This window comes from Paenarthrobacter sp. TE3676 (assembly GCF_056279165.1).
Map to the genome: position 1 here is coordinate 1 of NZ_JBWBQU010000010.1, position 57,671 is coordinate 57,671.

A 57,671-nucleotide genomic window follows, 5' to 3' on the forward strand; every position below is an offset into this window, starting at 1 on the left:
GGTAGCGCGCTTCCCTGACACGGAAGAGGTCACTGGTTCGATCCCAGTATCGCCCACCAGAACAAGGCAACTTGTTTGTTGTTGAACGCCAGGCACCAGCCCGGCAGGCAACATGTGCGGACGTAGCTCAGCTGGTAGAGCACCACCTTGCCAAGGTGGATGTCGCGAGTTCGAATCTCGTCGTCCGCTCCAAAGAGAGAAAGCAGCTCCCCGGAGCTGCTTTTTTTATGCCCGGATTCGGCCACTACTCAATTGATTAATGGAAGTAACCGATACCCCTCAGAAGAAGTCGCTTTATCTAATGTGATTCGGCTCGCATAATGTACTGCGAGCTCATCACCGTTCCACGCCTACCGGCAGGAGTACCCCCATGAACCAAATGACGGCTTCCAAGTCCGTCCTGCGGCGCAAGCCCATCGACGATATTGAGGAAGAGAACAAACACAGCGGACTTTTTAAGAGTCTTGGCCTCTGGCAACTGACAGCCATCGGCGTCGGCGGAATTATCGGCGTCGGCATCTTCTCGCTGGCCGGGCTGGTAGCCCATGGTAGCGAAAGCAACCCGGGCGTCGGCCCTGCCGTGCTCTTCTCGTTCCTGATTGCCGGTCTCGCCTCCGGTGCAGCAGCATTGTCCTACGCCGAATTCGCCGGCATGATCCCCCGCGCCGGATCGGCCTACACCTACGGCTACGTAGCCCTGGGAGAGATCATCGGCTGGTTCATCGGCTGGGATCTCCTCCTTGAGTACATCGCCATCGTGGCTGTGGTGGCCATCGGGATTTCCGGTTACTTCGACGCCTTCCTGTCCGGCATCGGAATCCATATGCCCACGTGGATGACGTCCACCGCTGATGAGGGCAAGGGCGGCATCATCAACCTGCCGGCCATCTTCGTCTGCCTCCTGGTCACGTGGATCCTGAGCCGGGGCACCAAGGCATTCGGCCGGTTTGAACTGGTAGCCGTTGCCATCAAGGTCATCCTGATCCTGTTCATCATCGGCCTGGGAATTTTCTACATCAACACCGAGAACTACAACCCGTTCATGCCCAGTGGCTTCGGCCCGGTCCTGGCCGGTGCCGCCACCGTCTTCTTCGCCGTCTTCGGCTATGACGCCATGAGCACCGCCGCAGAAGAGGCCAAGGACGGCAAGAAGCACATGCCCAAGGCCATCATCCTCTCCCTCATCGTGGCCATGCTGCTTTACGTTGCCGCGACACTCGTGCTCACGGGCATGCAGAACTACAAGGACATTGATCCCACGGCCGGCTTCGCATCGGCGTTCCAAGGCGTCGGCCTGCCGGTCATCGCCACCATCATTTCGGTGTTCGCGGTCCTGTCCATCCTCACCGTTATGCTCACCTTCCTGCTGGGCGTCACCCGAGTATGGTTCTCCATGAGCCGCGACGGCCTTCTCCCCGGCTGGTTCGCCAAGACTGACCGGCACGGCACTCCGCAGCGCGTCACGTGGATCGCAGGTGTTGCTTCGGCGTTCCTCGCCGGTGTCTTCCCCATCAAGGAAGTTGCCGACCTCACCAACATCGGCATCCTGGCTGCCTTTGTGGTGGTCTGCATTTCCGTGATCGTCTTCCGCTACACCAAGCCCAACGCTCCGCGCACGTTCCGTTTGCCGTTCATGCCGGTGGTCCCCGCGTTCGGTGTCCTGGCATCGGCATTCCTGATGTTCCAGCTCCACTGGGAAACCTGGGTGCGGTTCGGGGCATGGCTGGTCATCGGCCTGATCATCTACTTCGCCTACGGCCGCAGGCACTCCCTCATGAATCCGGACAGCCCGCGCCACAAGGTCGAAAATAAGCCGTTGGCGTAGTTCGTCCACAGGCCGCTGCCGAACCCTTGGCACCCCGGAGAACTGGTGTTAGGGTCGGACGCGGAGGAGCGAACTGGCTCCGCGAATGGAAGGGAGGTGCCCGTGGGTTTAATTGACGACCTGAAGGGCAAGGCTCAGGGTCTCATTCAAGGCAACGAAGAAGCCATCAAGAATGGCATCGACAAGGCCGGGGATTTTGTGGACCAGAAGACGGGCGGCAAGTACGCCGGTCACGTCGACAAAGTCCAGAATGCCGCTTCCGACTTCGTGGCCAAGAACGACGGCAAGCCTGGACAGGCTCCCGTCACGGATGAGCCGAAGCAGCCGTAGCTGCCTGAGCCGCCGTACCAGATACGTCAAGGGGGCACCGGTCCCGCCGAGAGGCGCCACCGGTGCCCTTGGCGTTTAACGGGCAGCCGCTAAACCGGCTGGTCGGGTACGTTGGACGTTATGCCTTCAGCTTCCACCCCTGCCGTCCAAAGCCGCGCCGCCAAGGAGACGCTGGGACCACCCATCACGGCAGGCATCGTCACCGCCCTCGTGGGTTTCACCTCGTCATTCGCTGTGGTCCTGGCGGGTTTGAAGGCTGTAGGGGCGAACCAGGCACAAGCATCCAGCGGCCTATTAGCGCTGACGCTCACCTTTGGACTGGGAATCCTGTGGCTCTCGTGGCGGTCCCGGATGCCCGTAACTTTGGCGTGGTCCACGCCCGGCGCGGCGCTGCTCGCCTCCGCTGGAATGGTCGACGGCGGCTGGCCGGCTGCTGTGGGCGCGTTCCTGATCGTCGGGGTGCTGATCGTCCTGACCGGGCTACTTCCCGTCCTGGGCAGGATCATGGCGAAGATCCCCACCGCACTGGCGCAGGCAATGCTCGCCGGCGTGCTACTCCCGCTATGCCTCGCACCCTTCAAATCGTTGGGATCGGCTCCCCTGTTCATCGCACCAGTGGTGGTGTGCTGGGTGGTCCTGATGAAATTCGCACCACGTTGGTCGGTGCCGGCATCGCTGCTCGTCGCGCTGGCGGTAGTCGGCGTCCACATCGTGTCCAACGGCGTTCAGATTCCCGGCGGCGGCCTCCTGCCAAGGCTGGAGTGGACCACACCGGCATTTACCGTGGAAGCTGCGGTGGGTTTGGCACTGCCCCTCTTCATCGTCACCATGGCGTCACAGAACATTCCCGGCGTCGCGGTACTGAAGTCGTTCGGCTACACCACCCCCTGGCGGCCGTCGATGCTTGTGACCGGAGCGGGCACCATCGCGGGAGCGCCGTTTGGAGGCCATGCGATCAACCTGGCTGCCCTGAGCGCAGCCTTGGCGGCGGGTGAGGAGGCAGGCAAAGACCATGGCAGGCGGTGGATCGCGGCGTTCGTCTCAGGCTTTGCCTACCTGATCCTGGCCGCTGCCTCAGCGGCACTTGTCACTTTGGTGGCTGCAGCACCGCCCGGACTTCTCGAGACAGTGGCCGGACTCGCACTCCTGGGGACGCTGGCCTCGTCCATCTCGTCTGCACTGGCGGTTGCCGAGGAACGTATTCCCGCCTGCATCACCTTACTGCTGGCAGCATCAGGCCTGAGCTTCGCCGGCGTTGGCGCTGCTTTCTGGGCATTGGCAGGCGGCATCCTGGTGCGGTGGATGCTGAAGAGCCGCGAACCTGTTCAGAAATCCTGAAGCAGGCAGCAACCCTGGATCAGGCAGGCTCGTGGTTTTGGGCCTCACGGGCCAGAGCCGTCAGCCTGGACACAGCGCGGAAATACTTCTTCGTGTAGCCACCGGTCATCATCTCTTCGGTAAAGAGCTGATCGAAAGGTACGCCACTGGCCAGGATCGGCACGTCTTTGTCATAGAGCCGGTCCGCAAGAACCACAAAGCGTAGGGCGACGGCCTGTTCGGTGATGGTTTCGACGTCGCTCCACACCACGGCTTCCACCCCCGAGATAAGCTGCCGGTAACGGCTGGGGTGGACGGCGGCCAGATGGTTGACCAGAGTGCGGAAATCGTCCACAGCCACCGTCTTACCGTCGAACTCAGCACGCATACGGTGCTTAAGCTCTTCGGTCTTGAGCGGTGCGGGAGCCGCGGGCAAACCGCGGTGGCGGAAGTCTTCGCCGTCGATCCTGACGACGTCGAACTGGTCGGCGAGAACCTGGATTTCGCGCTGGAAGTCCACTGCCGCGAAGCGTCCTTCACCCAAGGAACCGGGAAGCGTGTTGGACGTGGCCGCGAGCTTCACACCGGCGTCGGCGAGTTCACGCATGAGCCGGGACATGAGCACGGTGTCTCCGGGATCATCAAGTTCGAATTCGTCGATGCACACCAGCTTGTAGCTGCTCAGTGCTTCCACGGTCTTGCGGAAGGACAGCGCACCCACGAGGTTGGTGTATTCCACAAACGTACCGAAGGCCTTCGGGCCCGGCGACCTGTGCCAAAGGGAAGCCAGGAGGTGGGTCTTACCCACACCAAAACCGCCGTCGAGGTAGATTCCTGCCCTCGTTGCAGGCGCCTTCTTGGCGAACAACTTCTTGAAGAGACCGCCACCGTCATCGGATCCCACGCCGTCGGCAAATGCGGAAAGCAGCTTCACTGCGTTTGCCTGGCTCGGCTGGGAAGGATCCGGCCGGTAGCTGTCGAACGATACCTCTCCGAATCGCGGAGACGGGTAGAAACCCTTGAGGAGTTCCTCCACGGAGACTGCCGGTGTGCGGGCAGCCAGTTGTTCGATCTTTACCACGGTGGTCCGTTCCTTCGGTATTAGGTCCCCAGCAAGAATACCGGCATTGGACACTCGGAAAACCGCCACGTGACCAAGCCCATGTTTCACCGTATGACCACAGGGAAGCATTCCTCGCTGCCCGTGGTTAGTGTTGGAGCACGCCCGGCCGGCACCTGCACCACCTTCCACGGCCTGGCTCCGACCGTTGTCAGTGAAAGGCCATCACCATGTCCTACCCAGTTGAACAGAACGAAAAGTTTGCATCGTATGCGAACCCCGAACGCCTTGTGTCCACTGAGTGGCTCGCGGCAGCCCTTGCAGACGGCGCCATTGCCGATGGCAAGCTTGTGGTTGTCGAGTCCGACGAAGACGTTCTTCTCTACGAAACCGGCCACATCCCGGGCGCCGTCAAGATTGACTGGCACACCGACCTGAATGACGAGGTCACCCGCGACTACGTGGACGGCGCCGCTTTTGCCGCCCTCGCGGCCTCCAAGGGCATCTCCCGCGACAGCACCGTGGTCATCTACGGTGACAAGTCCAACTGGTGGGCTGCCTACGCGCTTTGGGTCTTTACGCTGTTCGGCCATGAGGATGTCCGCCTCCTCGATGGTGGCCGCGACAAGTGGATCGCCGAAGGACGCGAGCTGACCACCGACGTCACACAGCCCTCAGTGGGTGAATACCCGGAGGTGGAGCGCAATGATGCTCCGATCCGCGCGTTCAAGGAAGACGTCCTGGCACACTTGGGCAATCCCCTCATCGATGTCCGCTCCCCTGAGGAATACACGGGACAGCGCACGCACATGCCGGCTTACCCCGAAGAGGGCGCGCTGCGCGGGGGCCACATTCCCACCGCCGCGTCCATCCCGTGGGCACGCGCTGCGGCTGAAGACGGCACTTACCGGAGCCGTGAAGAGCTCGAAGCCCTGTACCTTGGCGAGGCTGGCTTGGAACCCGGCGATGACGTGGTGGCCTACTGCCGCATCGGCGAGCGTTCCAGCCACACCTGGTTCGCGCTGAAGTACCTGCTGGGCTTCGACACTGTCCGCAACTACGACGGCTCCTGGACCGAGTGGGGCAACGCTGTGCGGGTTCCCATCGTCAAGGGCGCCGAGCGCGGTTCCGTTCCTGCGTCCCTCGTCAGCAACTAGGGACCCTTCACCAAGCAGGCCAGTCATCAAGGCATCCGTAGTGTTCGGCCACACAAGATGCATTGACCGCTGTTGTGCGTAAGCTGGAAGTGATGAGTACGAACACTTTGCCCACCGCCCTGGCGGAAATCGTCGATGACTTCCAGGCACTGACGGAGCCTGACCGCCTGCAACTCCTGCTCGAATTCTCGAGGGGCCTGCCGGAGCTTCCGGAGCGCTTGAAGGACCACCCTGAACTGCTGGAACAGGTTGTGGAGTGCCAGTCACCGTTGTTTCTCACCATTGAGTCCGAGAAAAATCCCGACGGCGGCGCCCGCGCCTACCGGCTCTTCTTCAAAGCTCCTCAGGAAGCGCCCACAACGCGCGGCTTCGCAGGGGTCCTGCACGAGGGCCTGGATGGATTGACTGCAGAGGAAATCCTTGCCGTGCCCGACGATATGCCGGAGTTGCTGGGCCTCACCCGGGCCATCACTCCCCTGCGCATGCGGGGAATGACCGCCATGCTGGGGCGTATCAAGCGGAAAGTCGCAGCCGCCAGCCGGCTGGAAAACTGACCCGCTGGAAAACTGAAGGGCACAACCACAGGTATGGCCAAGAAGATGGCTTCACAGGGAACGCCGGCTACTGCAGCACTTGCGGCGGCCGGCGTTCCCTTCGTGTTGCACCCCTATGCGCACGATCCGTCGGCGGCCAGTTACGGCATGGAGGCCTCGGAAGTCCTGGGCATTGAGCCTGAACGGGTTTTCAAGACCCTCATGGTGGAGGTTGAAGGCCGCCTGGCAGTGGCCATCGTTCCGGTGTCCGGGAACCTCGACCTAAAGTCCGTCGCAGCAGCCCTCGGAGCCAAGAAGGCAGCAATGGCCGATCCCAAGGCCGCCGAACGGCGCACCGGATATGTGCTGGGAGGCATATCGCCGCTGGGACAGCGGCAGGCCTCCCCCACAGTCCTTGACGAGTCTGCCTTGGACTTGGCTACCCTCCTTGTGTCCGGAGGCCGCCGTGGACTGGACATTGAGCTGGCTCCGGCCGATCTCGTCCGGCTTACCAAGGCCATCACGGCTCACATCGGCACTGCCTCGGGCATCAAGGGCTGACCGAAACCGAAACCGCCTGGCAACCCGCAACTCCGGGGGTTCCTCAGCCAGGCTGCCCGGTGGCGCCCGTCTGCCCGGGATTGTTTCGGGGAGCCAGTTGCCTCTGGAGCCAGGCGCGGACCAGGCGCTCCCAGCGTTCGGGGTCCACGTTCCACTCTTTGGTGTGCCGGGCGCCGTCGAACGGCTCAAAGGTGACCATCTCGGGGTTCTTCTCCGCAAGGCTCGCGGAAGGCCCGAAGGGCACGTAGTCGTCGTCCACGCTGTGGATCAGCAAGGTGGGGGTCCGCAACTCGACTGCCCGCGCTTCCCAGTCCATTGCTTTCAGGTCCACGGGCGCAGATAGTCCGGTCAGCCTGCGCCCCAAGGGATGGCTCAGCATCATCTGTCCATACCTGCCCACGTTGTAGGGGATCCTGTTCATCTCGGCGTGGTGGGCCATGACATTGACCCAATTGATGACCGGGGCATCCAGTACCAACGCGCGGATGAGGTGGCGGTGCTTGGACAGGTCCGCTGTTTGCAGGCTGATCGCTCCGCCCATGGACCAGCCAAACAAAACTATTTCCTGCGCACCCTGATCCAGTGCGTATTCGATCGCGGCCTCAACGTCGCGCCATTCCGTGGAACCGAGGCCGTATCGTCCATCCGGCGCGGCGGGGGCAAGTCCGTCATTACGGTAGGAGATCAACAGGCTGTCCATACCGAGTTCCCGTGCAGTGCGGACGGCACGAAGGCCTTCCAGGCGCGTGGCTCCGCGGCCGTGGACCATGATGGCGCAGACTGGCGCCGCGGCCGAAGCTTCGGCCCGGATCAGCCAGGCAGGTGCTTTCCCGCCGTCGATCTCTATGTCCACGTCCTCGGCCGCAAGGCCGATCGCGGCCGGGTCCGGGTACGTTGCACCGCTCCACCAAGCACGGCGCGCCTCCGGGAGGTTGCCACTGTAAACTTCCTCGACCTCGCGCAGTACGGTTTGCTCGGCGGGCGAATAGGACACAATCCGGCCGATCCGGGCATGTCCTTGGCCGCCGGAGAAGAAGAGGCTGAAGACGCCGTCGATGGTGGTATCAGGGGTGGCCGCAAGAATGACCTGAGGTCCCTTGTCACCGCGGATTACGGCAAGTACTTCCTGGTCCTCGTGCCGGGCCGCGGGCGTGATGACACGGCGGGCAAAATACACGGCGAGCGCCGAGGATCCCGCGCCTACCAGACCGGCCACAGTACCGCCGGCCAGGAATCCTGCGATGGCCCATTTGGTGCGGAGGGAGAGTTTCTTGTCTGCAGCGTCGCTCGCTGGCGGGGTAGTCGATGCCATGGTTCCATTGTTGCTGCTCAGCGGCGGTGCTTGGGGCAGGCGTGGACCGCGCGGCGCATCGGGCCGCGAATCCTGGCGCGTGAATCAGAGTCCCAAAAATCTGCGGACAGCGGTTCGCCGGGACTACGCTGTAGCCATGAGTGATCCCATCGTCATCCTGACTGAAGAGCCCCTCGGCCCCGACGACCGCGTTAATATCGCCAAATTGCTCGACGGCGGTGATGCGCCCCTTATTGTCCTGGTCCCCTCAAACACAGAGCGACATCTTCTGGTCGACTTCCTGGAAAACCTGTCGCTGCTTGATATCGCCAAGGCGTTCCGGGAGCTCACTGCACAGCATCCCGACCCTGAGGCTGAGCGTGCGGAGGCCTCTGAGACGCTGGCTGCATCGCTGGCGGCGTTGGCCGGGTTGGGCGGTGGCGTCACCGGGGAGGTGGTCGACGGCGGTGCCGTGGCCGGCTTGGTGGCGAAGGTCCGTGCGGTGGACGCCGCGCAGGCGGTTGTCATTACCCGGCCCCATGCCATTTCGGACACGTTCCACACGGACTGGGCCAATAAGGCACAGGATCAGCTGGGTCTTCCGGTCCTCCACCTGTACGCGGGTTCGGGATTTATCGGCGACTCGTGAGCGTTGCATTAGACATGAACACTCCTGACAACACCAGCAAGACAACTTCTGTGCCCGTGGAAAAGAGCGATGCCCAGTGGCGGGAGGAGCTGACGCCCGAAGAATACCGTGTTCTTCGGCAGGCGGGAACCGAGCGGCCATACACGGGCGAGTACTGGGACACCCACACGGAAGGCGAGTACCAGTGTCGCGCTTGTGGCAGTCGGTTGTTCACCAGCCGGGAGAAATTTGATTCCCACTGTGGTTGGCCGTCGTTCTGGGCACCCTTGGCCGAAGGTACGGTCCGGTATCTCCATGACCGCACCATGGGAATGGATCGTGTTGAAGTCCGGTGCGCCAACTGTGACTCTCATCTGGGGCACGTTTTCGAGGGCGAGGGCTATGGCACGCCCACGGACCAGCGGTTCTGCATTAATTCCGTGTCGCTTCGCTTGGTGACGCCGGAAGAGAGCTAGGCAGTTCCGGACGGGCTGGCGCTTTGCCGGCCCGTCCGGGAACTCAGCGTTTTTTGGGGGCTCCATGTGGCGGGACTGAATCTCAACCCGCCTTCACGCACCGGATGGCCAAGACTTTCTTATGCTCAGGCCATTCTTGAATTAGCAACGCTTTTTGCTTGCTACGCTCGGCCCAGAAGCAAACACCACTTCGAAAGGGCCGGGCTCCATGACCACTATCACCACCACTATCCTGCCGCGTGTCACCGCCGACAACGCCGAATGGATGACCCTGAAGGCTGCAGCCACAGCTCTGCAGGCACTCCAGGGGCAGGACGGTTCCATTGCCGATTCCGCAACCCACCCCGAGGCGGCGAGCCTCGTTGCCACAGTGACTGACGCCATCGCAGCCCTGGCACCGCACTTCCCCCACGATGCCCGGTACCTGGAACTCCTGGTGGAAGACTTCGGCCGATGGGTCGAGGGCGGCTTCGGGGTGCCGGACTTCCTGGACTCCCTCCAGGCGTTCCAGCCCCAGGAGCAGCGCATTGACGGCCTCCAGCACCTGGTGGTTTTCCCCATGTACACGCAGAACGGCAGCACCAACAGGTTGGTCGAAGCCGTCCTGATCGAGGTTATCTGGCCGGAGTTCATTGGCGGCCTGGAGGCCGGCGAGTACTCCAACAAGCTCTTCGTCCCCATCCGCTTCGTGGATTTCACTCCCGGGTACGACACCAACTCGGCTGTACTCTTCCCCGAGACGGTGGCCGTCCGCGAGACCCCTACCTTTACTTGGGGCGCCATCTTCGCCGACCGCGAGGCCGCTCGTTTCCGCCGCGTCCTCAAGGCAGCTGCGGCCACCACGTCGCTGGAACTCCCCGAGGATGCAGCACAGCTCATCGAGGACCAGGAACTGACTCAGCGAACCTTTGTCATGTGGGACCTGATCCACGACCGCACCCACATGCGCGGGGACCTTCCCTTCGATCCGTTCATGATCAAGCAGCGGATGCCGTTTTTCCTTTACTCGCTGGAGGAACTGCGCTGCGATCTGACCGCGTTCCGTGAGTCCGTACGCATTGAAAAAGACGAAGAAGCCGACCCCGATGCCCGCAAACATGCAAAGCTCGTCCAGTATGCAGTGATCTTCGACCGGATTTTCCGTTTCGCCATCACGGGCAGCCGCGTCCGTAACTACGACGGCCTGGGTGGCCAGCTCCTGTTCGCATGGATGCACCAGCACCACGTGCTCCACTGGACGGACAGCAAGCTCTCCATCGACTGGGACGAAGCTGCCTCGGTTGTAGTGGAACTCGGTGCCAAAATCGAGGAGCTCTACTGGCGCTCGATCGACCGCCCGAAGGCTGCCCACTGGCTGGCAGCGTACGAGCTCATTTCGAGCACCGTGACTCCCCACCCGGCGTCGGTATGGGCCAAGGGCCCGGACGCGCTGCCCTTGGACGGTCCGCCCCGCGGCCTGACGGACCAGGTGCTTGATGACGAGTTCCCCCTTTCCATGTTCTACGAAGCACTGGAGAAGAAGATGCGCCCTGTCATCGAGTCCACCACCGGAATTACTGGCTCGACGGCGGCCTGATGACCACACTGACTATCCTTGTGACCGGCGGAAGCAGCGCATCGGGCATCGCCGTGGCGCGTGCGTTGGGGGCCGCCGGTCACAGGGTGCTCACCGTGGGTTCGGACGATGCCCGGATCAAAGCGGCCGCGGCTGAGGCCGGCAATGGGGCAACTCCCCTGGTTTCCGATCTCTCCAGCCTGGATTCCGTACGCGAACTTGCTGCCAGCTTCCGTAACCTCGGGATCGAGGGCATCGATGGCGTGATCCACCTGGTAGGCGGCTGGCGGGGCGCCAAGGGCATCGAAGACCAAACGGATGAGGACTGGGACTCGATGGAACGGAGCGCTGTGACCACACTCCGCAACGTCTCCCGGGTCTTCTACGGCCAGATTGAAGCATCCCCGCACGGCCGTTTTGCCATGGTGTCGTCAACCACCGCCGCTGCTCCAACAGCTGCAGCCGCCAGCTACGCGGCGGCAAAAGCAGCTGCAGAAGCTTGGACCTTGGCCATAGCGGATGGTTTCCGGCGGGCGCAATCCGGAACAGCCGCAAACGCGGAAGCCCCCACCGGGCAGCACAGCGCGGCAGTAATTTTCGTGGTCAAAGCCCTCGTGGATCCAGCCATGCGGGAAGCCCATCCGGAAAGGCGATTCCCCGGCTTCACGGACGTTGAAGAACTGGCGGCTGCCGCCGTCGGACTCTTTGAACAACCCGCCGCCACCCTCAACGGCCAGCGCATCCTGCTGGCCACATAGAATCCTGCCGGCCAAATAGACTTGAAAGCGTGAATGAACAAGTGACGAGCACAACAGAGGCAATCCACAGCGCCAATGAAACCCCCGGCGCGGGTCAACTGCATAACCCTGCGGTTCGTGGGTTCGCATCGGACAACTACTCCGGCGTACATCCGGAGATCCTCTCAGCACTGGCAACCGCCAACGGCGGGCACCAGGTGTCCTACGGCGAGGACGTCTACACGGCACGGCTGCAGGAGGTCCTGGAGCAACAATTCGGCCCGGGCATCGAGACCTTCCCGGTCTTCAACGGAACCGGCGCCAACGTCCTTGCCCTGCAATCCCTCCTTCCCCGGTGGGGCGCGGTGATCTGCGCCTCCACAGCACACATCAACATGGACGAGAACGGTGCACCGGAACGGGTGGGCGGGATCAAGCTCCTGCAAGTGCCCACCGAAGACGGCAAGCTCACGCCCGAGCTGATTGACCGTGAAGCCTGGGGCTGGGGCGACGAGCACCGCGCCCAGCCGCTGGTGGTGTCCATCACCCAAACCACTGAGCTCGGCACGTGCTACACGCCGCAAGAAGTACGGGCAATCGCCGACCACGCTCACGCCAAAGGCATGAAGCTGCACATGGATGGCGCCCGGCTTGCGAACGCCGCAGCGCACCTGGACGTTCCCCTCCGCGCGTTCACCCGCGACGCCGGCGTGGACATCCTGTCCTTTGGCGGCACCAAGAATGGACTACTTTTTGGTGAAGTCGTGGTGGCCCTGAACCCGGAGGCGGCTGACGGCCTGAAGTTCCTGCGCAAGATGAACATGCAATTGGCATCGAAGATGCGCTTCATCTCGGCCCAGTTCATTGCCCTGCTGGAGGATGGCCTCTGGCTGCGTTCCGCCGCCCACGCCAACGCCATGGCCGCCCGCCTGCGAACGGCAGTGGAAGGACTCGACGGCGTGAAGCCAACCCAGGCAACGCAGTCCAACGGCGTCTTCGCCATCCTTCCCGAAGGCGTGGCAGACAAGTTGCGTGAATCCTTCGCCTTCTACGACTGGGATGCCGCCCGCCGCGAAGTTCGGTGGATGTGTTCGTTCGATACCACGGAGGAAGACATTGACGCTTTCGTGGCAGCAATTAAGCGCGAACTGGCCTAACGCGTAACAGGTGCAATCCGGGGCGGCGAGCCTGCACAGATTCGCTGCCCCGGACGCATAATCTGCGATGGTGAACGCCCTCGCACAGGTTCCCTCGGAATTTCTCTCCGCCTTGGGATCGCTACGAAAAGCACAATGCCGCAGCGAACTGCGGCTTGACGAGATCCCCGCTCCTGCCCGCCTGGCTCCCTACGCAGTCGCCCTGGGCGCCGAAGTTTTCAGCCCCACTGCGGCCACCCGCCAGGTTCCCGTCCATGGACCGGCCGCCAAGGCCTTCGCCGCAAACCAAGGCAGCAGTTCCTCCAGCGAAGAGGACGACGAACTGGCCACTGGCCGCTTCATCCTCCTTTATGACCCCGACGGTTCTGCTGTCTGGGAGGGAGAGTTCCGAATCGTCACTTACATTCGGGCTCAAATGGACGCAGAGATGGGGAACGACTCCATGCTCGGCTCTGTTGCCTGGACCTGGCTCGTTGACGCCTTGGAGAACCGCGCCGCACCCTATCGGGCTGCCGGCGGCACTGCCACCAGGATCCTGTCCGAAAGCTTCGGCACCTTGGCCGAACGGCCGGACACCATAGACATCGAGCTCCGGGCGTCCTGGACACCGGCCAGCCAGGATGTACAAGCCCACCTCGAAGCCTGGTCCGACATGGTATGCACCTTCGCAGGCCTGCCGCCCCTGCCGCCAGGGGTCACCGGACTACCCAACAGGAGACTCAATTGAGTGTGAGAAACGCGTCGGCGGGTACCCTCAAAGGACCTGAAACACCCCGCTGCGGCCGGAATCGGTAAGCTTAACCCACCATGACCCCTGAAAATCCGGAAAACACCACGGCCGGCGATCCGGTTGCTGATCCCACCACCCACATCAAGGTAGACGGCTTCGATAGCCACGTCCCTGAAATCATCGATCTCGATACTCCCCGCGAAGGCGTACCCCTGGTCATCGACACCCCGTCCGGGCTGGAGCGGTGCGCAACCGCAATCGCCGCCGGAACAGGACCTGCCGGAGTGGACGCAGAACGGGCTTCCGGCTTCCGCTACGGGCAGCGGGCTTTCCTGGTACAGATCCGCCGCGAGGGCGCCGGAACCTGGCTGATCGATCCCGAACCATTCGAGAACCTGGACATCATCAATGACGCCCTCCGCGGCGTCGAATGGATCCTTCACGCTGCGTCACAGGACCTCCCTTGCCTTTCGGAGCTCGGCATGTGGCCGGACAAGCTCTTCGATACCGAACTTGCCGCCCGCCTCGCGGGACTCCCCCGCGTGGGTCTTGCGGCCGTCATTGAACAACTCCTCGGATTCGGCCTCGCGAAAGAACACTCCGCTGCCGACTGGTCCACACGCCCCCTGCCGGAACCCTGGCTGCGATACGCAGCGCTCGACGTCGAAGTCCTCGCAGAACTCCGCGAGGAACTCATCGAACTGCTGGAGGCTGACGGCAAGCTTGAATACGCCGAACAGGAGTTTGCAGGCATCCTCGCGGCAGGCCTTTCCGCCCCGCGCGTGGATCCCTGGCGGAAGACGTCCGGACTCCACCAGATACGCGACCGCCGCCAATTGGCAGCTGTACGTGAGCTGTGGCTTGAGCGGGACCAACTGGCTCGCAAACGGGACGTAGCTCCCGGCCGGCTCATCCCCGACTCGGCGCTGGTGGCTGCAGCCAAAGCCATGCCCACCACCGTGCCGCAGCTCCTGGCCACCAAGGGATTCCACGGCCGGTCCGCCCAGAGGGAAGCCCCGCGCTGGCTCCGCTGCATCACCAACGCCCGGACACTCACGGATCTCCCACCCCTGCACCTACCCACCAACGCCCCGCCTCCGCCACGGGTCTGGGCGGACAGGGATCCCGAGGCCGCAGCACGCCTTGCCACCGCCAGGCCGGCCCTGCAGGCAAAGGCAGATGAGCTGAAGCTGCCAGTGGAGAACCTGCTGACACCGGATTATTTGCGACGGGTTGCCTGGCGCCCTCCGGGTGATGTTTCCCTGGAGTCCGTCGCTGCAGAGTTGCGGTCCCTGGGTGCGCGTGAGTGGCAAATCTCCTTCGCCGCTCCGATACTCACCGAAGCGTGCTTGAACCCGGCTCCGCTTCCCGGCAAGGAGTCCAAGGGGAAGGAAGTCCAAGCGTCCAAGGACGCGCTACCTTCCGGTAATGCCGGCTGAGCTCCCGCCCGCCTTGAGGCCTGTCACCCGAACTGAGGTTCGTGGGGCAGGCCTTTCGCGTCCCCGGGGACAGGTGGGTAACGCCTGGGTCGCGGGCCTTGCAAGCTAAGTTACCCACGAGTAACATTGGACCCAATGCCAGCCGAAGCACCCGCGACGCGGGATTCGGCGCCATGTCTCAACGAGGAGTTATTACATGAGTCCATCACGCAGTGCTCAGAGGAACGTCCGCGACGTCGTCTTCGTGGACGGGGTGCGCACCCCCTTCGGAAAGGCCGGCGAAAAAGGCATCTATGCGGGCACCCGCGCCGATGACCTCGTGGTGAAGTGCATCCGCGAACTGATGCGCCGGAATCCCTCACTGCCCGCGGACCGGATCGACGAAGTTGCCATCGCTGCCACCACCCAGACCGGGGATCAAGGCCTCACCATCGGCCGCACAGCGGCGTTGTTGGCCGGGCTCCCCCGCACGGTGCCCGGCTTCGCCATCGACCGCATGTGCGCTGGTGCCATGACTGCAGTAACGACGACGGCGAGCGGCATCGGTTTCGGTGCCTACGACGTCGTCATTGCAGGCGGCGTGGAGCACATGGGCAACCACCCCATGGGTGCAGGCGCCGATCCCAATCCGCGGTTCATGTCCGAAAGACTGGTGGACCCCGCGGCCCTGAACATGGGCAACACAGCAGAGAACCTGCACGACCGCTTCCCCGCGATCACCAAGGACCGCACGGACACCTATGCAGCGGCCTCCCAGGCCAAGCTCGCCGCAGCTTACTCCAACGAACAAATCCAGCATGACCTGGTGCCCGTAGCCACCATGAAGCCCGGCCAGGGCTGGGCACTGCACACCGCGGACGAGCCGCCGCGGCCCGGCACCACTGTTGCCGACCTGGCCGAATTGCGGACACCGTTCCGCGCCCATGGTCGCGTCACCGCCGGCAACGCTGCAGGATTGAACGACGGCGCCACAGCCGCGGTTCTCGCTTCGGCCGAAGCTGCTGAAGAACTTGGCCTCTCAGTCAAGATGCGCTTGGTCTCCTACGCTTTCGCCGGCGTCGAACCCGAGGTCATGGGAATCGGACCGGTTCCCGCCACGGAAAAGGCCCTGAAGAACGCGGGACTGGGTATCGAGGACATTGGACTCTTCGAAATCAACGAGGCCTTCGCCGTCCAGGTCCTCAGCTTCCTGGACCACTTCGGCATCGCCGATGACGATCCCCGGGTCAACCGCTATGGCGGTGCGATCGCCGTCGGACACCCCCTTGCTTCCTCGGGCGTCCGCCTGATGAACCAGCTCGCGCGGCAGTTCGAGGAAGACCACTCTGTCCGTTACGGCATTACCACCATGTGCATTGGACTGGGCATGGGCGCCACGGTGATCTGGGAAAACCCGCACCATGCAGCCTACGAAGTGTTCGCCAATGACCAGGGCACCACCGAAGCCACCACCGAAGGAGCCGCCGCATGAGCGCCGCCGAATTCCAGAAGCTCGCCGCACTTTTCCCTGATGAGGTTGTCACGCACTCCTATGTGCAGGACATCAAGCTGCCGGGGGGCGCCGGGACCTTCGCGCTGATCACCTTGGATAATGGCCTTGACCACTCCAAGCCCACCACACTGGGGCCCAATACGCTCGTTGAACTCGGCGGGGTCTTGGAGAAGCTCAAGGAGCGGGCCTCGCGGGGAGAAATCGTTGGCGTCGGGGTCACCGGAAAGCCGTACTTCCTGGTGGCCGGGGCCGACCTTTCGGCCGTAAAAACACTCAAGGAACGCGAGCACGGGCTCTGGATGGCGAAGCTTGGCCACGCCGTCTACAGCACGCTCGCCGACCTGGGTGTTCCGAGCTTCGCCTTCATCAATGGCCTGGCCCTGGGCGGCGGGCTGGAGATCGCCCTGCAGTCCACGTATCGGACCGTCTCCACGGGTGCCGGCGCGCTGGCCTTGCCTGAAGCGTTCATCGGCCTCGTACCGGGTTGGGGTGGCGTCTACATCCTGCCCCGCCTCATCGGTCCCGAGAATGCCGTCAAGGTGATGATCGAGAATCCCCTCAGCAACAACCGCACGCTGACCGGACCCCAGGCGTTCGAACTCGGCGTGGCTGATGCCATGTTCGAACCTGCCGACTTTGTGGAGCAGTCGCTCGCGTGGGCGGCCCAGGTCATTTCCGGCGAGGTGACGCCTGAGCGGAAGAACTCCGTTGATGCCACCGATGACGCAGTCACCGCCCGTTGGGCAGCTGCGGTAGCCGCAGGTCGGGCTTTCGTGGAGTCCAAGACCTCCAATGCCTCCCCCGCCCCGGGCAAGGTCTTGGACGTCATGGAGGCCAACCGCACCATGACCCAAGCCGAGTCGGCTGAACTCGAGTGCGAGACCCTCGCCGGGCTCATGCAAACCGACGAGTTCCGCTCTACCGTGTACGCGTTCCTGGACCTCGTCCAAAAGCGCTCCAAGCGTCCCGCGGGCGCCCCCGATCGCAAGCTTGCCCGCCCCGTCACCAAGATCGGCGTTGTGGGTGCAGGGCTCATGGCAAGCCAGCTGGCATTGTTGTTCGCCCGGCAGCTGAAAGTCCCGGTGGTCATGACCGATATCGATCAGGCACGGGTAGACAAGGGCGTCGCCTACGTCCACGCCGAAGTCGACAAAATGCTTGCCAAGAAGCGGATCAAGCAGGACGCCGCCAACAGGACCAAAGCGCTCATTACGGGTTCCGTCTCCAAGGAAGCCTTCGCCGATGCCGACTTCGTCATCGAAGCCGTCTTCGAAGAACTGCACATCAAGAAGCAGGTCTTCGCCGAGGTGGAAGCGATCGTTTCTCCCGAGTGCATTTTGGCCACGAACACGTCCTCACTGTCCGTCACTGCCATGGCCGAAGATTTGAAGCACCCCGAACGCCTGGTGGGCTTCCACTTCTTCAACCCGGTGGCTGTCATGCCGTTGTTGGAGATCGTTCGGGCACCAAAGACCGACGACGCCGTCCTGGCCACCGCGTTCGAGCTCGCCAAGGGACTCAAGAAGACTGCCGTCCTGGTCAAGGATGCCGCCGCCTTCGTGGTCAACCGCATCCTGCTTCGCCTCATGGGCGAGGTTATCGCGGCGTTCGACGAAGGAACCCCGGCGGAGGTGGCAGACAGCGCGCTGCGTCCCATGGGGCTGCCAATGTCGCCGTTCACCTTGAGTGCAATGGTTGGCCTGCCGGTCGCCCAGCATGTCCAGGAGTCCCTGCACGCCGCGTTCGGCCACCGGTTCCCGGTCTCGCAAAACCTGCAGAAACTCATCGACAACGGAGTGAAGAGCCTCTGGGTCCCCGGGCCTGACGGAACTCCCGTCATCCCGGCGGAGACGCTGGCCATCATGTCCTTCGGCAACACCCCGTCCACTGGCGAAGAAGTCCTCCGGCGCACCCAGGATGCACTGGCCGAGGAGATAGGACTGATGCTCGAAGAAGGTGTCGTGGCCGGACCCGAAGACATCGACCTTTGCGTCATCATGGGCGCAGGGTGGCCGATGTTCCTGGGCGGCATTACGCCGTACCTGGACCGGGTGGGCGCATCGGAGCGTGTCAACGGCAAGAGGTTTCTCGCCCCTGGCGTTGCATCAGCGCCTGCCTAACCCATCCCTCTGTCAGATCCCGCGGCCAAAACCGGAACGCTCTCTCACATCCGCCGCTTAAACCTCAACGCTCTCTCACCTTGGTGGGAGAGCGTTCCGGTTTAAGGGCTGTTATGTGAGAGAGGGACGCCTGTAAGTGGGTGGGATGTGAGAGAGGGTTAGAAGAGTGCCACCTTCGGCGCCCGCGGGAAGATCTCGTCCAATTCCTCGCGATCCTCCTGCGTGGGGACCCAGCACACGGCTTCGGCGTTCTCACGGATCTGCTCCGGACGGGTGGCACCCGCGATGACGCTGCTGACCCCGGGCTGCGCGGCCAACCAGGAGAAAGCCAACTGAAGCTCGCTGATGTCCCGTTCCTTGGCGAACTGGCCGAAGCGGCCAAGCTGCTCCCAGTCGGCGTCGTGTACGAGGTTGGTGCGGGTGTGGCTCAATCGTGAGCCTTCCGGGGCTTTCCCTGCGGAGTACTTTCCGGTGAGCAGCCCGTTGGCCAAGGGGAAGTACGGCAGGACACCCAAGGAGAAGGCCCCGGCTGCGGGAAGCACTTCGAGTTCGGCGCGCCGATCCAGGAGGTTGTAATGGTTCTGCGTCGAGATGAAGCGGACGCCACCTGATGGTGATTGTCGTGCTACATACTCAGCCTCGGCTATCTGCCAGCCGGCAAAGTTGGAATGGCCGATGTACCGCACCTTGCCGCTGGACACCAGGTCATCCAAGGCTGCCAGGGTCTCCTCGATGGGAGTCCGCGGATCCGGGGTGTGGAACTGGTAGAGGTCGATCCAGTCGGTGTCCAAGCGGCGGAGGGAAGCTTCGACGGCTTTGACAATGTATTGACGCGAACCCCGGGCGTCGAAGTCCCTGCCGTTGGCTCCGCGCATGTCCATACCGAACTTGGTTCCGATGACCACGTCATCACGGCGGCCTTTCAGCGCCTTGCCCAGCATGACCTCACTCAGGCCAGGCTCACGACCGTAAACATCGGCGACGTCGAAGAACGTTACCCCGGCATCAATCGCGGCGTGGACAACAGCGTCCGTGCCTTCCTGGGACTCAGTGGGAGTATTGGCGCGGCCCAGGTTGTTGCAGCCCAGCCCCACAGCTGAGACAGTCAGTCCGGAATGGCCAAGGCGTCGGTATTCAGTCATGAATTCAGCCTATACGGGGCGCGGGGACCAGTTAGTCACCCGAGGCAACAAAAGCACTCCAAGCTAACGGGCGCCGTAGGAGATCCCTGATTCCTCCATGGCATCCTCAAGCTGCGCTATGGCTACCGGGCCCATGCCGTGGAGCTTGGAAAGTTTCAGCTCGCCGAACTCGGCCAGCTGCTCCAGCGTCTCTATCCCTTCGTGGGCCAGGGCCCGTTTCGCCGGCGCAGCGAGACCTTTGGGCAGCGGCGTATGTCCGGGCCAGTTGCTCTTGGACGACATGGAGATCCCTCCTGATGCGTTGGGTGCTACTTAGAGAGTAAAGCCCACACCCTGCTTGGGCGAGTGCTTCACCCGGAATGCCGTGGGGTCGCTGTGTGGCGCTGCTGCGACCGTGAGCTTGGTGAAGTCCAGATCCTCACCGCGGACGCAGATCTTGATGGCGTTCACAGCCTTATTGACGTCCGGGCAGAGGCAGAAGATGTTCAGATGGCCGTTGCCGATTTCCGAACGGACCACCACGCCCAGCCCACGCCACGCCAGCTCACCGGTGAGGGCGGCTTTGGCTTTCCGCTCAAGATGCCGGTCACGTTCGGTGCCGTCCTTGGTTTTCAAGGCAATTTGGGCAACTACCCAGAACTGTTCGGACTCGGGAATCTCGGCGTAGCCGTCTTCCTCGCATTGCGCGGCAAAAGCGGCCATCAGGCCTTCCACGGCAGATTCGTCGTCAACGTTGGCTTCGTCGGTCTTGCTCTGGTGGCCCACTACACCGTGATTGACCACGAACTGCTGGTCTTCGTCGTCGTACCAGGCCTCCCGGAAGTGAAGCACTCCTTCGTCGTCGCGCTTGTACGCGCGGATGATGCCGCTCATGCTCGTCCTTTCCTGAACCACTCGGCGCTGGTGCTGGTGGCTCCATTGACGTCGAAAGGTGCTTTCATGGTGTCCACTGCCTCGAAGAGGGCTGCGCATTCTGCGCGCATTGCGTCCACCGTCTGTTGCGGATAGCCCATGGCCATCCGATGCTGCTCAAACTCGTCTTCATCGTCCACGAACACCCCGTGCCTGGTGGAACGGATAACGTCCAGATCCATGTCGATCATGTGGAACTCTGTCACACCCGGTTTGAGGGGGTTCCAAGCGTGGGCTGTGGCGAGGTCGACGTAGATCCTGAAGTCGCCCGGATAGCTGTCGTCATAGAACGTCGCAACAAACTCACCGGTCCGCGGGACCAGCAAGACAGCATCAGACGCCGTATAGAAAGCCGCGCCGGGGCGTGCGCAAAACTCCCCCGCTCCCTGAAATATCCACCAACCGTGAATGTCCTCACCAAGGTAGCGGCCAGGCACCACCCAGTGGGCTTTGCCGTCCCACTTCCTGTTCCTCGACACCACAAGGTCGCCGGGCTGCAATGCGCCCGGCACGCGCTCGTCCGTCACAGGGTTGGCAGGCTGCCGGTGGTGGGGTGTTCCTGGCCCGGGAGAGGCCTGGCAAACGGGACCTTCGTCCCCAAAACCTGCGCTACGACGTCGTGGGTTATTTTCTGGGCGGTGAGGCCCACGCGTTCCAGTACCTGGCTGCGGGAGCCGTGTACCAGGAATTCAACGGGCAAGCCCACCTCGTTCAGTGCGGTGTCTACACCGGCAGCCCGCATTTCCTGCCGTATACGCGAGCCCACGCCACCTGCCCGGACGCCGTCTTCGATGCAGATCACCAAGCGGTGACGGGCGGCAAGGGCGATGATCGATTTCCGGACAGGAAGGACCCACCGGGGATCCACCACAGTGGAGCTGATGCCCTGGGCACCCAAGCGGGTAGCAACATCGAGTGCGAGTTCGGACATGGCGCCGACGCTGACAATCAACACATCGTTCTCGGTGGAGCCCTCCGGGCGCCGCGCGAGAATGTCAACGCCGTCATGAAGCCTCTCGATAGCTTCAACCTCGGAACCGACGCTGCCCTTGGAGAACCGCACCACAGTGGGGGCATCGTTGATCGCCACCGCCTCACGCAGTTCTTCGCGGAGCCGGGTGGCATCGCGGGGAGCAGCCAGATGCAGCCCGGGCACGATCTGGACCATCGCCATATCCCACATCCCGTGATGGCTGGGTCCGTCCGGGCCCGTCACACCGGCACGGTCCAGGACTATAGTGACACCGGCTTTGTGCAGCGCGACATCCATGAGGAGCTGGTCAAAGGCGCGGTTCAAGAAGGTTGCGTAAACGGCCACCACCGGGTGGAGGCCACCGAACGCCATTCCTGCGGCGGACGTCAGCGCATGCTGCTCCGCAATGCCGACGTCGATCACCCGCTCCGGATGGCGCTCAGCGAACTTGTGCAATCCCACAGGGATGAGCATGGCGCCGGTGATGCCCACGATGTCGGGGCGCTCATCAGCAATATCCGCGATTTCTTCAGCGAATACCGAGGTCCAGGACCGCGCTCCAGGCATTTCGGTGGGCTCGCCCGTTTCAGGGTCGATGATTCCTACGGCGTGGAATTGGTCTGCTTCATTGGCGAGAGCGGGAGCATAGCCGTGGCCCTTTTCCGTCATGGCGTGCACAATGACGGGTCCGCCGTAAGCCTTGGCCGTGTTGAGGGCATGCTCCATGGCTTGGAGGTTATGCCCGTCAACCGGGCCGATGTACTTCATGCCAAGGTCCTCGAACATGCCCTGCGGGGCCCACCAGTCCTTGATGCCCTTCTTCATGGCATGCAGGCTCTTATAGGTGAACTGGCCAGCGGGGCCGCCGTCCTGGAGCTTCTTCTTCCACCAGTCCAGCATCCGCTCGTAGGCCGGGGTGGTGCGGAGGGAGTCGATGGTGGGACGCAGTGAGGCAAGGTAGTCAGCAAAACCGCCCACAGTGGGAGCATAGGAGCGTCCATTGTCGTTGACAACGATCACGACGCGACGCCGCTTATCCGCGGCAATGTTGTTGATGGCTTCCCATGCCATTCCACCGGTCAGCGCGCCATCGCCAACAACGGCGACGACGAACCTGTCGCCCTCGCCGGTCAACTGCCGGGCACGCGAAATGCCATCTGCCCAGGACAAGGAGGAGGACGCATGTGAACTTTCCACGATGTCGTGCTCGGACTCCGCGCGGTCCGGATAACCGGACAGGCCTCCTTGCTGGCGAAGCGTGGTGAAGTCCTGACGTCCTGTCAGCAGCTTGTGGACATAGGACTGGTGCCCGGTATCGAACACCACGCTGTCCCGCGGGGATTCGAAATTCCGGTGGACAGCGAGCGTGAGTTCAACAACGCCCAGGTTGGGACCAAGGTGTCCACCCGTTGCGGCTACGTTGGTGATCAGGAATTCCCTGATTTCGCCGGCCAGTTGTTCCAGCTCCGTGCCGGACAGTTTGGCCAGGTCCCGTGGATCCTTGACGGTTTCCAAAAGTCCCAACGGCCCTCCTTAGGGTGAATGACGTGCTTGTTAACTCTAGCGCGTGCCCGGGCCCACGCGTTGCGCTCTGGATCCGAGCCCCGGCATCGTTCTTCCTGGCAGGGCCCCGGGACGCCAACAGCCCCGGCTGGTCAGGCGACCAGCCGGGGCTGTCCGGCTTCTGGATCAGCTGGAAACCAGCCGGTCCGTTATGCCGAGATCTGGCGCAGAACGTACTGCAGGATGCCGCCGTTGCGGTAGTAGTCCGCTTCACCCGGTGTATCGATGCGCAGAACGGCATCGAAGGACTTGGCGGTACCGTCTTCAGCCGTGGCCGTTACCTTGAGCGTCTTCGGCGTGGTGCCGTTGTTGAGCTCGGTGACGCCTTCCACCGCGAAGGTCTCCGTACCCGTCAGCCCCAGCGTTGCTGCGGACTCTCCGGCAGGGTACTGCAACGGAAGGACGCCCATGCCAATGAGGTTGGAGCGGTGGATGCGCTCGTAGCTTTCAGCGACGACGGCCTTGACGCCCAGGAGCGCGGTGCCCTTGGCCGCCCAGTCACGGGACGAACCAGAACCGTATTCCTTGCCTGCCAGGACAACCAGGGGCGTCCCCGCTGCCTGGTAGTTCTGGGCTGCATCGTAGACGTAGGCCTGGGGCGCACCTTCCTGGCTGAAGTCGCGGGTGAAGCCACCCTCGACGTTGTCCAGGAGCTGGTTCTTGATGCGGATGTTGGCAAACGTACCGCGGATCATGACTTCGTGGTTGCCACGGCGTGAACCGTAGGAGTTGAAATCCTTGCGCTCCACACCGTTGGCCAGGAGGTACTGGCCCGCCGGGGTGTCCGACTTGAAGGAACCGGCCGGGGAGATGTGGTCCGTGGTGACGGAATCGCCGAGCTTCAAGAGCACGCGGGCGCCCGAGATGTCCTTGACGGGATCCGGCTGGGCCTTCATGCCCTCGAAGTATGGGGGCTTCCGCACGTACGTGGAATCTTCGGCCCACGCGAAGGTGTCACCGGCAGGGGTGTCGAGTGCCTTCCAGCGCTCGTCGCCGTCGAAGACGCCCTCGTAACCCTTGGCGAACATAGCCTCGTCGATGGAGGAGTCGATGACTTCCTGCACCTCGATGGGGTTCGGCCAGATGTCCTTCAGGAAGACTTCGTTGCCTTCGGAGTCGGTGCCCAGGGCATCGGTATCGAAGTCGAAGTCCATGGTGCCGGCCAGTGCGTAGGCGATGACCAGTGGCGGCGAGGCCAGGTAGTTCATCTTCACGTCCGGGTTGATGCGGCCTTCGAAGTTGCGGTTACCCGACAGGACAGCGGTGACGGAGAGGTCGTTGGCCTGGATGGCCTCGGAGATTTCCGGCTCCAGCGGTCCGGAGTTACCGATGCAGGTGGCGCAGCCGTAACCCACGATGTAGAAGCCAAGCTTCTCCAGGTACGGGGTCAGACCGGACTTTTCGTAGTAGTCCGTGACGACCTTCGAACCCGGGGCAACAGAGGTCTTGACCCACGGCTTGGAGGTCAGGCCCTTGTCCACGGCGTTGCGTGCAAGGAGGGCCGCAGCCAGCATGACGGACGGGTTGGACGTGTTGGTGCAGGACGTGATCGAAGCGATCGACACTGCTCCGTGGTCCAGCTCGAACTCGCGGCCGTCGGCAGTGGTGACCTTGACCGGCGAAGAGGGGCGGCCATGCGCACCGTTGGCGGCGGATGCAACGCGTGCCGTCTCCGTGGTGTGCGAATCAGCATGTGTGAAGGACGGAGAATCGGAAGCCGGGAACGACTCATCCAGGGCCTCGTCCACGCTGCCGTCTTCGATGGCGACGTAGTTGTGGATGTCCTTGCGGAACTGTTCCTTGGCATCCGTGAGCTCAATGCGGTCCTGGGGACGCTTGGGGCCTGAGATGGAGGGAACAACGGTGGACAGGTCCAGTTCGAGGAACTCGGAGAACCGCAGTTCGCGGGAGGGATCGTGCCAGAGGCCCTGTTCCTTGCTGTATGCCTCCACGAGGGCGACATTTGCTTCGGAGCGGCCGGTCAGGCGCAAGTAGTCCAGGGTGACGTCGTCGATCGGGAACATGGCAGCCGTGGAACCGAACTCCGGGCTCATGTTGCCGATGGTTGCACGGTTGGCCAGCGGCACAGCGGCGACGCCCTCACCGTAGAACTCAACGAACTTGCCAACAACACCGTGCTTGCGCAGCATTTCGGTGATGGTCAGCACCACGTCAGTCGCGGTAGCGCCTGCGGGGATGCTGCCCTTGAGCTTGAATCCGACAACGCGGGGAATCAGCATGGAGACGGGCTGGCCGAGCATTGCAGCTTCGGCTTCGATACCGCCAACGCCCCAACCCAGGATGCCCAGGCCGTTGACCATGGTGGTGTGCGAGTCGGTGCCAACACAAGTGTCGGGGTAGGCGCGGACAACACCGTCTACCTCGCGGGTCATGACCGTGCGTGCCAGGTACTCGATGTTGACCTGGTGTACGATGCCGGTTCCCGGGGGAACAACCTTGAAGTCATCGAATGCGGTCTGGCCCCAGCGAAGGAACTGGTAGCGCTCACCGTTGCGCTGGTATTCGATCTCCATGTTGCGCTCCAGTGCGCCGGAGTTTCCGAAGGCATCGATCTGGACGGAGTGGTCGATGACCATTTCCGCAGGCGCCAACGGGTTGACGCGCTTGGGGTCACCGCCGAGCTCCTTGACGGCTTCACGCATGGTAGCCAGGTCCACGACGCAGGGAACGCCGGTGAAGTCCTGCATGATGACGCGGGCGGGGGTGAACTGGATTTCCGTGTCGGGCTCCGCATTGGGATCCCAACCGGCCAGGGCGCGGACATGGTCAGCCGTAATATTGGCGCCATCCTCAGTCCGCAGGAGGTTTTCAAGCAATACCTTAAGGCTGAACGGAAGGCTGTCTGCGCCCTCTACGGAGTTCAACCGGAAAATTTCATAGTCGGTGCCGGCTACATTCAGTACGCCTTTGGAACCGAAGCTGTCCACAGTGCTCATGGCAGGACTCCTCTCGCAACAGTTTCATCTTTGTCGCGTGGTTGGCCGCTAGCCAGTTAGGCGCACCTTACTTAGCCGGGCGGCATCTCTCGTGGTCACCCCGGTCCGCGGCGTTGAATACTGCGGACCGGGGCTACTACAGCCATCGTAGTGGCATACTCCGGCGTTGCGTCACTGATCAGGCATCGCGACGGAAACAGGCCGTTCCTCCTTCTGCACCATGGCAGTCGGGCGGTCCGTCGGCTAAGCGGCGGGGACGATCAGCCCTACCGTTTCCAAATGATGGGTGTTCGGGTACAAATCGAAGGCGCGCAGCGACTCGAGTCGCCAACCACCTTGATGGAAGTAACCCAGATCACGTGCGAAGGATGCCGGATCACACGACACATAGGCGATTGCGCGGGGCCCGGTGGCCATCAGTTGCTTGACCACAGCCTTGCCGGCTCCGGCGCGGGGTGGATCCAGCACCAGCGAGTCGAAGCTGCGGGAGCGTTGGTGCAGGACCCGCTCAACACGTCCCTGAACGATTTCCACCTGGGCTTCACCGTGCAGGTTTTTGCGGGCGTCGCGGCTGGTGCCCGGAGCGCCCTCCACGGAAAGTACCGAACCGGTCACTCCGACGGCGTCCGCCAGAGGTGCCGTAAACAGGCCCGCACCGGCGTAGAGGTCGGCAACTGCGGCGCCGGGCTGCAAGTACCCGCCGTGGGAAAGATAGCCCGTTACAGCGTCCACCAGCGTGTCCGGGGCGTCCTTGTGGATCTGCCAAAAACCCTCACCGGTCACACGGTATTCATGCCCTGCCGCACTCTCCTGCACCCAGGTTCTCCCCCGCAGCTGCAGGACCTCGCCCTTGCTGGGATCGAAGCTCGCGACCGAGACGTCGTGCGGCAACTGCGACAGGATGCTGTGCAATCTCTTGGGGCTCGTGGATTCTTCCGGAGCCAGCAGGATCAGGGGCCGCGAACCGTTGGCGGGCACCGCGACCTCCACGCGGGCAATACCGGACAAGTCAAGGTCCCACAGCTTCAGCTCGTTGACTCCTGCAAGCGCCAACGGCATCTCCTTGATGGGAAGCACAACGTCGGAACGGTGCGCATGCATCCCCAACCGACCCTTGGGGGTCACCGCGAAGCTGGCGCGCGTACGCCAGCCGAGTCCGCCGTCGTGATTGTCTCCCACAGCTTCCACCTCTGTGGCCAGGTCCAAACCGGCAAGCCGCTTGAGCTGTTCGGCAAGCACCTCGGCTTTCAGGGCCCGTTGGCGCTGCAGGGAAATGTGTCCGAGCTCGGCGCCGCCCACCGGCGGAGCCCCGCGGCTCCATGAGCCCAGCGAATCGGCCTGCTTCCAGAAGTGCGGAACGCGGTCAGGTGAGGCCTCCAGGACCTCGACGACGTCGGCACGCCAGAAGCGCGACGAGTCGCCGGAGTCAGTCAACCGGATACGGACCTTCTCCCCCGGGATCGCATGCCGGACGAAGATGACGCGCCCTTCGTGCCTGGCGACGAAGTGCCCTCCATGGGCTATGGGGCCGACATCGACCACCAGTTCAGTGGGGGCTGCGCCCTGGCATCCGGTGCGTTGGGGTTGGGGGGTATTGCTGTGGGAAGTCATTAAGTATCCTGCAGTGCCTTTGCTTCTTCGGAGGACTTCAGCTGCCAAGGAACACTGGCAACCATGACTCCGGATTCGAAATGGAGCCTTGTCTTTATTCTGAGTGCTGTTTGGTTGTGGACGAGTTGTTCCCACCATTTACCCACCACATATTCGGGGATGTACACCACGATCAGGTCCCGCGGTGAGTCGCGGCGCACGTTCTTGATGTAGTCCATGATGGGGGTTACGGTTTCGCGGTACGGGCTGGCCAGTACGGTCAAGGGGACGGGAATTTCAAGCTTTTCCCAATCCCGGACAGTTTGCTCGGTCTCTTCCGTGTTGATGTCCACCGTCACTGCATCCAGGCGCGATGGCCGGGACGCCCGGGCATAAGCCAGCGCACGAAGCACCGGTTTGCGGACGTGCGAGACAAGAAGTACCGCGTGCACCCGCGTGGGAAGTGCCCGCGGTGACGAATCCTCGTCCACGGCCAATTCCTTGGCCACATTGTCATAGTGGGCGCGGATGCTCCACATGATGAGGAAGAGGACAAACATGGCCAGCAACGCTATCCAGGCGCCCTGCTCAAATTTGGTGATGAGGACGATGACGAGGACCAGCGCCGTCATGCCAAAACCCACCATGTTGATAGTGCGCGACTTGAAGATCCGGCGACGGACAGCTTTATCCCTGGCCAGTTTCAGCTCTCGCCCCCAGTGCCGGACCATGCCGAGCTGGCTGGCCGTGAAAGAGATGAAGACGCCCACAATGTACAGCTGGATCAACTTGGTGACATCTGCGTTGAACGCGAGAATCAGGACCAGCGCCCCGGCTGCCAACGCAAGGACGCCGTTGCTGAACGCAAGCCTGTCACCGCGAGTGCGGAGCTGGCGTGGAAGGTAGCCGTCCTGGGCAAGGATCGAGCCCAGCACGGGGAAACCGTTGAAAGCTGTGTTGGAAGCGAACACCAGGATGATGCCGGTGGCCGCAACCACGATATAGAAAAGGATGGAGCCGGAACCGAAAATGGTGTCTGCTATCTGGCTGATGGCAGGGGTCTGGATGTAGTCCTCCGGAAGCGGCTTGCCGTCCACCAGGAATTCCCGGGCCGGATCGAGGACGATGTGGACCTTTGTAGCGTTAGCCAGATAAATGATGCCCGCAAGCATGGCCGAGGCAATAACGCCCAGAAGCAGCAGCGTGGTGGCGGCGTTCTTGCTCTTCGGCTTCTTGAAATTCGGCACCCCGTTGCTGATGGCTTCGACGCCGGTCAGCGCCGCCGCCCCCGATGAAAAGGCACGCAGAAGCAGGAAGGCCCCGGCCAGCCCCACCAGGCCCTCATCGAATCCGGGCTCAGGAACGATGGTGAAGTTGGCGGAAGGCGCCTCCCCCAAGGTGCCGGTGGCAGCCTGGAAGATGCCCACCGCGGTCATTCCAAGGATGGACGCCATGAAGATGTACGTAGGGACAGCGAAGAGCGTCCCGGCTTCCTTGACCCCGCGAAGATTGACCAGGGCCAGGATGATCACGCCAATAGTGGCGATCATTGCCTGCTGGCCATGCAGCGCCGGGATGGCGGTAGTCAGGTATGTAGCTGCCGAAGACATGGACACTGCAACAGTGAGGACGTAGTCCACCAGCAGCGCAGAAGCGACCGTGAGACCGGCGTACTTGCCGAGGTTGACGTTGGCAATCTCGTAGTCGCCGCCGCCGGAGGGATAGGCGTGCACGTTCTGGCGGTAGGAAGCCACTACTGTGAGCAAAACCACCATGACGGCGAGGCCCACCAGCGGGGAGAACGCCACTGCGCTCACGCCCGCAAGGGCAAGCGTCAGGAGGATTTCATCCGGGGCGTATGCCACCGAGGACAAAGCGTCCGAGGCGAAGACGGGCAAAGCGATGCGTTTGGGCAATAAGGTGTGGGACAGGCGGTCATTCCGGACTGGCCGGCCCACCAGCACCCGCTTCGCGGCATTCAAAATTGTCAGCACTCCGCAAAGCTACTCTGAATCCACAGGGATGTCATGACGGTTGTCGCCGGCTTACCCGCGCTGCACCGGTAAAGTCATACCGAGCGGGATGGACAACACACATAAGGAGACACGGTGGCTCACTTCGTGATCATGGGTTGCGGCCGTGTTGGCGCAACCCTGGCACACACTTTGGAGGATGCAGGCCACTCAGTGGCCATCATCGACCAGGACGAGCGGGCCTTCCGCCGGCTCCGCAACACCTTCACGGGTCGCAAAGTCACCGGGGTCGGCTTCGACCGGGACACCCTGAAGCAAGCAGGAGTGGAAGAGGCCTACGCCTTCGCCGCCGTTTCCAGCGGCGACAACTCCAACATCCTCGCCACACGCGTAGCCCGCGAAACGTTCCATGTTGCCCATGTGGTGGCACGCATCTATGATCCCGGCCGCGCCGAAATCTACCAGCGGCTCGGCATCCCCACCGTCGCAGCCGTCCGCTGGAGTGCCGATCAGGTCCTGCGCCGAATACTCCCCGAGCAGCACCTCGCCGGTGACTATCGCGAGCCCTCAGGCCGCCTGGTACTGGCCGAAGTGGATCTGCACGAGGATTGGATCGGACACAGCATGGAGTCCATCGAGTCCGCCGCCGGAATCCGTATCGCGTACCTCACCAGGTTTGGTGAAGGCCTGTTGCCGCAAGCCGGCACCGCCTACCAGGAGGGCGATACCGTCCACGCGATGGTGAGCCTGGACAGAACCTCCGAGATCAGCCGGATTCTCGCCAAAGCACCCGCCAAGGAGTCTTAGTGAAAGTTGTCATTGTTGGCGCAGGCAGCGTCGGCTCGTCCATCGCGCGTGAATTGCTCGCCCACAAACACGAGATTCTCCTCATTGACCTGAAGCCCGAAGTCATCGGGCGCAGCGGGCTTCGAGGTGCCCGCTGGCTGGTGGGCGACGCCTGCGAACTCAGCACCCTGCAGGACGCCAAGCTCGAGGATGCCGACGTCGTGGTTTCTGCCACAGGTGACGACAAAGTGAATCTGGTGGTATCCCTGCTTGCCAAAACCGAATTCGGCGTGGGGCGGACCGTGGGGCGCGTCAACAACCCCAAGAACGACTGGATGTTCAATGACTCCTGGGGCGTAGACGTGGCCGTCAACACCCCGCAGCTCATGACGGCCCTCGTGGAAGAGGCTGTTGAGATTGGCGACATCGTGCGCCTGTTGACCCTGCAGACAGGGGTGGCCTCAATCGTTGAGTTCACTGTTCCGCATGATTCCCACGTCATTGGCAGCACGGTAGGCGGCATCGACTGGCCGGAAGATGCGACGTTGGTGGCAATCCTGCGCGACCACGCCCCCATCACGCCTACGCGTGATGACGTCCTGGATGGCGGCGACGAACTCTTCTTCGTCACCACCATCGCGGCCGAGGACGGCCTGAGGGCGCTGTTGTCACCCGGTTCCGACGACGGCCGGGAACCCCGTGACGATGCTGCCGAGGCAGCCGATCAATCAGCTGAGGACGACGGTTTCGACGGCTGAGGTGCCGGCTCGCCAACAGCAGGCTTAGTGACAAGCCACGCCACCCAGAGGCCCAGGATGTACAGCGGAGCTCCCATCAACAACCTGGTGGTTGCCAACGCCGTCAGTCCTGGCTCTCCCATGAAGTACAACGGCACCTGAACCACCAGGCGGAGGGCAAGCACCGCCACTACGATCCACGTACCCAGGCTGTAGGCGCGGAGCCTTTCGGGGTCCTTTCGCCACTCAAGTCCCTCGTTGCGCACGAAACCGAACAAAAGCCCCGCAACCGGCCACTTGAGCACGATGGAAAGCACCATGCCCGCGATATAAGCGATGTTGGTGAAGAATCCGAGGACGTAGAAGTCCTCTGCCTTACCTGTGGTGTTGGCCAGCCAAGCGGAAATGCCCACGCCCACTACGCCTGCCAGCGCCTGCGTCAAAGGACGCCGCTGGATCAGGCGCACCACGGTGAACACGGCGGCGGTAGCCAGCGCTGCGATGAGGGACAGTGTGAGATCGCGGGTAATGGTGAAGGCGACCAGGAAGACAAGTCCGGGGAGGATGCTCTCGGCGATACCCTGGACCCCGCCCGCTGACTTCAGCATGTCCACGTGCCCCGCACTGTTCCGGTGCAGACCGGCTTTTTCGGCATAACCCGCAGCGAGTTCAGACACACTCGGTGAGTCAGCACCGGGGCTGGCAGCACCTGGCTTGGCCGCCCCTGGGTTGGCCTCTCCGGGCAGCGAAACTTCGTCCTGCGGGGGCGTCGGGCGCCCTGTGTCCTTCGGTTCTGATCCGTTGGCCACGGTCATAGGTGCTCCTGACGGGAGAGTATTTCGTATCGGGGATTGAACATGGCCGGAAGGCCATCAACCTGGGTCACCATGCCGTTCAAGCGAAGTTCCACACCGGCTTCAATGCCGGGGACCCGCGTCCTGCCCAGCCAGATCACGCGGAGACGGTCATAGGGCTTTTTTCCCCCGGAAGCGCGCTGGTCTCCCTGCCTGAGGGTATCCACCACCACAGCAGAGAAGAACGGCTGTTCGCTGGGCGGCTGATGAGTCACGGATTCGATGAAACCGGTACAAACGGCCCTGCCCCGCGCAGGAAGATCCCGAACTCCCTGCTCAGGGGGCCTCTGACCGGATGTTCCGCTGTGCCCGGAGGAATCAACCAATCTGGGTAATCTCCGGCCCTCGCTCCGGCTGCTGCATTGCGGGCTCTTCCGGGGGAACGGCGCCTTGGGGAGCGCCGGCCTGGCCCGGTACCGCAGCATCCTTGGGCAGGCGCAGCTGCAGCAATTCGCGGGGAGGCATCGGATTATCGCCACGGACCACCACGACCTTGCGGAACAGATCTTCCAGACCTGCTGCGGCATCGCGTTCCAAGGCAGCCTGCCCGCCAAGGACACCACGGAGGAACCATCGTGGCCCGTCCACGCCCATGAAGCGGGCAGCACGGAAGCCACGGCTGCCGTCAGTAGCTTCAGCAGGCAGTTTGGCTACCAGTTCCGTGCCGAAAGCTCCGGAAACCTCTTCGGTTTCTCCGCCTTGGCTCGCTACAGACTGATTAATCTGTTCACGGATCTCGTCCCAAAGGCCTTCGGAACGCGGTGCCGCAAAAGCCTGGAGCTGCAAGCTGGAGCCGTTGAGGTCCATGGTCACAGCGACCACGCGTTGGGTGGCTTCTTCCACCTCAAGCCGCAACTGGAGACCTTCGGCCGGTGCGATCAGCAGTGCACCGAGGTCAACGTAGCCATCGCGGCTTTCGATCTCGTCTATGTCCAAGGGACCTTTGCCGAGCCGGAAGTCACCGGGTGTGCCGGACCCGCCTGATACGGAGTCTTGTGCCTCGGCACCCGACTCATCGACGGTGCCGGCGGTTTCCGACCGCTCGTCCTTGGACTTCTTGCCGCGCCCAAAAAGCATTGGGTTTTCTCCTTAGTAGTGGTCTATCCCCAAGTAAACCGCAACCACGTTAAACCGCGCTAAACCGCGCCAATGCGTCAGGCGTTGGTCTGCGGCACACGCCGGGTCCAGTAGTTTCTTAGGCCTTCGGTGCGTTGAAGCCGCCCGTGGACCCGAAGCCGCCGGTTCCCCGAACGGAATCGGACAGTTGGTCAACAGATACGAACCGCGCGTACTCGACGCGCTGAATCACCATTTGTGCAATTCTATCGCCGCGTTTGAGGTCAATCGCATTTTTTTGGTCGGTGTTCAGGAGCGTGACCGCGATCTCGCCGCGGTAACCGGCGTCCACAGTGCCAGGAGCATTGACCACCGTGAGGCCATGCTTGGTTGCCAGTCCGGACCGGGGATGGATCAGGGCCACGAATCCGTCCGGCAGCGCTATGGACACACCGGTTGGAACCAGTTTTCTTTCGCCGGGGGCAAGGTGCACGTCCTCGCGGGCACGGAGATCGGCACCCGCATCGCCAGGGTGCGCGTAGGACGGTGCTTCCAACCCGGCGTCGAGCATTTTCAGCTGCACCTCCAAAGTGGGGGCGCCGTACGCTGCCGTGCTTTCGCCATTATCCGCGACTGCGGAGGTTGCCTCTGTACTGAATACTGCGGTCTCGTTGCTCACAGTGATTCATTCTACGGGGACCTTCCGGTACAAGGCCCGGTCGGTCCGGGGCGAAGCCCGTTGCCGATGCCCGATAAGCTGGACCCATGCCTACGCCTGACCAGTCTTCCCCTGTGCCTGCCCGGAACACCCCTTCGGCCTCAGAGGTCCTGTACACCGAGAAGCTGTGGCCGTCCGTTTGGATCTGGGTTGTGGTTGTGGGCCTCTCCGGCGCAGGGGTCCTGATGTTTGGTCCCATCAGCGCGGCAGCCGGCATCACCGCCGCCTTGGTGCTGCTGGCCATCATGACCATCATGTTGGTGCTCTCTACGCCAACCATCACGGTCACCGCTGACGCCGTCAGGGTGGGTCGTGCGAGCATCGACCGGAAGTACGTAGGTTCCGTCCAGGCGTTCAAAAAAGGCGAAGCCACCGCTGAGCGGGGTCCACGCCTGAATGGACTCGCCTACATGTGCTTCCGCGGCTGGATCGATCCGGTCGTCAAGATTGAAATCACGGACCCTGCAGACCGGACCCCCTACTGGCTGGCATCCACGCGCCGGCCCGATGAGCTCGTTTCGGCACTCACCACGCCACGGGTCTGACACCGGGACGCTGCGCCTAGCTTTCGCACTCGGTGCAGTACTGGTGCCCGTCCCGTTCAGCGGCTATCTGGGACCTGTGCTTCACCAGGAAACAGTTGAAACACGTAAATTCGTCAGGCTGGGGTGGCATGACCTGAATGAGTAGCTCTTCACCGGAAAGATCCGCGCCCGGCAACTCGAAGCCATCGGCAAGGTCGGTCTCATCGACGTCCACCGCGGAGGACTGCTTCCCCGACTGGCGCGTCTTGAGCTCTTCCAGCGAATCCTCGCTGACGTCTTCCTCGGTCTTTCGAGGGGCATCGTAGTCCGTGGCCATGGTCCTTCTTCGTCCTCCGTACCTTTTCCGGGATGGAAACCCGGCCGCAGGAACTTCCCTGTCGCCGGCTTATGGGTGCAAACGCCGGACGCCCCGGATTTGTGCCCGATCTCGGCCAGATTGTCCTCCCGCAGGTCCGAAAAGTCCATAGATGCACTTTTGCAGTGGAATCGGTTGAAAAGCCTTCCGGAATGAACCGGGTTTCAGCGGAATATCACGGCACGCCCTTTGCCCTAGTAGGAAAAGCCCCCCGCGAGTGGCAGAGTTTCGAATGTCAGTTATGCCATGTGGTGGAGGGTGTTATGCAGGATCTACGACTGGTAGGCGTCCACGACGACGGCGGGCATCTGCTCTTGAGCGGCCCCGGTGGTGCGATGTTCCAGCTTCCGATCGACGAGGCCTTGAGGGCCGCGGCGAGCCGTACCCCTGCCCAGGTGGCCGCTCGCGCCTCCAACACGCCGATTTCCATGTCGCCCCGCGATATTCAGGCCCGGATCCGCAGCGGAGCCACGGCCATGGAAGTTGCAGAGCTTTCCGGCCTCCCCCTTGCCAACGTCCAACGTTACGAAGGGCCTGTGCTTGCAGAGCGTGAGTACGTAGTGCGACAGGCCCGAAACATCGAAGTTGCCGCCCCTGCTCCCGGGCATGACATCTACCGCTCCGCTTTCGGCGACAACCCGGCCACACTTGGCGAGATGGTTGATTACCGGCTTTCAGCGCACGGTATCGATTCCTCCTCCGTGGATTGGGATTCCTGGCGCCGCCCGGATGGTACCTGGACCGTCGTCGCTCGCTTCGAAGCTGTCCCCGGCGCTCACGGAAGCATTGGCGAAGAACCGCCTGCCATGTGGACCTTCAGTCCCCAGCGCAAGTCGCTGCAGAATGCCAACCGTTGGGCCCAGCAGCTCAGCGAACTTGAGCCGATGGACGGCCCGGTCCCGGCCCGGCGGCTTGCTGCCGTCTCGGACAGGCCGTTCGATTTCGAGAACGACGCCGAAACGGCAGCACGCGCGTCCGCGAAAGAATCCGACAGCCTGCTGGAAATGCTCCGTTCGCGGCGCGGACAGCGCCTTGGCGTGGATGAAGACGGCGACGACGCCTTGGCAGTCCTCTTGAGCAACGTTCCCGCAGCACACCCGCGACCCGGTGAGGAAATAGACGAGGCCGAGGCACCTGGTGTTACGGATGTCGAGCCGGTGGCTCCTGCTGCGGAAGAGCCCACACGTAAAGACGGGCGTCCTTCGATGATGTCCAGGCTAAGCCTCGCTCCGCGGCACTTCGAGTCGCCCGACGACGGCGACGACTCACTGAAGCTCCACAACGGAGTCAGCACAGACACGCGTGAAATAACGGTGGTAGCCAGCCCGCTTCGACCTGTGACTTCACTGGCAGGACGCAAGCCTGCAGGACTTGACGAACTCCTCGGCGGCAGCGGTAACCCGCAACCCCGCGCAGAAGACGAAGCCGACCGTGCGCAATCTTCCCAGGACGCCCATCAGGACGAAATGCCTGCAGAGGACCAGAAAGACGCTGACGTGCGTAAGGATGTGGATGCCCCTGCGGAACGCCAGCCGTCCCGCCCCAAGCGGTCCAGCATCCCGAGCTGGGACGAGATAGTTTTTGGGGCCCGCGGCGACTAGCCGCGCCTAAGGGCCCCTGCACCGGGCCAGAGGCACGCATCGACGTCGAACGGCAGCGGCTGGTCTGCGCCGGCCATCAGGTTGGCGCCATGAGCCGTGACACGCCTCATGTAGTGCCGGCGGCACAACGTCTCGTAGCCCACTGCGTCAGCAGGACCTGCTTCTGCGGGCGGACTCCCAGCGGATGCACCCTCCGCGGGCCCGGCTTCGTCGCCGCTGTTTTGCGGGGCAACGTCGCCCACCATCACCTGGTCGCCCTCCACCACCATGATGCCGTTTACGGTGCGGGCGTTCTGCGTTGCCCGGCGGCCGCACCAGCACAAGGCTTCGACCTGCAGGACCTGCACTTTGTCGGCGAGTTCGATGAGCCGCTGCGAGCCAGGGAACAGTCTGGTCCGGAAGTCGGAAGTGATGCCGAACGCAAAGACGTCCACCTCCATCTCATCCACAACCCGCGCCAATTGCTCCACTTGGGTGGGCGAGTAGAACTGGGCCTCATCACAAATGAGGTAGTCCACCCGCAGTCCGTTGGTTCGCCGGGCCACCACTTCGTCCCAGAAATCGGTGTCGCCCACAACCTCCACGGCGTCGGTTTGCAGGCCCAGCCTGCTGGAGATCCTTGAATCACCTGCGCGGTCGTTGCAGCTGAACCGAACACCTCCGCGACCGCGTGCACGGTGGTTATGGTCCATTTGGAGGGCCAGGGTGGACTTGCCACAGTCCATGGTGCCTGAGAAGAAGACCAGCTCAGCCACGTTTGCCCTTCTTGCCGGCAGCGGCGAAGCACAGCAGTGGTACTTCGCGTTCGGCCTTGGTCAGTGAACCGTGCTGCCCTACAACCTCCAGGGCTGCCGGGCGGGCCCTCCGCGTGTCATAGAGGGCCAACGTGTCACGTGCTGCAATCATGACGTCGCCAATGCGCGGAGCCACCTCAGGGCGAACTGTGCCGAACAGCCCTGCATCCACGGCTTGCTCCCGCGTAAAGGCCCAGATCCTTTCACCAAAGCGGTGACGCCATGCCTCAATCAGGGATTCCCGGTGGGCCGGAGTGGCATCCGGTTCAAGATAGAGGTGGACCATGCGCGGCTCCCCGGCAGTGTGGCGGACTCCTGCTACCAGCTTTTCATCAGCGGAGTAGTCGATTCTCTGGGATTCCGGGACGTCCAACATGCCGTGATCGCCGGTCACCAGAATGGTGGTGCCGGCGGGCAGCGTGGCAGACAGCCTCTTGACCGTAGAGTCGAGCTCTTCGAGTTGGTGCTCCCAACGATCCGACTGGCAGCCGTAGCGGTGGCCTGCTTTGTCCAACTCGTTGGCGTAGAAGTACATCAGGGAACGTCCACCACCGGACATAGCCTCAGCGGCGGCGGCGGTGCGGGCATGCAGCGTGGTGCCGCCGACGAAGCGGCTTCCCCGGAGGGCAGCCTGTGTCATCGGGGAATTTCCGAACTGAGGCAGGCTGACGGTCACGACGTCCAGCTCTCCGGCAAGCCGCTCAAAGACCGTCGGGTGAGGCTGCCACTGTGCAGGGTCCACTTGGGAATCCCAATTGCCCAGGAGGTTCACTACTTTGTCCTGATCGGGATCGAGGACGTCATAGCCCACCATTCCGTGCTGGCCGGCCGGCAAACCGGTGCCGAGGCTCGCGAGGGATGCCGCAGTGGTGCTGGGGAAGGCGGCGTCTAACCACGTGGGAACGTTGCGTTGTCCCCCGGCCATGACTGTCCGGAGGAAAGGCGTGTGGGAGGACTTCTGCTTCAAGAGGGTACGGCCAAGGCCGTCGGCAAGGACCACGCAGACACGCTGCGCTGGCGGCAGCTGCAGGTGGTTGGTGAAGCCCGGCATGCCCAGGGATGCGGCAGCGCTGGTCAGGACTTCTGCTATGGACTTGCTTCCGAAAAGCGGGGGCGATGGGAGGTCAGTGGCCGGGTTGGTCCCCGAAGACGTGCTCACCGGGTTCTGTGCGGTTTCCCTCAACGCTGGTGTCCGCGGCTGAGGCGGTTGCTGAAGACGCCCGAACGCGGCCTCGGTGCAGGGATGCTGGCGTGTTGGGCCGGGGAAGGATTGCCCGTGTTGACCGCACGCAGCGCACGGGCAAAAATCTTGGCGTCCTGGACCGCCTGGAGTCCGTCCGCCTCAGCGCTGATCCGCAGGACGATATCTTCCTGGGCGATGGTTCCGCTGTAGCCATGATCGGCCTCGCACTGGGGATCCCCGCAGCTCGCCGGCCCCATGTCCAGGCGCTGCCCGCCGGACCACGCGATGGACAAGGTCATCTCCCGGACAGGATCGGACGGCTTGTAGTCCTGGGGTTGCGAATACATGTAGCTGAGGACCACCGAGCGGATCTGGGCCACGGGTACAGACTCAGTGGAGACTTGGGCAACGATCTGCTCTCCGGCCTCATCCAGCTGCTGGTCATCAACGTGCGTGATCACCAGCATGTCCTCCGTGAGCACCAGCACAGTGATGTGCCTGCGGACCTCGGCACGGTCGAAATGGGTCTCCAAGTGGACCAGGTGGGAGAGGCACTCCCTGCCATCCAGGGCGTCGTCGACGACGTCGGCCACCAGCCGTGGGTAGAAACCTGCCTGCTGCAGTGCCTGGTCCAGGCTCTGTCCCTGCGAGCTGTGATGATGGGAGGTGTGGTGCCCGGCGTTGGACGGACGGGATTGAGGCGTCGGAGACTGGGTGCTCATTCCCCCATTTTCACAGATCGCTTGGTGACTACCTAACCGCGAGGTCCAGTCCTGTGGCTAACCCCGCATCGCGCGCCGGGCACTGTCCGTGCGCTGTGCCGCATTGCCGATCCATACATCCGCGCCAAGGATGGTGGCACCCGAGGGCCCCGCCAGGACGGGGTTGAATTCCACCAACGCGATTCCTGGATGGTCATCTTTTAGCTTGGCGAGCCGGGCAGCAATGTCCTCAAGAGCTTCCACATCCACGGCGGGCAGGCCTTGGTAGCCGAACAGTTTTCGGGACGCCCGTGGCGAGCGGATGACATCGTGCAGGTCCGCAGCTGATAGCGGCGGGACCCGATGCGCCCAGTCGTCCAGCAGGTTCACGGCATCCCCGGCCAAGCCGAACGACAGGACCGGCCCCAGCAAGGGGTCCTCCATGGCACGGAAGGTGCAGGCCTGCCCCACCGGCGCCATGGCCTGCACCTCAAGCGAGGGCGATCCATAAGGTTCCAAAGCACGGCGCATTTGGGCGATGTTTTGACGAAGGGATTCGGCGTCCTGAATATCCAGCCGAACGCCTCCGAGGTCCAGCCGGTGCCGCAATGCGGGATCCGTGGTCTTGAGGACCACGGGCCATCCCACAGTCTCCGCGGCCTGCACCGCCTCGTCAGGGGTACCAAATCCGAAAGTCGGCACCACATCAATCCCGTAGCCCGACAGCAGTGCGGCGGCTGCACCGGCGTCGAGCTTCCTGATCTTTTCGCCCGTGACGCCGGCCAGCATCGCGTTCAGCGTTTCCCTGGTGCCGTCGACATCGCAGCCGTCGGGCTCCACGAAAAGCCCTTGGTCACGGTCGCGCCACTGCGCGTAACGGACGATCGCCGCCAGGGCCGCCACGGCGGCACCGGCATTGGAGTAGCACGGCAGCACAGGCTTGCCCGCTCCGCCCACCATGCCCTCGACTTGCACGGAGGGATCCAGGATTCCGGTGAAGGCCGCCACCACAGGCTTTCCAGCCTCGGCAGCGCATTCGGCCAGGACGCCCGCGAGTGATTCCACGGTAAGCCCGCGGGCCGGGAGGAGGGCCGCCACAACGGCGTGCACGGAGTCGTCCGCGAGGCTTTCCTGCAGACTTGCCCGAAGTGCAGGAAGCGCCAATGACATACCGGCGTCCAGATCAATGTCCGTCACAAGGCGGCCCACATCCAACCCGAGGGGTCCGGCACTGTCGGCCACCACTTTGGCCAGCGCGACGGAATTTGAGTAGACGGCTACGCCCGGTCCTTTGGGCAGCTCCTGGGAGGACGCGATCTGGGCAATGTCCATGAGTTGTTCGATGGTCTCAACCCGGATCACGCCTGCCTGCCGCATCATCGCGTCCACTGCCGCGGATGGCGCCTGGGTGGTGCGAACCTCGTGCCCGGGCGGCAGGCTGAGGCCGGTGACATCGGACTTGGCAACGATCACGGGTTTGTTGCGGGACAATCTGCGCGCCAAGCGGGAGAACTTGCGGGGGTTGCCGATGGACTCAAGGTAGAGGCCCACGGCGGAGGTATCGGCGTCGTCCTCCCAGTACTGCATGACGTCGTTGCCGGAAACGTCGGCGCGGTTTCCTGCGGAGAGGAACGATGACAACCCGAGCCGGCGGCGGCTGGCGGCTGCATACACCGCAACACCCACGGCAGCCGATTGGCTGAACAAGCCCAAGCTGCCCCGCGGGGGCATCGCGGGGGCCATCGAAGCGTTCAAGGAGACCGCCGGGTGCGTATTCAGGATTCCGAGGGATTCCGGGCCAATGACGCGCATTCCGTTCGCCCTGGCCCGCCGCACCAACTCGTGCTGGCGGGCGAGTCCCCGCTCGCCGTCGTCGGCAAATCCGGCGGTGGCCACCACGATGCCTTTGACGCCTGCAGCGGCACAGTCGTCCACTACCTTGGGCACTTCCTCGTAGGGAACAGCGACGATGGCCAGCTGCACCGGCCCCGGGATCTCGGACAAGTTTCCGAACGAGATCATCCCGGCGAGTTCGAATGCCTCCGGGTTGACGGCGTAGACCGGACCTTTGAAGCCGCCTTCAATAATGTGCTCCAGGAGCTGGTAGCCCACCGTCCCCCACTTGCGGCTGGCACCGATGACAGCCACCGACGACGGCGACAACAGGTCCCGCACGCTGCGCGCCTCCGCGCGGTGCTCGCGGGACTCCATGACGGCCCGCGATTTCTCCGTGGGATCGATGTTGAATTCAACGCTCACAACGCCGTCGTCGAATTGTCGTTTGACGTCGTAGCCGGCGTCGGCAAAGACCATCAGCATCTTCCGGTTGTCCGGCAGGACCTCGGCCGTGAAGCGGCGGATGCCGTTTTCCCGGGCGGCAACCGCCAAATGCTCCAAGAGGATGGAGCCGATTCCACGTCCCTGGTGTGCATCGGAAATGTTGAAGGCAACCTCGGCCTCGGTGGGATCTTCAAGCCTGTCGTAGCGGCCAATCCCCATGATTTCGCCGCCGATGGTGATGACGAACGCCACGCGGTTGATGTGGTCCACTTCCGTGAAGCGCCGAACCTCCTTGCCGGAGAGCTTTGGCTTGAAAGAGAAGAACCTCATGTAGATGGAGGCCTGCGACTGACCCGCATGGAACGCCTGCAAAGCATCGGCATCTTCGGGTCGTATTGGCCGAAGGTGGGCTGTCCCGCCGTCGCGCAGCACGACATCAGCTTCCCAATATTCCGGATAAATGCCGACGCCGGGCTGATCCACCATAGGCTTAGCCTAGCTAAAACATCCGCAGTACATCTTTAAGGATCCACCGACCCCATGGCCCGCAGCCAAAAATCCGCACGCACAGCCGAGCCCCTCGGCGATTTCACCGAGAACATCGTCGACATCGACGTTACGTCCGAGATGGAAGGCTCCTTCCTGGAGTACGCCTACTCGGTGATTTACTCGCGTGCCCTCCCGGACGCCCGCGACGGACTGAAGCCCGTTCAACGGCGCATCCTGTACATGATGTCCGACATGGGCCTCCGCCCGGATCGAGGACACGTCAAGAGCGCCCGCGTGGTGGGCGAAGTCATGGGTAGGCTCCACCCGCACGGCGACACCGCCATATACGACGCCATGGTGCGCATGGCGCAGGATTTTTCCCTGCGCCTGCCCCTCATCGATGGTCACGGCAACTTCGGATCGCTCGACGACGGCCCGGCAGCACCGCGTTACACAGAGGCACGCTTGGCGGCCGCCGCGTTGACCATGACGGACCACCTGGACGAAGACGTGGTGGACTTTGTCCCCAACTACGACAACCAGCTGACGCAGCCGGATGTGCTCCCCGCCGCTTTCCCCAACCTGCTGGTCAACGGCACCACGGGCATCGCTGTTGGTATGGCCACGAATATGCCTCCGCACAACCTGGTGGAGGTCATCGCCGCTGCTCGTCACCTGATCGCCAACCCCGGTGCCACGTTGGACGAGATCATGCGGTTCATCCCGGGGCCCGACCTCCCCACAGGTGGCCGCATCGTGGGATTGGACGGAATCCGTGACGCTTACGCCACGGGGCGTGGATCCTTCAAGACCCGCGCCAAGGTTGAAGTGGAACAGCTGTCCGCCCGCCGCACCGGCCTGGTGGTCACTGAGCTCCCCTACATGGTGGGCCCGGAAAAGGTCATCGAGAAGATCAAGGATGCCGTCAACTCCAAGAAGCTGACCGGCATCAGCGACGTCGTTGACCTCACGGACCGCAATCACGGCCTCCGCCTGGTCATCGAGTTGAAGAACGGCTTCAATCCCAACGCCGTCCTCCAGCAGCTGTACCGCTACTCGCCCATGGAAGATTCCTTCGGCATCAACAACGTCACCCTGGTGGACGGCCAGCCGCAGACGCTGGGCCTCCTGCAGCTGCTGCAGGTGTACGTTGAACACCGCCTCAACGTGGTGCGCCGCCGCACGTCCTTCCGCCTGGGCAAGAAGAAGGACCGCCTCCACTTGGTGGAGGGCTTGTTGATCGCGATTGTGGACATCGACGAAGTCATCCAGATCATCCGTTCTTCGGACGAGGCTTCGGCCGCGCGTGAACGCCTCATGTCCATCTACGACCTCACAGAAATCCAGGCCAACTACATCCTGGAACTGCGCCTGAGGCAGTTGACCAAGTACTCCCGCCTTGAGCTGGAGAAGGAACAGGACGAACTCCGCCGCGAGATCGAGGCCCTGGAGGCCATCCTGGCTTCGGATGAACTGCTCCGCGATCTTGTCTCCGGTGAGTTGGCAGTGGTCGCCGAAAAGTACGGCACCTCCCGCCGCACGGTCCTCTTGGAATCAGAAGCCGTCTCCCCCACGGTGGCTGCGGCCTTGGCAGCGTCAGTACCCGGGCCGAAGGGCAAAGCCGCAGCGCTACCCTTGGAAATTCCGGACGACCCCTGCTGGGCCCTGCTGAGTGTCTCCGGACAGATCGCCCGGACGTCCAACCAGGAACCGCTGGCCGAATCGGGCCCCCGGACCAAGCACGATGTCTTCCGCTCAGTGGTCAAGACCACCGCCAGGGGAGAAATCGGTGCGGTCACATCCCAAGGCCGCATGCTGCGGCTCCAAGTGATGGACATGCCCGTGCTGCCTCCGGTCTCCGGTCTCCCCAACTTGGCCGGCGGCGTCCCCGCCAAGGACTTCATCACTTTGCTCAAGGGTGAAACCTTGGTTGCCTTCGTCCCCCTGGACTCCGTCCTCGCCATCGGTACGGTCCAGGGCGTGGTCAAGCGTGTTCAACCGGACTACCCGCTGAACCGTGAAGACTGGGAGATCATCGCCCTGAAGGACAAGGACTCGGTGCTCGCGGTGGAACCGGCGCAGGAGGACAACGTCGACCTTGTCTTCGTGACACGGCAGGCCCAATTGCTTCGATTCAGTGCCTCCAATGTCCGCCCCCAAGGACGTACGGCCGGTGGCATGGCCGGCATCAAGCTTGCGGCCGGCGACGAAGTGATCCACTTCGGTACCGTTCGCGCGGACGACCCTGCCGCCGTCGTGGTGACCATTGCCGGAACGAACGGCGCCTTGCCGGGGACGGCACCGGGAACTGCGAAGGTGACCGCTTTCGAGGAGTATCCCGTGAAGGGCCGGGCCACCGGCGGGGTGCGGGTCCACCGTTTCCTCAAGGGCGAGGACACACTGCTCCTGGCTTGGGCAGGTCATGGTCCGGCGAAGGCTTCCTCGACGGCGGGCGTCGCAAGGGCACTTCCCCACGAACATGGCCGCAGGGATGGATCCGGCGTTCCGTTGTCCCAGCCCGTGGAAGCCATCGGTCCGAGCATGGCATGGGCTGACGCCGCGGAATAACGCGGAATAATCACGGGGTACCCGAACTGCACGGCAAAGGCCGGGGGTTACAGACCTCCGGCCTTTGTGCTGCCGTGGCTGTCAAGCCACGGCACGGGCTAGCCGGTTTGGTTGATGCTCAGTATGTTTCCCTCACTGTCGAGGAACCATGCTGCGGCGCTCCCATCAGGCATCGTAGCGATGCCGTCTTCAGTCTTCAGGCCCGGGAAGTCGTAGTCTTCGAAAGTGACTCCCTTGCCGCGCAGCTCCTGCACTGTGGCCCGGACATCGCTGACCGTCCAGCCCATCTGGGTATTCTTGGCAGTCCCTGCATTGGACGTTTGATAGACAAAGAATCCGGTTCCGTCGCCGCACCTGTACTGGAGGTTGTCGTCGTCGTCCGGATTTTCGGGTTCCAGTCCGAGTTTTTCGCTGTAGTACGCGCGTGCCCGGGCTATGTCCTGTGCCGGTAGGACGGCACCAACCTGCTGATCCTTGAGCATTGTTTTCTCTTTCCGGCTCTCCCCCCGGAACGAACTTTACTCTTGGCAGGGTCCGTAAGTAATTGGAAAACGACACCATATTTCGTGGGCTGTAGAGGGGCCCGCGCAGGTTCAGCTTAGACTGGCCGCATGCCGATCATCCCCGATGAAAAAGACTGGACCTGGGTGCTCTCACAGCCCTGCCCCGAGTGCGGTTTCGACCCCGCAACGGTGACCCCTTCCACGGTGCCCGGCACCGTCCTGAACATGCTTCCCCGGTGGCGGGCCGTGCTGCGCCGGGAGGATGTAGCAACACGTCCCAACGACCACACATGGTCCAACCTGGAGTACGCCTGCCACGTCCGGGACGTCTTCAGCCTCTTCGATCAGCGCCTGAACCTGATGCTCTCCGAGGATGACGCCCGGTTTGCCAATTGGGACCAGGACCAGGCCGCGATCGACGGTGAGTACGGTTCCGCTGATCCGCGCACGGTGGCCGACGAACTGGAGGCAGAGGGCAACGAGATTGCCGAGTCCTTCGCCCGCGTCACCGAGGATGATTGGCAACGCACCGGAACGCGCAGCAACGGATCCTCATTCACCGTGCTGACGTTCTCCCAGTACTTCCTCCACGACGTTGTTCATCACCTTCATGATGTGGACGGCTAAAAACTAGAGCATCTTCTCCCACGTCATACTGCGGTTCACTGGCGCATAACCCATGCCCAAGTAGAGTTCCAACGCCCCCGTGGGGTTGGCCGAGTCCACGTCCAGTGAGGCCACGTCCATTCCCGCTGAGGCGTAGCGCTGCATGGCATCGGCGAGCAGTGCTTGGGCTATGCCCCGACCGCGATAGGCCCGCCGCACACCAAGGAGCTCTGTGTAGCCTTCCTTGAAACCGCGCTCGGCGGCAGAGTCGGGATCAAAGCTGGTTAGCTGGTATCCGGCCACCTCCCCCGTGCCGGAATCAATAACCACAGCACTGAGATCGTGCCGGGCCGTCGGTTCCTCAATAGTGAAGCGCCACGATTCTTCATCCCGTGGCTCGCTCCCCCAGTGGTCCCTGAACGCATCGTTATGGGCTTGGCGCACGGGTTCGAAGAGCGATGGATCCAGCGTCCTGAGCTCGAGTCCTGCACTCAGGGGCGCTTCGGGCAGTTGCTGGGACAGGGGCCGGTGCATTTCGTTGAACCAACGCACGGCGCCGTAGCCGTGACCCATCAGGAGTGTTGCCTGGTGCTCGTGCTGTTCCTCCGTCTGGATGCGGAGACGTGGCGGTGCTGTGGTGTGTCCGGCAGCTTGATCGGACTCGAACCGGGAGCGTACTTGTCCTTCCTGCCACAACAGCACTGCAGAGCCGATGCCCCGCTGTTGCCATTCCGGGTCAACGCACGCCATTCCGGTGGCTTTGTCGCCCTCGGGATTCTTGGCGATTCGACCGTAGGCACGCGCCACACCGTCGGAGTCGACGCCCAGCAGCGTGCTCGTTTCCGCCGGGTTCTTGGTCGACTCCAGGATGTGGACCAGGTCGCCGCGCTTTTCGTACCAGACGGGATGTTCGACGGCGGCCGTCCGGGCAATCAGGCCCGCCCAGTTCCCGAGGTCTTCCATGGTGGCTGGTCGCCAGCTCAGGCCGGTTGCAACGGAGTTGGGCATGACTTGGCGTACGGCTTCGAAAGGCATGCCAACAGGCTACTGAGGAGTAGGCCTTCCCACCAGTTCCGCCGCGCCCGGGCTTCGCTTCCCGGCACCCTGGGTTGCAGGCAATTCCAGCCGCCCATCTGCCGGATCAATATCATCCGGATTATGCGTAACCAGGACAACGGTGACGTCCTTGAGTCCATTGCGCAGAATGGCCATCATTTCCCGCGCCGAGCCCGCATCCAAGTGGGCCGTAGGTTCGTCAAGCAACAAGACGGTGGCTCCGGTCAGGAGCGTCCTGGCCATGGCAAGCCGCTGACGTTCGCCGCCGCTCAGGAAAGAACCGCCGGGGCCGATACGGGCATCGAGCCCTTCCGGCAGTGCCGCCACGACTGAATCAAGCCCGACGTCGGCCAGCGCCTTGCGCATCTCGGACTCGCTGGGCTTCGCTGCAGCCGGGCGGCTCAGCAGGAGGTTGCCGCGGATAGTGGAGTCGAACAGGTGTGCCTCCTGGGGGCACCACGCAGCTTTGCCGGAGAGCTTCACAGTTCCTTCTGTCAGGGGCAGGAATCCGAGAAGTACCGAGAGGAACGTGGACTTCCCTGCGCCGGAGGGGCCGGTCACGGCAAGCCAGCGGCCGGGCTCGGCAACAGCAATCACACCGGAAAAGACGTTCGGGCCACCCGGCCAGGACGCTGACGCACCCCGCATCTCCAGTCCCGCCCGGCCGGGCCGATCAGGCAGGCGACGCGTGCCGCCGTCGTGCTCTTCCGCTTGGCTCCCTGGGGTGGGGGTGTCCAAAGCGCCGGATGCTGCCACGCGGCCGAGCACGGCTGCGAGCGCCGGGGCTTGGCGCACAGCGGACACGATGCCACCAAAGGGTTCAACCAGGGCTAGTTGCATGAGGACAATGACAGCTGCCAGTTCCGGTGCGACAGTGCCGTTCAGTACGGCGGGTGCACTCAGGACGCCCGCCCACAAGGCGGCCATCGAGCAAGCCAGGACAATCACTGCCTGGCCGAGCCCTTCAGCCCATGCCGACCGTTGTGCAGAGAGGGTGGCGGTGCGGTCTTTGTCGCGCAGTGCACCGAGGACAGGCTCCCCCACCCCGTTGGCGCTCAGTTCCGCACGGGCATCGAGGGCTGCGGCCACTCCCCGAAGCACCACTGAACGCATCTGCTGTTCAGCCTTGGCGGCGTTCCTGTCAGCCAGGACCGCAAGGGTCGGGGCAAGGACCAGGCCGACGACGGCGGCTGCCACCACCGCCGGCAGGGCCGCCGGCAAAACGATGGCTGTAGCGAGGATCGCCGCCGCCCCGACTCCAAGGGCAGTTACGGGAGGGAGGACAACCCTGGGCAGAAGATCGCGGAGGGTGTCCACGTCGTCCACGATGGAGCCCAACACGTTGCCGCCTCGGAGGAGGCGCCGGAGGGACAACGCCCTGCGGCTCAGCGATGCCCACAGAGCACCGCGGAGCCGGGTCATCGCAGCGAAGACAGCATCATGGGTCAAGAGCCGCTCGCAATAACGCAGAACGGCCCTTCCTATACCGAAGAACCTGACTCCGACGATCGCGCCGAGCAGGTAGAGAATGGGCGGTTGTTCGCTGGCGCGGATGATCAGCCACCCGGACAGACCTGACAGTGCCACTGCGAAGAGGGCGGCCAGGACGGCCACGACACCTGCGGCAAGGAACTTCCAACGTACGGGTCGCAGAGCCCGCAGGAGACCATGCAGGCTGCTGGTCGTGGGAGCGGGCGGGAGGCCGCGTTGGGGACTGGCTTCCTTCGCTGGGACTGTAACAACCCCGCCACGGGTACCGCGCGGACTGCTCGCCCCGGCCACTATGGGCACCGAGGTCCCCTGGCGGTGCTGGTGCTGCTGCCCTACGGGTACCAGGTGGTCGGCGAGCGCCCGGGTGGCGGCGTCGTGGGCCACCAGGATCACGGTGACGTTGCCACGAAGCGACTCTATGGCGCGACGGACCACGCTGGCGGAGTATTGGTCCAGATGGGCGGTGGGCTCGTCGAGCAACAGGACCGTAGCGCCTGCTTCGACGCGGGCCAGTCCACGGGCGAGGGCGATCCGCCGCAGCTCTCCGGGGCTTAGTTCCGCTGGGTTCCTGGCAGCGAGGTGCTCTGCAGACGCCTTCCGAAGGACACGGGTGACGGCCTCGGAGGCGTTCCCCTTGTACCCGTCAAGATAGAGTTCAATCTCTTTCTGCACAGTTTCGGTGGCCATGACAGGGTGTTGCGGAACCCACGCCACTGTCCCCGGGTCCGCACCGGTGATGGTCCCTGTGACCGAGGCTCCCGGTCCTTGCCCGATGAGCCCGGCGAGGACACCCAGGACTGTGCTCTTCCCGGAGCCGCTGTCGCCGTCGAGGGCCGTAACGCGCCCGGGCGCGGCAGTGAAGCTGAGGGGCCCGACGGCGGCTGCTGACCTTCCGTGGTACGCCACGGACAATCCACTCACAACTACCCCGGCCTGTGCAGTGCCGGACGGTTCTGTGCAGGCCTGTTCTCTGCAGGCCTGCTCAGTGTTGGAAGGCCCATGATCCTGCAGGCGCTCGTGTGCGGGGGCATCCAGTACGGCGTTGGTGGTTTCGAGGGCTGCCCTGCCGTCATCGCTTGCGTGGTGGGCGGTGCCGAGTTCCCGTAGCGCAAGGTAGCAATCCGGGGCCAGGATCAGTGCCAGGAGACCGGCTTCAAGGGCCATGTCGCCATGCACCAGCCGTACGCCGATGAACACAGCCACTACGGCCACGGAGATCGTCGCTATGAGTTCCAGGGCCAGCGCGGAAAGGAACGCCGTGCGGAGCGTGCCCATGGTCCGGGTCCGGTATTGCTCGGAGATATCTTCCAAGGCTGCGCGCTGTTCGGTGGCACGTCCCAGGCCCACCAGGACGGGAAGGCCTTTGGCGAGTTCAAGGATGTGGCCGGACAGTTTCCGGAGCGTGCTATGCGCCTCCCGGACGGTGTCTTCGGTGTGCCTGCCGATGAGGACCATGAACAGCGGCACCAGTGGAACCGTCAGGACGATCACCACAGCACTTACCCAGTCGGCGAAGAGGATCCGGGCTCCGATCAGGAGCGGGACCGTAGCGCAGTTCACGATCGCAGGCAGGTATTGGGTGTAGTAGTCGTCCAGTGCGTCCAGGCCCCGCGTGGCGAGGATCGCCAGGCCGCCGTCGTTCATTCCCGCTACGGGCGACGAGACGCCGTCGGACAGCGAGCGCCTCAACAGCCGTGCCCGCAGTTCCTCTTTGACGCCCAGCGCAGCCCGCCTGGAGGCAATGCCTTGGCCCCACACCGTCAGCGACCTGAGGACCGCTCCCACCGCGCCCCAGATCAGCCCGTTGTTCCAGTCCGCCGGGCCGGAGTTCCCTGCCCCGGACGTTAGTCCGGCCAGCATCCCCGCCACAGCCTGCGCCATGAGCACCAGGGACAGTGCTTTGAGGGTGGACATCAGGCCAAGGGCGTAGAGCGCCGATCGTGTGGCGGGGCCGGTAGGGAACACGGGTTTCATGGGGCGGCTATTCTCCCGACTTGCGTGGTGTGGCCGGCGAGCTGTCCTTGGGGATCATCACCTTGGCGGCGATGGCTGGCAGGAACCCGTGGGCTTCGGGGATGTGGGCCGCGCTTACGCGCCGACGGAACACCCAGTACGTCCATGACTGGTAGGCAATCACGAGTGGCAGGCCAACGGCTGCAACGATGCTCATGAGGCCCAGCGTGTAGTCCGAGGACGATGCATTGGAGATGGTCAAGTTGAAGGCGGGATCGATCGTGGAGGGGATGACCACCGGGAAGGCAGCTCCGAAGATCGAGGCAGTGGCGCACACAATGAACGCGCCGAGGGCACTGAAGGCGCGTCCTTCAGACCCGGCTCGGGCCAGCCGCCACGCCAGGACCACTGCGACGATAGCTGCTGCCACCAGGGCCCAGGTCCAGGGCTTACCGCTCAGGAACTGGACGGCCACCATCCAGCCGAACATCGGCAACACCGCGAACGGCACCAGTCGAATGAACCAGCGGCGGGCGCGATGCCGCACGTCGCCGTCGGTCTTAAGGGCAAGGAACGCCAGTGCGTGTACCAGGGCAAACGCCACCACACCGAAACCGCCAAGGAGTGCGTAGCCGCTGAACCAGGACATTGGGCCACCGACGCGGTCCCCATTGGCATTCAAGGGCAGGCCCGTGGTGGTGAGCGCCAAGGCTGCGCCGATGCCGAACGCGGCCACGAAGGACCCGATCGCGATCGCCCAGTCCCAGCGGTTGCGCCACTGCTCGGAGTCCACCTTGCCCCTGTATTCGAAAGCGACTGCCCGGAAGATCAAGGCGGCCAGGACTGCCAGTAGCGGGAGGTAGAGGCTGGAGAACAGCGAGGCGTACCAGAGAGGGAAGGCTGCGAAGGTGGCACCGGCTGCGGTGAGCAGCCACACCTCATTGCCGTCCCATACCGGGCCTATGGTGTTCAGCAGCACGCGGCGGTCGGTGTTGTGGCGGGCAAACAGCTTCATGAGCATGCCGACGCCGAGGTCGAAACCCTCCAGGAAGAGATAACCGGTCCACAACACGGCGATGGCTACGAACCAGATGGTTGGCAACAGTTCCATTGTCAGTACCCCTTGGCCTTAGTAGGCGAATGCCAGGACGTCGTCGCCGGACTTGTCCGGTCCGGTGCCGTCGTCGTTCTTGTCACGTTGGTCGTCGGAGTCCTGCGCGTGACCCAGTTCGGGCATCGCCGAGGCCACGCCACCGCGGATGTACTTGACCAAGAGCTTCACCTCCACCACCAGCAGCACGGCATAGATGGCGGTGAGGACTACCAGCGAGGTCATGAGCTCTCCTGCGCTGACCCCCGGAGATACCGCGGCAGCGGTGAACATGAAGACCTGGTCGATTCCGTTCATGTCAGGGTTGGGGGCCACCACGAACGGCTGCCTGCCCATTTCGGTGAAGATCCAGCCTGCGGCGTTGGCGCCGAACGGTGCGAGGATCCCCAGGACGGCAAGACGCATGAGCCATTTTGACTCGGGAACCACGCCCTTGCGGGTGACCCAGAGGGCCAACAGTGCGGCGAATGCGGCGAGGCCACCGAAGCCGATCATCATGCGGAAGCCCCAGTAGGTCACTTCCATGACAGGCACGTATTGAATTTCCTGTCCGGCGCGCTCACCGTACAGGGGGTTGTCCGGCAGGTGGGTGCCGTACTTCTCCTTGTACTCACCCAGCAGGCTGTTCACGCCCTTGACCTCGGTGGTGAAGTCGCCCTTGGCCAGGAAGGAGAGGATGCCGGGTACTTCGATGACAGCCACGATGTCGTCGCAGTTGGTGGCACCGAGGTTGCCGACGCTCAGGACCGAGAAGCCCGTGCCGTCATGGCAGGCAGCTTCCGCTGCGGCCATCTTCATGGGCTGCTGCTCGAACATCAGTTTGCCCTGGAGGTCACCTGTGATGGCCGTTCCTGCGAAGGAGATCATGGCCACCACTGCACCAATTCGCAAGGATGTCATCCATACGGTGTAGTCGGCTTTGTCACGGCCCGGGATTGCGGCCTCGCCGGGAACCAGCTTGCCGTCCTTGCCCACCACATCAATGCCATCGTGGCGGCGGCGCCAGAGGTGGTACCAGGCGATACCCAACAGGAAGGCGCCCGCGACAGCCAGTGCACCGAACAGTGTGTGGGGCACCGCAACCAGCGCCGTGTTGTTGGTGAACACAGCCCAGGCATCGGTCATCACGGGCCGGCCATCCACGATCTCAACGCCTACAGGGTGCTGCATCCAGGAGTTGGCCACGATGATGAAGTATGCGGAGAAGACTGAACCAATCACGGCGATCCACAAGCACGCCAGGTGGACGCCGCGCTTGAGTTGCTTCCAGCCAAAGATCCACAGTCCCAGGAAGGTGGATTCAACGAAGAAGGCCAACAGTGCTTCGAGGGCCAGGGGCGCACCAAAAACATCCCCGACGAAACGGCTGTACTCACTCCACGCCATGCCGAACTGGAATTCCTGGACGATGCCTGTGGCTACGCCCATGATGAAGTTGATGAGGAAGAGCTTTCCCCAGAACTTGGTCATCCGCAGGTACTGGGGCTTGCCGGTGCGGTACCAAATGGTCTGGATGATGGCCACTACCAGGCCGAGGCCAATGGTGAGCGGCACCATCATGAAGTGGTAGACGGTAGTGATACCAAACTGCCAGCGTGCGATTTCCAAGGCGTCCATGGCTGTCCTTTGTGCGGTGGACCGAAGTACGATGACCTTACTTCTACGTCACGTAGAAAACTTCTCTTCTACACAGTGTAGAACAAATAGAGGGAGACGAAACCCATTCTTCAAGTGGCGTAACCCACGCGCAAGGGATCGCTCAGGGGCGCGGCGCGCCGATAGTTCTACCTCACGTAGAATGAAGCTCTGAAAAGCGGTAGATTTATTGTGGAATGTTGGATCATCGCTCCCGGCAGCAGCCACCCTGCACCGGGAAGCGGAAGGTAGGGACGTATAAATGGCAAGTCTTGGGGAACTGGAACGGGCAGTGATGGATCTGCTCTGGGCAGGCCAGGAGGCTGCAACCGCCAACACACTGCGCGATCTCCTGGCGCAGGATTCCGAGGCCGGTGACGGCACCGCGGGTCATCAAGGCAAGGATCTGGCCGTAACCACGGTCCTCACTGTGCTCTCACGCCTGGAAAAGAAGGGCCTGGTGGAGCGCGAACGCGGAACGCGGCCACACCGCTACCAAGCCGTCTCCAGCCGCGCCGATCACACCGCCGAACTCATGCACGAAGTCCTGGGCTCGGCTCCGGACCGCGAGGCCGTCCTGGCACGCTTCATTGGTTCCGTCACCGAAAGTGAAGCCGCTACCCTGCGCAAACTGCTCGGCTACAATTAGCCACTATGTTCTGGACCTCATACCTGCTTGCGGTCCTGGCAATCATTCTGGCGTGGCCAGTACCCGTACTCCTGTCGCGCGCACAGTGGCCGGCACGATCCCCCTTCACCGCCATGGTGCTGTGGCAAGCGATCGCCCTCGCTGGTGGCTTGTCCATGATCGGGGCCATGCTCGTTTACGGACTCGAGCCCATCGGGGACAACCTCATTGCGGGACTCAAGAGCCTGGCCGGGATGGTCTTCAACAACGAACCCACCACGGCGCTGGGCTTTTGGCACCTTTTTGCGCTCTCCGCAGCGGCACTGTTGACCGCCCACCTGGTCTTCACCCTGCTGCTGACCTATTACAAGATTGAACGCCAGCGGCGACGCCACCGCGAGCTGCTGGCCCTTCTGGCGTCACCGTCGGACGACGGCCCCGGCACCGTGGTGATCAACCACGACTCCCCCGTCGCCTACTGCCTCCCTGGCGGCGCCCGATCCGTAACGGTACTCTCCGACGGCCTGATGGCAGCACTGGAACCAGCTGAACTCCGGGCTGTGCTGATTCACGAGAACGCGCACCTGTCCCAGCGCCACGATCTCCTCCTTTGGGCCTTTGCTGCCTGGCGTCAGGCCCTGCCATGGTTCCCCACCACCCGGCTGGCCCAGACCGCGGTGAACTCCCTGATCGAAATGCTGGCCGACGACGTCGCCCTCCGCACCGAAAGCAAGGGCACCCTGATCAAGGCCATCGCCATTGTTGCCAGCGGCACCACACAGCCCGCCCTGGACGGGCAGTCCGTCAGCGGGCGTCACGCACTGGCCGGCGGCCAGGCACTCAGCGCAGGGGGCGCCGTCGTCGAGGGCAATGCAGTCAGCGCCACCGGCGGTGCCGACTCCCCACGCACGACGGCGTCACGCGTCAGCCGCCTGCTCTCACCCAAGCCTCCACTCACCAGGGCTGCGCGGGCACTGGTCCTGGCCGCCTCGGCCTTGCTGCTTGCGGTGCCCACTGCACTGTTGATCGTTCCGGGACTACTGGGCTGACGGATTGCCTGGCTTGACCGGCTACTGGGGCAGCGTCGCCTCGTACACCAAGGACGCGTAGCCTTCCAAGGCCTCGGCACAGCGAGCCAGGTGCTCTGAGGCGACAGTCGCCTGCGGCAAATGAAGCACATCGCGCGACTTCAACTCCCTGTACCAGCGTCTCAAACGCTCCAGGCTTTGTTCTTCTTCCTCCAGTTCGGCGAAAGTGAACTTCTCCCTCGAGATCTCTTTGGCTATCTCCTGCTCAAATTTGCCGCAATCGGCCGTGAACTCGTTCCACTCTTCCAGCCGGGCAGCTTCGAATGCGCTACGGAACGTGTCCGCGCCTGCGTCCCGGGGCGCAGCGTCCACCAACGTCCAGGAACCATCGCCCTTTGCCACCAGCGCCGAAGCTCGCGCGAGGCCTTCATCGAAGGCCGGATGGGCAGGCAGAACCCAAGTACCCGGCGACAAAGGAACAGCCCCGATCCGGCGCAGTTCGCGCCACACCGCCACCCTGTGCCGGGATGGCTGCGCAGGAACCTGCACCAAAATCAACAACCACTGTTCATCAATCACACTTATGAATGTAGCAGCTGTTACATTCGTACCGTGAAAGCCACGAACACTCTTACACCATCCGTTGCAGCCAGCCAGCGTTGGCCCCTCTACGCCGCGGGATTTACCACCGCCTTTGGCGCCCATGCTGTCGCAGCGGGCCTCGGGGCAGAAAGCGCGGACATCGGTTTGAGTTTGCTTGCCCTGGGCGTTCTGCTGGCTTTGTACGACATCGCGGAAGTGTTCCTCAAACCCGTTTTCGGCGCCCTCAGCGATCGCATCGGACCCAAGCCGGTCATCGTGGGTGGGCTGGTGGCTTTCTCCGCGGCCTCCCTGATTGGATTATGGGCGGATCAGCCCGCCATGCTCGCCGCCGCGCGACTTGGCCAAGGGATGGCAGCTTCAGCCTTCTCCCCGGCTTCGTCCGCTAGCGTTGCCCGGCTGGCAGGCGGCAAGACCGGGCACTACTTTGGCCGCTATGGCTCCTGGAAAGGACTCGGCTACGCTATCGGACCGCTGCTCGGAGCCCTGGCCATCATCACCGGCGGATTCAGCCTGCTGTTCGGGATCCTGGCGGCCCTGGGCCTGGCAGTGGCTGTGTGGGCCCTTGCTTCAGTGCCCCGCCTGCAGCCGCTTCCCCGCCCCCGGTACACCATCGTCGATGTTTGGCGACAAAGCACCCAACGGTCGTTTCTTGGACCAACCCTGGTGTTGGCCGCTGCCACGGGAGCACTGGGTGCCGCCGTCGGCTTCCTCCCTGCGCTGGCAGCACGGGAAGGGCTTGGCACGGCCGGCAGCGTTGCCGTAGTCACAGTGCTCGCCGTAGCTTCCGCGCTGATACAGCCCCGCGTCGGCCAGCTGCGGGACCAAGGAAGAATCGCCGACAGGCCCGGCATGGTGGCCGGCCTGCTCGCCATCTCCATTGGCACCCTGATAGCCGGCTTGTTGCCGGGAGCAGCGGGGATCTACGTCGCGGCCGTGCTCATCGGTACGGGAATCGGCGTGTCCACACCTCTTGCATTCGCCCACCTGGCCGATGCAACACCGGCCGAACGCCTCGGTAGAACCATGGGCTCAGCCGAGCTGGGCCGTGAACTTGGCGACGCCGGTGGGCCGCTGCTGGTGGGAGGCGTTGCCGTAGCGGCCGGGCTGCCCTGGGGTTTGGGCGCCTTGGCCTTGGTGGTGGGAGCGGCTACGTTCGCCGCCCCGGGCGCCCCCACGCCACAAACCGCTGATGGTGCCCCGGTTCCGTCAAAGCCGAGCTAGGCGTCGATGCGCTCCCGGTCCAGGGTGGCCGCGCCCGCAATAATGAACTCCTTACGCGGCGCCACGTCCGAGCCCATCAAAAGATCGAAGACTTCCTCGGCACGTTGGGCGCTATCGATGCCCACCTTCCGGAGGGTCCGGTGTCGTGGATCCATAGTGGTCTCGGCCAGTTGCTGAGCGTCCATTTCGCCCAAACCCTTATACCGCTGGATAGGTTCCTTGTAGCGTTTGCCTTCCTTGGCAAGGTTGGAGAGAAGCACGTGAAGCTCAGCCTCTGAGTAGGTGTAGATCATCTCATTGGCCTTCTGGCCGGGGTTGATCACTTCCACGCGGTGCAGGGGCGGGACAGCGGCAAACACGCGGCCGGCCTCGACCATGGGACGCATGTATCGGAAGAACAGGGTGAGCAGCAGTGTTCGGATGTGCGCACCGTCAACGTCGGCGTCAGTCATGAGGATGACCTTGCCGTAACGGGCAGCGTCAATATCGAAGCTTCGACCCGAGCCGGCGCCCACAACCTGGATCAACGCCGCGCACTCAGCGTTGGACAACATGTCGCCTACGGATGCTTTCTGGACGTTCAGGATCTTGCCGCGGATGGGCAGCAGTGCCTGAAAGTCGGATGAGCGGGCAAGTTTGGCAGTACCGAGCGCCGAGTCACCCTCCACGATGAACAGTTCAGAGCGCGCGATGTCATCAGTACGGCAGTCTGCAAGCTTGGTGGGCATTGACGAAGTTTCCAGGGCGTTCTTGCGGCGCTGGGTTTCCTTGTGCACGCGGGCAGAGATGCGCGACTTCATCTCGGCGACCATCTTCTCCAGGAGGAGCGCCGACTGGGCTTTGTCGTTGCGGTTGGCCGAGTTCAGCCTTGTAGTTATTTCCTTCTCAACCACTTTGGCCACGATTGCCCGTACCGCCGAGGTACCAAGGATCTCCTTGGTCTGTCCCTCGAACTGCGGCTCCGCAAGCCGGACAGTCAGAACGGCAGTCAGCCCGGCGAGAATGTCGTCTTTCTCAATCTTGTCGTTGCCGGCCTTGAGCTTGCGCGCGTTCGTCTCCACGGCCTTGCGGAAGGTCTTCAGCAGGGCGGCCTCAAAACCGGACTGGTGCGTTCCGCCCTTGGGCGTTGCGATGATGTTGACGAAGCTGCGCATAGTGGTCTCGTAACCGATGCCCCAACGCAGGGCGATGTCCACCTCGCAGTCACGTTCAACTTCCGCGATCTTGCTGTGCCCGTTCTCATCGAGGACCGGAACGGTTTCCTTGAATTTTCCAGAACCGTGAAGGCGCCAGACATCCGTCACTCCGGAATCGGCAGCGAGGAACTCGACAAACTCGGAGATGCCGCCATCGTGATGGAACACTTCCTCATGGACACCGGCCTCTCCAGGTGTTCCGGCCAGCTTGCGCTCGTCGCGCACGGTGATTTTCAGGCCGGGCACAAGGAACGATGTTTGGCGGGCCCGTGCTGCCAGGTCGTCGTAGGAGAACTTGGCGTCAGGGGTGAAAATTTGACGGTCTGCCCAATAACGCACGCGAGTTCCCGTGACGCCACGCTTTGCCTTGCCCACAACATCCAGCACCGAGTTCTCAACGAACGGCTCGAAGGGTGCATTGGGGCTTGGTTTTGCACCGGAATCCACGAAGCGTC

The 57,671-nt window shown here is 63.1% G+C and carries 50 protein-coding genes and 1 tRNA gene (1 of these 51 running past the window's edge); 25 read left to right on the plus strand and 26 right to left on the minus strand.

Features of this window, described 5'->3' with window-relative positions:
- Positions 1-116 precede the first annotated feature (116 nt).
- The 4 genes from ACZ881_RS20360 (at position 117) to ACZ881_RS20375 (ending at position 3,493) form a co-directional block, all read left to right on the plus strand.
- Positions 117-192 (plus strand) — tRNA-Gly (locus ACZ881_RS20360).
- Positions 193-370: 178 nt separating this feature from the next.
- On the plus strand, positions 371-1,825 hold the full coding sequence (locus tag ACZ881_RS20365; protein ID WP_179017340.1) for an amino acid permease: 1,455 nt from the start codon (positions 371-373) through the stop codon (positions 1,823-1,825).
- Between the two features lie 96 nt (positions 1,826-1,921).
- On the plus strand, positions 1,922-2,155 hold the full coding sequence (locus ACZ881_RS20370) for an antitoxin (protein WP_091466768.1): 234 nt from the start codon (positions 1,922-1,924) through the stop codon (positions 2,153-2,155).
- 120 nt (positions 2,156-2,275) lie between these two features.
- Positions 2,276-3,493, plus strand: coding sequence for a benzoate/H(+) symporter BenE family transporter (locus ACZ881_RS20375; protein ID WP_476117781.1), 1,218 nt, complete (start codon positions 2,276-2,278; stop codon positions 3,491-3,493).
- A 19-nt stretch (positions 3,494-3,512) separates the two neighbouring features.
- Here ACZ881_RS20375 and zapE read toward each other — a convergent pair whose 3' ends face one another.
- Entirely contained in the window at positions 3,513-4,553 is a 1,041-nt protein-coding gene (gene zapE, locus ACZ881_RS20380; protein WP_091466765.1) for a cell division protein ZapE, read from the minus strand.
- A gap of 209 nt (positions 4,554-4,762) precedes the next feature.
- Between zapE and ACZ881_RS20385 the strand changes: the two genes are divergently transcribed.
- The 3 genes from ACZ881_RS20385 (at position 4,763) to ybaK (ending at position 6,783) form a co-directional block, all read left to right on the plus strand.
- Positions 4,763-5,689, plus strand: a complete 927-nt coding sequence (locus ACZ881_RS20385; protein WP_091466763.1) for a sulfurtransferase — start codon at positions 4,763-4,765, stop codon at positions 5,687-5,689.
- Between the two features lie 92 nt (positions 5,690-5,781).
- Positions 5,782-6,243 (plus strand): SufE family protein, encoded by a 462-nt coding sequence (locus tag ACZ881_RS20390; RefSeq protein ID WP_178995486.1) that lies wholly within the window; start codon positions 5,782-5,784, stop codon positions 6,241-6,243.
- A gap of 33 nt (positions 6,244-6,276) precedes the next feature.
- Positions 6,277-6,783 (plus strand): Cys-tRNA(Pro) deacylase, encoded by a 507-nt coding sequence (gene ybaK / locus ACZ881_RS20395; RefSeq protein ID WP_476117782.1) that lies wholly within the window; start codon positions 6,277-6,279, stop codon positions 6,781-6,783.
- A 43-nt stretch (positions 6,784-6,826) separates the two neighbouring features.
- Here ybaK and ACZ881_RS20400 read toward each other — a convergent pair whose 3' ends face one another.
- Positions 6,827-8,095 (minus strand): alpha/beta hydrolase family protein, encoded by a 1,269-nt coding sequence (locus tag ACZ881_RS20400; protein ID WP_091466760.1) that lies wholly within the window; start codon positions 8,093-8,095, stop codon positions 6,827-6,829.
- A gap of 136 nt (positions 8,096-8,231) precedes the next feature.
- On the opposite strand from ACZ881_RS20400, the gene ACZ881_RS20405 reads away from it, so the two are divergent.
- From ACZ881_RS20405 to ACZ881_RS20445, 9 genes are all read left to right on the plus strand, one after another.
- Entirely contained in the window at positions 8,232-8,723 is a 492-nt protein-coding gene (locus ACZ881_RS20405) for a hypothetical protein (protein WP_091467649.1), read from the plus strand.
- A gap of 14 nt (positions 8,724-8,737) precedes the next feature.
- On the plus strand, positions 8,738-9,178 hold the full coding sequence (msrB, locus tag ACZ881_RS20410; protein ID WP_091467647.1) for a peptide-methionine (R)-S-oxide reductase MsrB: 441 nt from the start codon (positions 8,738-8,740) through the stop codon (positions 9,176-9,178).
- A gap of 208 nt (positions 9,179-9,386) precedes the next feature.
- Positions 9,387-10,754, plus strand: a complete 1,368-nt coding sequence (locus tag ACZ881_RS20415) for a DUF6421 family protein (protein ID WP_476117783.1) — start codon at positions 9,387-9,389, stop codon at positions 10,752-10,754.
- Positions 10,754-11,491 carry an SDR family NAD(P)-dependent oxidoreductase gene (locus tag ACZ881_RS20420; protein ID WP_476117784.1) on the plus strand — a complete coding sequence of 246 codons (738 nt, stop codon included), beginning with the start codon at positions 10,754-10,756 and terminating at the stop codon, positions 11,489-11,491. Before ACZ881_RS20415 ends, ACZ881_RS20420 begins: the two co-directional genes overlap by 1 nt.
- A gap of 29 nt (positions 11,492-11,520) precedes the next feature.
- Positions 11,521-12,627 carry a threonine aldolase family protein gene (locus ACZ881_RS20425; RefSeq protein ID WP_424991479.1) on the plus strand — a complete coding sequence of 369 codons (1,107 nt, stop codon included), beginning with the start codon at positions 11,521-11,523 and terminating at the stop codon, positions 12,625-12,627.
- Positions 12,628-12,694: 67 nt separating this feature from the next.
- On the plus strand, positions 12,695-13,354 hold the full coding sequence (locus ACZ881_RS20430) for a DUF3000 domain-containing protein (protein WP_091466756.1): 660 nt from the start codon (positions 12,695-12,697) through the stop codon (positions 13,352-13,354).
- A gap of 80 nt (positions 13,355-13,434) precedes the next feature.
- A complete protein-coding gene (locus ACZ881_RS20435; protein WP_476117785.1) occupies positions 13,435-14,796 on the plus strand; it encodes an HRDC domain-containing protein in 1,362 nt (453 codons plus the stop codon).
- A gap of 196 nt (positions 14,797-14,992) precedes the next feature.
- A complete protein-coding gene (locus tag ACZ881_RS20440; RefSeq protein ID WP_091466752.1) occupies positions 14,993-16,267 on the plus strand; it encodes a thiolase family protein in 1,275 nt (424 codons plus the stop codon).
- On the plus strand, positions 16,264-18,408 hold the full coding sequence (locus ACZ881_RS20445) for a 3-hydroxyacyl-CoA dehydrogenase NAD-binding domain-containing protein (RefSeq protein WP_476117786.1): 2,145 nt from the start codon (positions 16,264-16,266) through the stop codon (positions 18,406-18,408). The genes ACZ881_RS20440 and ACZ881_RS20445 overlap by 4 nt, the downstream gene beginning before the upstream one ends.
- A 158-nt stretch (positions 18,409-18,566) precedes the next feature.
- Here ACZ881_RS20445 and ACZ881_RS20450 read toward each other — a convergent pair whose 3' ends face one another.
- The 8 genes from ACZ881_RS20450 to ACZ881_RS20485 all read right to left on the minus strand — a co-directional run bounded on the left by ACZ881_RS20450 (position 18,567) and on the right by ACZ881_RS20485 (position 29,539).
- Positions 18,567-19,550 (minus strand): aldo/keto reductase, encoded by a 984-nt coding sequence (locus ACZ881_RS20450; protein WP_364309440.1) that lies wholly within the window; start codon positions 19,548-19,550, stop codon positions 18,567-18,569.
- A 63-nt stretch (positions 19,551-19,613) separates the two neighbouring features.
- Positions 19,614-19,832, minus strand: coding sequence for a helix-hairpin-helix domain-containing protein (locus ACZ881_RS20455; protein WP_091466748.1), 219 nt, complete (start codon positions 19,830-19,832; stop codon positions 19,614-19,616).
- A 30-nt stretch (positions 19,833-19,862) separates the two neighbouring features.
- Positions 19,863-20,423 carry a hypothetical protein gene (locus ACZ881_RS20460; RefSeq protein ID WP_476117787.1) on the minus strand — a complete coding sequence of 187 codons (561 nt, stop codon included), beginning with the start codon at positions 20,421-20,423 and terminating at the stop codon, positions 19,863-19,865.
- Positions 20,420-20,989, minus strand: a complete 570-nt coding sequence (locus ACZ881_RS20465; RefSeq protein ID WP_420180787.1) for a DUF402 domain-containing protein — start codon at positions 20,987-20,989, stop codon at positions 20,420-20,422. The genes ACZ881_RS20460 and ACZ881_RS20465 overlap by 4 nt, the downstream gene beginning before the upstream one ends.
- Positions 20,986-22,959 carry a 1-deoxy-D-xylulose-5-phosphate synthase gene (gene dxs, locus ACZ881_RS20470; protein ID WP_091466742.1) on the minus strand — a complete coding sequence of 658 codons (1,974 nt, stop codon included), beginning with the start codon at positions 22,957-22,959 and terminating at the stop codon, positions 20,986-20,988. Before dxs ends, ACZ881_RS20465 begins: the two co-directional genes overlap by 4 nt.
- A 188-nt stretch (positions 22,960-23,147) precedes the next feature.
- On the minus strand, positions 23,148-25,955 hold the full coding sequence (acnA, locus tag ACZ881_RS20475; protein WP_091466740.1) for an aconitate hydratase AcnA: 2,808 nt from the start codon (positions 25,953-25,955) through the stop codon (positions 23,148-23,150).
- A 243-nt stretch (positions 25,956-26,198) separates the two neighbouring features.
- A complete protein-coding gene (locus ACZ881_RS20480) occupies positions 26,199-27,566 on the minus strand; it encodes a class I SAM-dependent RNA methyltransferase (protein WP_476117788.1) in 1,368 nt (455 codons plus the stop codon).
- A complete protein-coding gene (locus ACZ881_RS20485; protein WP_091466736.1) occupies positions 27,566-29,539 on the minus strand; it encodes an APC family permease in 1,974 nt (657 codons plus the stop codon). Before ACZ881_RS20485 ends, ACZ881_RS20480 begins: the two co-directional genes overlap by 1 nt.
- Positions 29,540-29,653: 114 nt before the next feature.
- On the opposite strand from ACZ881_RS20485, the gene ACZ881_RS20490 reads away from it, so the two are divergent.
- A complete protein-coding gene (locus tag ACZ881_RS20490) occupies positions 29,654-30,325 on the plus strand; it encodes a potassium channel family protein (RefSeq protein WP_091466734.1) in 672 nt (223 codons plus the stop codon).
- Positions 30,325-31,062 carry a potassium channel family protein gene (locus tag ACZ881_RS20495; protein ID WP_017198904.1) on the plus strand — a complete coding sequence of 246 codons (738 nt, stop codon included), beginning with the start codon at positions 30,325-30,327 and terminating at the stop codon, positions 31,060-31,062. Before ACZ881_RS20490 ends, ACZ881_RS20495 begins: the two co-directional genes overlap by 1 nt.
- Here the strand turns inward: ACZ881_RS20495 and ACZ881_RS20500 are convergent.
- The 4 genes from ACZ881_RS20500 to dut all read right to left on the minus strand — a co-directional run bounded on the left by ACZ881_RS20500 (position 31,029) and on the right by dut (position 33,630).
- Positions 31,029-31,856, minus strand: a complete 828-nt coding sequence (locus ACZ881_RS20500) for a DUF3159 domain-containing protein (protein ID WP_476117789.1) — start codon at positions 31,854-31,856, stop codon at positions 31,029-31,031. The two genes, ACZ881_RS20495 and ACZ881_RS20500, sit on opposite strands and share 34 nt — an antisense overlap.
- Entirely contained in the window at positions 31,853-32,110 is a 258-nt protein-coding gene (locus ACZ881_RS20505; protein ID WP_091467644.1) for a hypothetical protein, read from the minus strand. Before ACZ881_RS20505 ends, ACZ881_RS20500 begins: the two co-directional genes overlap by 4 nt.
- A gap of 103 nt (positions 32,111-32,213) precedes the next feature.
- Complete coding sequence (locus ACZ881_RS20510) at positions 32,214-32,972, minus strand: DUF3710 domain-containing protein (RefSeq protein ID WP_364309432.1); 759 nt, start codon at positions 32,970-32,972, stop codon at positions 32,214-32,216.
- Between the two features lie 118 nt (positions 32,973-33,090).
- Positions 33,091-33,630, minus strand: coding sequence for a dUTP diphosphatase (gene dut, locus ACZ881_RS20515; protein ID WP_091466729.1), 540 nt, complete (start codon positions 33,628-33,630; stop codon positions 33,091-33,093).
- 86 nt (positions 33,631-33,716) lie between these two features.
- On the opposite strand from dut, the gene ACZ881_RS20520 reads away from it, so the two are divergent.
- Positions 33,717-34,214, plus strand: coding sequence for a DUF3093 domain-containing protein (locus ACZ881_RS20520; protein WP_476117790.1), 498 nt, complete (start codon positions 33,717-33,719; stop codon positions 34,212-34,214).
- 16 nt (positions 34,215-34,230) lie between these two features.
- On the opposite strand, the gene ACZ881_RS20525 is transcribed toward ACZ881_RS20520, so the two are convergent.
- The gene (locus tag ACZ881_RS20525; RefSeq protein ID WP_017198899.1) at positions 34,231-34,530 is read right to left on the minus strand and encodes a DUF4193 domain-containing protein; all 300 of its coding nucleotides are present in this window, start codon (positions 34,528-34,530) and stop codon (positions 34,231-34,233) included.
- 302 nt (positions 34,531-34,832) lie between these two features.
- Between ACZ881_RS20525 and sepH the strand changes: the two genes are divergently transcribed.
- Positions 34,833-36,170 carry a septation protein SepH gene (gene sepH, locus ACZ881_RS20530; RefSeq protein ID WP_476117791.1) on the plus strand — a complete coding sequence of 446 codons (1,338 nt, stop codon included), beginning with the start codon at positions 34,833-34,835 and terminating at the stop codon, positions 36,168-36,170.
- Here sepH and ACZ881_RS20535 read toward each other — a convergent pair.
- The 4 genes from ACZ881_RS20535 to ACZ881_RS20550 are packed head-to-tail and all read right to left on the minus strand — an operon-like array spanning position 36,167 to position 41,614.
- Positions 36,167-36,925: a thymidine kinase gene (locus tag ACZ881_RS20535; RefSeq protein WP_091466724.1), complete on the minus strand. Its 759-nt coding sequence runs from the start codon at positions 36,923-36,925 to the stop codon at positions 36,167-36,169. The genes sepH and ACZ881_RS20535 overlap by 4 nt on opposite strands.
- Positions 36,918-38,147, minus strand: a complete 1,230-nt coding sequence (locus ACZ881_RS20540; RefSeq protein ID WP_476117792.1) for an alkaline phosphatase family protein — start codon at positions 38,145-38,147, stop codon at positions 36,918-36,920. The genes ACZ881_RS20535 and ACZ881_RS20540 overlap by 8 nt, the downstream gene beginning before the upstream one ends.
- Entirely contained in the window at positions 38,144-38,869 is a 726-nt protein-coding gene (locus tag ACZ881_RS20545) for a DUF5998 family protein (RefSeq protein ID WP_017198895.1), read from the minus strand. Before ACZ881_RS20545 ends, ACZ881_RS20540 begins: the two co-directional genes overlap by 4 nt.
- A gap of 57 nt (positions 38,870-38,926) precedes the next feature.
- Positions 38,927-41,614, minus strand: a complete 2,688-nt coding sequence (locus ACZ881_RS20550; protein ID WP_476117793.1) for a bifunctional acetate--CoA ligase family protein/GNAT family N-acetyltransferase — start codon at positions 41,612-41,614, stop codon at positions 38,927-38,929.
- Between the two features lie 54 nt (positions 41,615-41,668).
- Between ACZ881_RS20550 and ACZ881_RS20555 the strand changes: the two genes are divergently transcribed.
- Positions 41,669-44,185 (plus strand): DNA gyrase/topoisomerase IV subunit A, encoded by a 2,517-nt coding sequence (locus ACZ881_RS20555; protein ID WP_476117794.1) that lies wholly within the window; start codon positions 41,669-41,671, stop codon positions 44,183-44,185.
- A gap of 98 nt (positions 44,186-44,283) precedes the next feature.
- Here the strand turns inward: ACZ881_RS20555 and ACZ881_RS20560 are convergent, their stop codons facing one another.
- Positions 44,284-44,667: a VOC family protein gene (locus tag ACZ881_RS20560; RefSeq protein WP_476117795.1), complete on the minus strand. Its 384-nt coding sequence runs from the start codon at positions 44,665-44,667 to the stop codon at positions 44,284-44,286.
- 129 nt (positions 44,668-44,796) lie between these two features.
- On the opposite strand from ACZ881_RS20560, the gene ACZ881_RS20565 reads away from it, so the two are divergent.
- Complete coding sequence (locus ACZ881_RS20565; RefSeq protein ID WP_476117796.1) at positions 44,797-45,315, plus strand: DinB family protein; 519 nt, start codon at positions 44,797-44,799, stop codon at positions 45,313-45,315.
- Between the two features lie 3 nt (positions 45,316-45,318).
- Here the strand turns inward: ACZ881_RS20565 and ACZ881_RS20570 are convergent, their stop codons facing one another.
- Genes ACZ881_RS20570 through ACZ881_RS20585 form a run of 4 tightly spaced genes read right to left on the minus strand, consistent with a single transcriptional unit; the run spans position 45,319 to position 52,522 of the window.
- Complete coding sequence (locus tag ACZ881_RS20570; protein ID WP_476117797.1) at positions 45,319-46,329, minus strand: GNAT family N-acetyltransferase; 1,011 nt, start codon at positions 46,327-46,329, stop codon at positions 45,319-45,321.
- Positions 46,330-46,338: 9 nt separating this feature from the next.
- Complete coding sequence (gene cydD, locus ACZ881_RS20575; protein WP_476117798.1) at positions 46,339-49,815, minus strand: thiol reductant ABC exporter subunit CydD; 3,477 nt, start codon at positions 49,813-49,815, stop codon at positions 46,339-46,341.
- 7 nt (positions 49,816-49,822) lie between these two features.
- Complete coding sequence (cydB, locus tag ACZ881_RS20580; RefSeq protein WP_476117799.1) at positions 49,823-50,905, minus strand: cytochrome d ubiquinol oxidase subunit II; 1,083 nt, start codon at positions 50,903-50,905, stop codon at positions 49,823-49,825.
- Between the two features lie 18 nt (positions 50,906-50,923).
- Entirely contained in the window at positions 50,924-52,522 is a 1,599-nt protein-coding gene (locus ACZ881_RS20585; protein WP_476117800.1) for a cytochrome ubiquinol oxidase subunit I, read from the minus strand.
- Between the two features lie 280 nt (positions 52,523-52,802).
- Between ACZ881_RS20585 and ACZ881_RS20590 the strand changes: the two genes are divergently transcribed.
- The gene (locus ACZ881_RS20590; protein ID WP_011774471.1) at positions 52,803-53,189 is read left to right on the plus strand and encodes a BlaI/MecI/CopY family transcriptional regulator; all 387 of its coding nucleotides are present in this window, start codon (positions 52,803-52,805) and stop codon (positions 53,187-53,189) included.
- A gap of 5 nt (positions 53,190-53,194) precedes the next feature.
- Entirely contained in the window at positions 53,195-54,217 is a 1,023-nt protein-coding gene (locus tag ACZ881_RS20595) for a M56 family metallopeptidase (protein ID WP_476117801.1), read from the plus strand.
- Between the two features lie 21 nt (positions 54,218-54,238).
- Here the strand turns inward: ACZ881_RS20595 and ACZ881_RS20600 are convergent, their stop codons facing one another.
- The gene (locus ACZ881_RS20600; RefSeq protein WP_476117802.1) at positions 54,239-54,775 is read right to left on the minus strand and encodes a Chromate resistance protein ChrB; all 537 of its coding nucleotides are present in this window, start codon (positions 54,773-54,775) and stop codon (positions 54,239-54,241) included.
- Positions 54,776-54,808: 33 nt separating this feature from the next.
- Between ACZ881_RS20600 and ACZ881_RS20605 the strand changes: the two genes are divergently transcribed.
- Complete coding sequence (locus ACZ881_RS20605) at positions 54,809-56,020, plus strand: MFS transporter (protein WP_476117803.1); 1,212 nt, start codon at positions 54,809-54,811, stop codon at positions 56,018-56,020.
- On the opposite strand, the gene ACZ881_RS20610 is transcribed toward ACZ881_RS20605, so the two are convergent.
- Positions 56,017-57,671, minus strand: partial view of a DNA gyrase/topoisomerase IV subunit B gene (locus ACZ881_RS20610; protein WP_476117804.1) — the 3' portion only. The gene runs 454 nt beyond the window's last position; 1,655 of the gene's 2,109 nt are visible here — the last part of the coding sequence; the start codon falls outside the window, past its right edge — the gene reads right to left on this strand; the stop codon is at positions 56,017-56,019. The genes ACZ881_RS20605 and ACZ881_RS20610 overlap by 4 nt on opposite strands.

Excerpts from the sequence above, each read along its gene's own strand:
- ACZ881_RS20365 (WP_179017340.1), top strand. The coding sequence starts at position 371 with ATGAACCAAATGACGGCTTCCAAGTCCGTCCTGCGGCGCAAGCCCATC.
- ACZ881_RS20375 (WP_476117781.1), top strand. The coding sequence starts at position 2,276 with ATGCCTTCAGCTTCCACCCCTGCCGTCCAAAGCCGCGCCGCCAAGGAG.
- ACZ881_RS20385 (WP_091466763.1), top strand. The coding sequence starts at position 4,763 with ATGTCCTACCCAGTTGAACAGAACGAAAAGTTTGCATCGTATGCGAAC.
- ACZ881_RS20390 (WP_178995486.1), top strand. The coding sequence starts at position 5,782 with ATGAGTACGAACACTTTGCCCACCGCCCTGGCGGAAATCGTCGATGAC.
- ybaK (WP_476117782.1), top strand. The coding sequence starts at position 6,277 with ATGGCCAAGAAGATGGCTTCACAGGGAACGCCGGCTACTGCAGCACTT.
- ACZ881_RS20400 (WP_091466760.1), bottom strand. The coding sequence starts at position 8,095 with ATGGCATCGACTACCCCGCCAGCGAGCGACGCTGCAGACAAGAAACTC.
- ACZ881_RS20405 (WP_091467649.1), top strand. The coding sequence starts at position 8,232 with ATGAGTGATCCCATCGTCATCCTGACTGAAGAGCCCCTCGGCCCCGAC.
- msrB (WP_091467647.1), top strand. The coding sequence starts at position 8,738 with ATGAACACTCCTGACAACACCAGCAAGACAACTTCTGTGCCCGTGGAA.
- ACZ881_RS20415 (WP_476117783.1), top strand. The coding sequence starts at position 9,387 with ATGACCACTATCACCACCACTATCCTGCCGCGTGTCACCGCCGACAAC.
- ACZ881_RS20420 (WP_476117784.1), top strand. The coding sequence starts at position 10,754 with ATGACCACACTGACTATCCTTGTGACCGGCGGAAGCAGCGCATCGGGC.
- ACZ881_RS20430 (WP_091466756.1), top strand. The coding sequence starts at position 12,695 with ATGGTGAACGCCCTCGCACAGGTTCCCTCGGAATTTCTCTCCGCCTTG.
- ACZ881_RS20435 (WP_476117785.1), top strand. The coding sequence starts at position 13,435 with ATGACCCCTGAAAATCCGGAAAACACCACGGCCGGCGATCCGGTTGCT.
- ACZ881_RS20440 (WP_091466752.1), top strand. The coding sequence starts at position 14,993 with ATGAGTCCATCACGCAGTGCTCAGAGGAACGTCCGCGACGTCGTCTTC.
- ACZ881_RS20445 (WP_476117786.1), top strand. The coding sequence starts at position 16,264 with ATGAGCGCCGCCGAATTCCAGAAGCTCGCCGCACTTTTCCCTGATGAG.
- ACZ881_RS20450 (WP_364309440.1), bottom strand. The coding sequence starts at position 19,550 with ATGACTGAATACCGACGCCTTGGCCATTCCGGACTGACTGTCTCAGCT.
- ACZ881_RS20455 (WP_091466748.1), bottom strand. The coding sequence starts at position 19,832 with ATGTCGTCCAAGAGCAACTGGCCCGGACATACGCCGCTGCCCAAAGGT.
- ACZ881_RS20460 (WP_476117787.1), bottom strand. The coding sequence starts at position 20,423 with ATGAGCGGCATCATCCGCGCGTACAAGCGCGACGACGAAGGAGTGCTT.
- acnA (WP_091466740.1), bottom strand. The coding sequence starts at position 25,955 with ATGAGCACTGTGGACAGCTTCGGTTCCAAAGGCGTACTGAATGTAGCC.
- ACZ881_RS20480 (WP_476117788.1), bottom strand. The coding sequence starts at position 27,566 with ATGACTTCCCACAGCAATACCCCCCAACCCCAACGCACCGGATGCCAG.
- ACZ881_RS20500 (WP_476117789.1), bottom strand. The coding sequence starts at position 31,856 with ATGACCGTGGCCAACGGATCAGAACCGAAGGACACAGGGCGCCCGACG.
- ACZ881_RS20510 (WP_364309432.1), bottom strand. The coding sequence starts at position 32,972 with ATGCTTTTTGGGCGCGGCAAGAAGTCCAAGGACGAGCGGTCGGAAACC.
- ACZ881_RS20520 (WP_476117790.1), top strand. The coding sequence starts at position 33,717 with ATGCCTACGCCTGACCAGTCTTCCCCTGTGCCTGCCCGGAACACCCCT.
- ACZ881_RS20525 (WP_017198899.1), bottom strand. The coding sequence starts at position 34,530 with ATGGCCACGGACTACGATGCCCCTCGAAAGACCGAGGAAGACGTCAGC.
- sepH (WP_476117791.1), top strand. The coding sequence starts at position 34,833 with ATGCAGGATCTACGACTGGTAGGCGTCCACGACGACGGCGGGCATCTG.
- ACZ881_RS20545 (WP_017198895.1), bottom strand. The coding sequence starts at position 38,869 with ATGAGCACCCAGTCTCCGACGCCTCAATCCCGTCCGTCCAACGCCGGG.
- ACZ881_RS20550 (WP_476117793.1), bottom strand. The coding sequence starts at position 41,614 with ATGGTGGATCAGCCCGGCGTCGGCATTTATCCGGAATATTGGGAAGCT.
- ACZ881_RS20555 (WP_476117794.1), top strand. The coding sequence starts at position 41,669 with ATGGCCCGCAGCCAAAAATCCGCACGCACAGCCGAGCCCCTCGGCGAT.
- ACZ881_RS20560 (WP_476117795.1), bottom strand. The coding sequence starts at position 44,667 with ATGCTCAAGGATCAGCAGGTTGGTGCCGTCCTACCGGCACAGGACATA.
- ACZ881_RS20565 (WP_476117796.1), top strand. The coding sequence starts at position 44,797 with ATGCCGATCATCCCCGATGAAAAAGACTGGACCTGGGTGCTCTCACAG.
- ACZ881_RS20570 (WP_476117797.1), bottom strand. The coding sequence starts at position 46,329 with ATGCCTTTCGAAGCCGTACGCCAAGTCATGCCCAACTCCGTTGCAACC.
- cydD (WP_476117798.1), bottom strand. The coding sequence starts at position 49,815 with ATGAAACCCGTGTTCCCTACCGGCCCCGCCACACGATCGGCGCTCTAC.
- cydB (WP_476117799.1), bottom strand. The coding sequence starts at position 50,905 with ATGGAACTGTTGCCAACCATCTGGTTCGTAGCCATCGCCGTGTTGTGG.
- ACZ881_RS20585 (WP_476117800.1), bottom strand. The coding sequence starts at position 52,522 with ATGGACGCCTTGGAAATCGCACGCTGGCAGTTTGGTATCACTACCGTC.
- ACZ881_RS20590 (WP_011774471.1), top strand. The coding sequence starts at position 52,803 with ATGGCAAGTCTTGGGGAACTGGAACGGGCAGTGATGGATCTGCTCTGG.
- ACZ881_RS20595 (WP_476117801.1), top strand. The coding sequence starts at position 53,195 with ATGTTCTGGACCTCATACCTGCTTGCGGTCCTGGCAATCATTCTGGCG.